This window comes from Burkholderia sp. AW49-1 (assembly GCF_053427845.1).
Genome location: NZ_JBSAXF010000024.1, coordinates 1 through 57,228, shown reverse-complemented (window position 1 = coordinate 57,228; position 57,228 = coordinate 1). Strand labels below are relative to the sequence as shown.

At 65.6% G+C, this 57,228-nt stretch carries 51 protein-coding genes (1 of these 51 only partly in view); 23 read left to right on the top strand and 28 right to left on the bottom strand.

The genetic code is table 11. From position 1 onward, the window contains the following. Positions 1-151: the 5' portion of an MFS transporter gene (locus ACV22W_RS26745; RefSeq protein ID WP_448022534.1), read on the bottom strand. It extends 1,112 nt beyond the left edge of the window; only the first 151 of its 1,263 coding nucleotides appear in the window; it begins with the start codon at positions 149-151; its stop codon lies off the left edge, out of view. Between the two features lie 193 nt (positions 152-344). Between ACV22W_RS26745 and gcvA the strand changes: the two genes are divergently transcribed. From gcvA to ettA, 3 genes are all read left to right on the top strand, one after another. Continuing rightward, entirely contained in the window at positions 345-1,262 is a 918-nt protein-coding gene (gene gcvA, locus ACV22W_RS26740; RefSeq protein WP_448022533.1) for a transcriptional regulator GcvA, read from the top strand. An 89-nt stretch (positions 1,263-1,351) separates the two neighbouring features. Further along, a complete protein-coding gene (locus ACV22W_RS26735; RefSeq protein ID WP_448022552.1) occupies positions 1,352-1,660 on the top strand; it encodes a DUF3761 domain-containing protein in 309 nt (102 codons plus the stop codon). A gap of 185 nt (positions 1,661-1,845) precedes the next feature. Then, positions 1,846-3,513, top strand: a complete 1,668-nt coding sequence (ettA, locus tag ACV22W_RS26730) for an energy-dependent translational throttle protein EttA (protein ID WP_059532730.1) — start codon at positions 1,846-1,848, stop codon at positions 3,511-3,513. Positions 3,514-3,687: 174 nt separating this feature from the next. Here ettA and ACV22W_RS26725 read toward each other — a convergent pair whose 3' ends face one another. The 4 genes from ACV22W_RS26725 to ACV22W_RS26710 all read right to left on the bottom strand — a co-directional run bounded on the left by ACV22W_RS26725 (position 3,688) and on the right by ACV22W_RS26710 (position 7,009). Then, entirely contained in the window at positions 3,688-4,311 is a 624-nt protein-coding gene (locus ACV22W_RS26725; protein WP_059532732.1) for an HAD family hydrolase, read from the bottom strand. Then, complete coding sequence (locus ACV22W_RS26720) at positions 4,308-4,859, bottom strand: cysteine hydrolase family protein (protein WP_175916826.1); 552 nt, start codon at positions 4,857-4,859, stop codon at positions 4,308-4,310. The genes ACV22W_RS26725 and ACV22W_RS26720 overlap by 4 nt, the downstream gene beginning before the upstream one ends. A 62-nt stretch (positions 4,860-4,921) precedes the next feature. Beyond that, complete coding sequence (locus ACV22W_RS26715; RefSeq protein ID WP_448022532.1) at positions 4,922-6,736, bottom strand: aminopeptidase P family protein; 1,815 nt, start codon at positions 6,734-6,736, stop codon at positions 4,922-4,924. 18 nt (positions 6,737-6,754) lie between these two features. Beyond that, positions 6,755-7,009, bottom strand: a complete 255-nt coding sequence (locus ACV22W_RS26710; RefSeq protein ID WP_448022531.1) for a hypothetical protein — start codon at positions 7,007-7,009, stop codon at positions 6,755-6,757. 171 nt (positions 7,010-7,180) lie between these two features. Here ACV22W_RS26710 and ACV22W_RS26705 point away from each other — a divergent pair, with 171 nt between their 5' ends. The 7 genes from ACV22W_RS26705 (at position 7,181) to ACV22W_RS26675 (ending at position 13,281) form a co-directional block, all read left to right on the top strand. Then, the gene (locus ACV22W_RS26705; protein ID WP_448022530.1) at positions 7,181-7,942 is read left to right on the top strand and encodes a response regulator transcription factor; all 762 of its coding nucleotides are present in this window, start codon (positions 7,181-7,183) and stop codon (positions 7,940-7,942) included. 26 nt (positions 7,943-7,968) lie between these two features. Further along, positions 7,969-9,267 carry a glutamyl-tRNA reductase gene (gene hemA / locus ACV22W_RS26700; protein WP_448022529.1) on the top strand — a complete coding sequence of 433 codons (1,299 nt, stop codon included), beginning with the start codon at positions 7,969-7,971 and terminating at the stop codon, positions 9,265-9,267. An 81-nt stretch (positions 9,268-9,348) separates the two neighbouring features. Continuing rightward, positions 9,349-10,431, top strand: a complete 1,083-nt coding sequence (gene prfA, locus ACV22W_RS26695) for a peptide chain release factor 1 (protein ID WP_059532743.1) — start codon at positions 9,349-9,351, stop codon at positions 10,429-10,431. 7 nt (positions 10,432-10,438) lie between these two features. After that, positions 10,439-11,281 (top strand): peptide chain release factor N(5)-glutamine methyltransferase, encoded by an 843-nt coding sequence (prmC, locus tag ACV22W_RS26690; protein ID WP_448022528.1) that lies wholly within the window; start codon positions 10,439-10,441, stop codon positions 11,279-11,281. A gap of 67 nt (positions 11,282-11,348) precedes the next feature. After that, entirely contained in the window at positions 11,349-11,660 is a 312-nt protein-coding gene (grxD, locus tag ACV22W_RS26685; RefSeq protein ID WP_448022527.1) for a Grx4 family monothiol glutaredoxin, read from the top strand. A 12-nt stretch (positions 11,661-11,672) separates the two neighbouring features. Continuing rightward, entirely contained in the window at positions 11,673-12,269 is a 597-nt protein-coding gene (locus ACV22W_RS26680) for a UbiX family flavin prenyltransferase (protein ID WP_448022526.1), read from the top strand. A 220-nt stretch (positions 12,270-12,489) separates the two neighbouring features. Beyond that, the gene (locus ACV22W_RS26675) at positions 12,490-13,281 is read left to right on the top strand and encodes a DODA-type extradiol aromatic ring-opening family dioxygenase (protein ID WP_448022525.1); all 792 of its coding nucleotides are present in this window, start codon (positions 12,490-12,492) and stop codon (positions 13,279-13,281) included. Positions 13,282-13,389: 108 nt separating this feature from the next. On the opposite strand, the gene ACV22W_RS26670 is transcribed toward ACV22W_RS26675, so the two are convergent. Further along, positions 13,390-14,988 (bottom strand): APC family permease, encoded by a 1,599-nt coding sequence (locus ACV22W_RS26670; RefSeq protein WP_448022524.1) that lies wholly within the window; start codon positions 14,986-14,988, stop codon positions 13,390-13,392. Between the two features lie 419 nt (positions 14,989-15,407). On the opposite strand from ACV22W_RS26670, the gene ACV22W_RS26665 reads away from it, so the two are divergent. Beyond that, positions 15,408-15,611 carry a cold-shock protein gene (locus ACV22W_RS26665; protein WP_006477070.1) on the top strand — a complete coding sequence of 68 codons (204 nt, stop codon included), beginning with the start codon at positions 15,408-15,410 and terminating at the stop codon, positions 15,609-15,611. A 102-nt stretch (positions 15,612-15,713) separates the two neighbouring features. Here the strand turns inward: ACV22W_RS26665 and ACV22W_RS26660 are convergent, their stop codons facing one another. From ACV22W_RS26660 to ACV22W_RS26650, 3 genes are all read right to left on the bottom strand, one after another. Beyond that, entirely contained in the window at positions 15,714-16,964 is a 1,251-nt protein-coding gene (locus ACV22W_RS26660) for an Hsp70 family protein (RefSeq protein WP_448022523.1), read from the bottom strand. Between the two features lie 246 nt (positions 16,965-17,210). Further along, on the bottom strand, positions 17,211-17,816 hold the full coding sequence (locus ACV22W_RS26655; RefSeq protein ID WP_059692334.1) for a nitroreductase family protein: 606 nt from the start codon (positions 17,814-17,816) through the stop codon (positions 17,211-17,213). A 158-nt stretch (positions 17,817-17,974) separates the two neighbouring features. Beyond that, positions 17,975-19,258, bottom strand: coding sequence for an MFS transporter (locus ACV22W_RS26650; RefSeq protein ID WP_448022522.1), 1,284 nt, complete (start codon positions 19,256-19,258; stop codon positions 17,975-17,977). A gap of 217 nt (positions 19,259-19,475) precedes the next feature. Here ACV22W_RS26650 and ACV22W_RS26645 point away from each other — a divergent pair, with 217 nt between their 5' ends. Together ACV22W_RS26645 and ACV22W_RS26640 are read left to right on the top strand one after the other, a co-directional pair. Then, positions 19,476-20,099, top strand: coding sequence for a TetR/AcrR family transcriptional regulator (locus tag ACV22W_RS26645; RefSeq protein ID WP_448022521.1), 624 nt, complete (start codon positions 19,476-19,478; stop codon positions 20,097-20,099). 82 nt (positions 20,100-20,181) lie between these two features. Beyond that, entirely contained in the window at positions 20,182-20,754 is a 573-nt protein-coding gene (locus tag ACV22W_RS26640; protein ID WP_448022520.1) for a DUF1415 domain-containing protein, read from the top strand. Positions 20,755-20,809: 55 nt separating this feature from the next. On the opposite strand, the gene ACV22W_RS26635 is transcribed toward ACV22W_RS26640, so the two are convergent. From ACV22W_RS26635 to ACV22W_RS26625, 3 genes are all read right to left on the bottom strand, one after another. Next, a complete protein-coding gene (locus tag ACV22W_RS26635; RefSeq protein ID WP_448022519.1) occupies positions 20,810-21,706 on the bottom strand; it encodes a class I SAM-dependent methyltransferase in 897 nt (298 codons plus the stop codon). A gap of 89 nt (positions 21,707-21,795) precedes the next feature. Continuing rightward, positions 21,796-22,929: a methyltransferase gene (locus ACV22W_RS26630; protein WP_448022518.1), complete on the bottom strand. Its 1,134-nt coding sequence runs from the start codon at positions 22,927-22,929 to the stop codon at positions 21,796-21,798. A 124-nt stretch (positions 22,930-23,053) separates the two neighbouring features. Beyond that, positions 23,054-23,548, bottom strand: a complete 495-nt coding sequence (locus ACV22W_RS26625) for an LEA type 2 family protein (protein WP_448022517.1) — start codon at positions 23,546-23,548, stop codon at positions 23,054-23,056. Positions 23,549-23,722: 174 nt separating this feature from the next. Here ACV22W_RS26625 and ACV22W_RS26620 point away from each other — a divergent pair, with 174 nt between their 5' ends. Both ACV22W_RS26620 and ACV22W_RS26615 read left to right on the top strand, forming a co-directional pair. Then, entirely contained in the window at positions 23,723-24,013 is a 291-nt protein-coding gene (locus ACV22W_RS26620; protein ID WP_448022516.1) for a hypothetical protein, read from the top strand. Positions 24,014-24,193: 180 nt separating this feature from the next. Then, a complete protein-coding gene (locus tag ACV22W_RS26615; protein WP_448022515.1) occupies positions 24,194-26,362 on the top strand; it encodes a M1 family metallopeptidase in 2,169 nt (722 codons plus the stop codon). 109 nt (positions 26,363-26,471) lie between these two features. Here the strand turns inward: ACV22W_RS26615 and ACV22W_RS26610 are convergent, their stop codons facing one another. Then, positions 26,472-27,500, bottom strand: coding sequence for a transporter (locus tag ACV22W_RS26610; protein ID WP_059692393.1), 1,029 nt, complete (start codon positions 27,498-27,500; stop codon positions 26,472-26,474). A gap of 212 nt (positions 27,501-27,712) precedes the next feature. Next, the gene (locus ACV22W_RS26605) at positions 27,713-28,678 is read right to left on the bottom strand and encodes a phage tail protein (protein ID WP_448022514.1); all 966 of its coding nucleotides are present in this window, start codon (positions 28,676-28,678) and stop codon (positions 27,713-27,715) included. 121 nt (positions 28,679-28,799) lie between these two features. Here ACV22W_RS26605 and ACV22W_RS26600 point away from each other — a divergent pair, with 121 nt between their 5' ends. The 5 genes from ACV22W_RS26600 (at position 28,800) to ACV22W_RS26580 (ending at position 36,453) form a co-directional block, all read left to right on the top strand. After that, positions 28,800-29,645, top strand: a complete 846-nt coding sequence (locus ACV22W_RS26600; protein ID WP_448022513.1) for a M15 family metallopeptidase — start codon at positions 28,800-28,802, stop codon at positions 29,643-29,645. A gap of 301 nt (positions 29,646-29,946) precedes the next feature. Next, complete coding sequence (tssM, locus tag ACV22W_RS26595) at positions 29,947-33,900, top strand: type VI secretion system membrane subunit TssM (RefSeq protein ID WP_448022512.1); 3,954 nt, start codon at positions 29,947-29,949, stop codon at positions 33,898-33,900. After that, a complete protein-coding gene (gene tagF, locus ACV22W_RS26590) occupies positions 33,897-34,886 on the top strand; it encodes a type VI secretion system-associated protein TagF (protein ID WP_059607872.1) in 990 nt (329 codons plus the stop codon). Before tssM ends, tagF begins: the two co-directional genes overlap by 4 nt. Positions 34,887-34,890: 4 nt before the next feature. Beyond that, a complete protein-coding gene (locus tag ACV22W_RS26585) occupies positions 34,891-35,841 on the top strand; it encodes an OmpA family protein (protein ID WP_223964473.1) in 951 nt (316 codons plus the stop codon). 36 nt (positions 35,842-35,877) lie between these two features. After that, on the top strand, positions 35,878-36,453 hold the full coding sequence (locus ACV22W_RS26580) for a DUF3592 domain-containing protein (protein ID WP_448022511.1): 576 nt from the start codon (positions 35,878-35,880) through the stop codon (positions 36,451-36,453). Positions 36,454-36,736: 283 nt separating this feature from the next. Here the strand turns inward: ACV22W_RS26580 and ACV22W_RS26575 are convergent, their stop codons facing one another. From ACV22W_RS26575 to ACV22W_RS26515, 13 genes are all read right to left on the bottom strand, one after another. Further along, positions 36,737-37,495, bottom strand: a complete 759-nt coding sequence (locus ACV22W_RS26575) for a hypothetical protein (RefSeq protein ID WP_448022510.1) — start codon at positions 37,493-37,495, stop codon at positions 36,737-36,739. 168 nt (positions 37,496-37,663) lie between these two features. After that, the gene (locus ACV22W_RS26570) at positions 37,664-38,431 is read right to left on the bottom strand and encodes a hypothetical protein (RefSeq protein ID WP_448022509.1); all 768 of its coding nucleotides are present in this window, start codon (positions 38,429-38,431) and stop codon (positions 37,664-37,666) included. Between the two features lie 30 nt (positions 38,432-38,461). Then, positions 38,462-39,868, bottom strand: coding sequence for a hypothetical protein (locus ACV22W_RS26565; RefSeq protein WP_448022508.1), 1,407 nt, complete (start codon positions 39,866-39,868; stop codon positions 38,462-38,464). 2 nt (positions 39,869-39,870) lie between these two features. After that, the gene (locus tag ACV22W_RS26560; protein WP_448022507.1) at positions 39,871-42,552 is read right to left on the bottom strand and encodes a type VI secretion system Vgr family protein; all 2,682 of its coding nucleotides are present in this window, start codon (positions 42,550-42,552) and stop codon (positions 39,871-39,873) included. Between the two features lie 65 nt (positions 42,553-42,617). Beyond that, on the bottom strand, positions 42,618-43,739 hold the full coding sequence (gene tssA / locus ACV22W_RS26555; RefSeq protein WP_448022506.1) for a type VI secretion system protein TssA: 1,122 nt from the start codon (positions 43,737-43,739) through the stop codon (positions 42,618-42,620). 43 nt (positions 43,740-43,782) lie between these two features. After that, entirely contained in the window at positions 43,783-46,452 is a 2,670-nt protein-coding gene (gene tssH, locus ACV22W_RS26550; protein WP_448022505.1) for a type VI secretion system ATPase TssH, read from the bottom strand. A gap of 44 nt (positions 46,453-46,496) precedes the next feature. Next, positions 46,497-47,597 (bottom strand): type VI secretion system baseplate subunit TssG, encoded by a 1,101-nt coding sequence (gene tssG / locus ACV22W_RS26545; RefSeq protein WP_448022504.1) that lies wholly within the window; start codon positions 47,595-47,597, stop codon positions 46,497-46,499. Beyond that, positions 47,561-49,396 carry a type VI secretion system baseplate subunit TssF gene (gene tssF / locus ACV22W_RS26540; protein WP_059532816.1) on the bottom strand — a complete coding sequence of 612 codons (1,836 nt, stop codon included), beginning with the start codon at positions 49,394-49,396 and terminating at the stop codon, positions 47,561-47,563. The genes tssG and tssF overlap by 37 nt, the downstream gene beginning before the upstream one ends. A 79-nt stretch (positions 49,397-49,475) precedes the next feature. Next, positions 49,476-49,961 (bottom strand): type VI secretion system baseplate subunit TssE, encoded by a 486-nt coding sequence (gene tssE / locus ACV22W_RS26535; RefSeq protein WP_059465243.1) that lies wholly within the window; start codon positions 49,959-49,961, stop codon positions 49,476-49,478. 166 nt (positions 49,962-50,127) lie between these two features. After that, the gene (locus tag ACV22W_RS26530) at positions 50,128-50,631 is read right to left on the bottom strand and encodes an Hcp family type VI secretion system effector (protein WP_006477093.1); all 504 of its coding nucleotides are present in this window, start codon (positions 50,629-50,631) and stop codon (positions 50,128-50,130) included. A gap of 70 nt (positions 50,632-50,701) precedes the next feature. Continuing rightward, positions 50,702-52,192 carry a type VI secretion system contractile sheath large subunit gene (gene tssC / locus ACV22W_RS26525; protein WP_448022503.1) on the bottom strand — a complete coding sequence of 497 codons (1,491 nt, stop codon included), beginning with the start codon at positions 52,190-52,192 and terminating at the stop codon, positions 50,702-50,704. A gap of 15 nt (positions 52,193-52,207) precedes the next feature. Next, the gene (tssB, locus tag ACV22W_RS26520) at positions 52,208-52,723 is read right to left on the bottom strand and encodes a type VI secretion system contractile sheath small subunit (protein WP_044845930.1); all 516 of its coding nucleotides are present in this window, start codon (positions 52,721-52,723) and stop codon (positions 52,208-52,210) included. A gap of 44 nt (positions 52,724-52,767) precedes the next feature. Then, the gene (locus tag ACV22W_RS26515; RefSeq protein ID WP_448022502.1) at positions 52,768-53,403 is read right to left on the bottom strand and encodes a tetratricopeptide repeat protein; all 636 of its coding nucleotides are present in this window, start codon (positions 53,401-53,403) and stop codon (positions 52,768-52,770) included. Between the two features lie 377 nt (positions 53,404-53,780). Between ACV22W_RS26515 and tssJ the strand changes: the two genes are divergently transcribed. From tssJ to icmH, 3 genes are all read left to right on the top strand, one after another. After that, entirely contained in the window at positions 53,781-54,392 is a 612-nt protein-coding gene (gene tssJ, locus ACV22W_RS26510; RefSeq protein ID WP_448022501.1) for a type VI secretion system lipoprotein TssJ, read from the top strand. 102 nt (positions 54,393-54,494) lie between these two features. Then, complete coding sequence (gene tssK / locus ACV22W_RS26505) at positions 54,495-55,841, top strand: type VI secretion system baseplate subunit TssK (protein WP_448022500.1); 1,347 nt, start codon at positions 54,495-54,497, stop codon at positions 55,839-55,841. Continuing rightward, a complete protein-coding gene (gene icmH, locus ACV22W_RS26500) occupies positions 55,838-56,620 on the top strand; it encodes a type IVB secretion system protein IcmH/DotU (protein WP_059532829.1) in 783 nt (260 codons plus the stop codon). The genes tssK and icmH overlap by 4 nt, the downstream gene beginning before the upstream one ends. Before the next feature lie 92 nt (positions 56,621-56,712). Here the strand turns inward: icmH and ACV22W_RS26495 are convergent, their stop codons facing one another. After that, positions 56,713-57,030 (bottom strand): DUF7716 domain-containing protein, encoded by a 318-nt coding sequence (locus ACV22W_RS26495; RefSeq protein ID WP_448022499.1) that lies wholly within the window; start codon positions 57,028-57,030, stop codon positions 56,713-56,715. Positions 57,031-57,228 lie beyond the last annotated feature (198 nt).

The following is a 57,228-nucleotide window of genomic DNA, read 5'->3' as shown; positions in this document are numbered from 1 at the left end:
TCTGACCGCGCGATGCCGCGAAATCCCGCTGCAGCGATTCGACGAACGCGCTGAACGTGTATGCACTGCCGAAGCCGACGAACGTGACGGCGAACGCCGCCGCCACCACATACCAGCCGTAGAAGACGCGCGATGCGCGCAGGCCGCTCATGACGATCCTCCTCTCGGGTTCCGCCGGACGCCGCACGGCGCCCGGATTGCCTCATGGATATAGTTGAACTATGTTGATCGCATCGACAGCGCAAAACCCGGCCACGACGATACGATCAAATGCAACAACGGTACTCGTGCATGCTCGTCGCCTCAAACGATATTTCGTCGGTCCTTCGATTTAGAAAAACTCAATGATTCGTTCCCGCCTGCCACCGCTCAACGCGTTGCGTGCGTTCGAGGCGGCCGCCCGCCACCTGTCGGTGAAATCGGCGGCCGAGGAGTTGTCGGTCACGCCGGGGGCGGTGAGCCAGATGATCCGCACGCTCGAGACGCACCTCGGCGTACAGCTGTTCGAACGCGTGAATCGCGGCATCCTGCTGACCGCCGCGGGCCGCGATTACCTGCCGCCCGTGCGCAACGCGTTCCGGCAGATCGCCGACGCGTCGCAGCGCGTGTCGGGTGCCGCCGACAGCGGCGTGCTGACGGTGAGCGTCACACCCTTTTTTGCGTCCGCGTGGCTCGTGCCGCGCCTCGCGCAGTTTCGCGACGCGTGTCCGGACGTCGACCTGCAGATCGTCACGAGCCACGCGCTCGCCGATTTCTCGCGCGACGGCGTCGACGTCGCGATCCGTCACGGTCTCGGCCGCTACATCGGCCTCTGCAGCGAACGGCTGCTGACCGTGGAGATCGTCGCGCTCGCGGCGCCGGCACTCGTCGCGCGGCTGGGCGTGCCGGCCACACCCGCCGACCTGGCCGGATGGCCGCATCTGCACGACGCCGAGCGCAAGGGCTGGCACATCTGGTTCGACGCGCAGCGAATCGCCGATTTCGGCCCGCCGCGCGGCCCCGCGTTCGACGATTCCGGCCTGTTGCTGCAGGCGATCCTCGCCGGCCAGGGCGCAGGCCTGCTTCCGGCGGCGATGGTGCGCAACGAGCTCGCGAGCGGCCGGCTCGTGCAGCTTGCCGACGTCGCGTGGCTCGACGATTTCGCGTACTACCTCGTCTATCCGCCGCACCATGCGGAACGCGCGAAAGTCGCCGCGTTCCGCCGATGGATTCTCGAGGCCGCACAGGCCGATGGAGCGGCGTCGATGACCGGCGCGGCGTAGCGTCGCTGCCCCGCAGGGCGGCGACGACGATCTTCGGCCGATCGGCTAACATGCGGCCCGCAACCGACAACGATATCCGGAGAGCGACCATACCTGCCCTGCTCCGCCGCATGACGCGCATCGCGACCCTGTCGGCCGCGCTGTTCGTCGCGTGCGCCGCGCTGCCGCCCGCGGCGCACGCGTATCGCGCGTCGCCCGGCTACGCCAACGAAGCCGACCTCGACCGGCACGACACGTACCGCAATCGCGACGGCGACACCGTCCATTCGCCGGCCCACTCGAAATCGGGCCGCGTGCCCGAGGGCGCGAGCGCGCGCTGTCGCGACGGCACGTACAGTTTCAGCCGCCATCGGCGCGGCACCTGCTCGGGGCACGGCGGCGTCGCCGCGTGGCTGTGAACGCGCGTCGGCCGGATGGCCTGCGCGGTGCCAGCGGCAACCGGCGGCGAAGTACAATACGCGCTCGCGCCGCCAATCCGCGGCGACACCGCCTCGCCCCGCGCGGCACGCTCCGTACCGAATCACCCGACGCCACGCACGCGCGCTGCGCGGCAGTCTCAACCTTTTCTGACTTTCACACCCAAATGGCCCAATACGTTTTCACGATGAACCGGGTCGGCAAGATCGTGCCGCCCAAGCGCCAGATCCTGAAGGACATCTCGCTGTCGTTCTTTCCCGGCGCGAAGATCGGCGTGCTCGGCCTGAACGGCTCGGGCAAGTCGACGCTGATCCGCATCATGGCGGGCGTCGACAATGAAATCGAAGGCGAAGCGACGCCGATGCCGAACCTGAACATCGGCTACCTGCCGCAGGAACCGCAGCTCGACCCGACGAAAACCGTACGCGAAGCCGTCGAGGAAGGCCTCGGCGATCTGTTCCAGGCGAACAAGAAGCTCGAGGAAATCTACGCCGCGTATGCGGAACCGGACGCCGACTTCGACGCACTCGCGGCCGAGCAGGCGAAGTACGAAGCGATCCTCGCGTCGAGCGACGGCGGCAGCCCCGAGCAGCAACTCGAAGTGGCCGCCGACGCGCTGCGCCTGCCGGCGTGGGACGCGAAGATCGAGCACCTGTCGGGCGGCGAAAAGCGCCGCGTCGCGCTGTGCAAGCTGCTGCTCGAGAAGCCGGACATGTTGCTGCTCGACGAACCGACCAACCACCTCGACGCCGAATCGGTCGACTGGCTCGAGCAGTTCCTGGTGCGTTTCCCGGGCACGGTCGTCGCCGTCACCCACGATCGCTACTTCCTCGACAACGCGGCCGAGTGGATTCTCGAACTCGATCGCGGCCACGGCATTCCGTGGAAGGGCAACTACAGCAGCTGGCTCGACCAGAAGGAAGAGCGCCTGAAGCAGGAAGAAGCGTCCGAATCGGCGCGCCAGAAGGCGATCAAGAAGGAGCTGGAGTGGGTGCGCCAGAACCCGAAGGGCCGCCAGGCGAAGTCGAAGGCGCGTATCGCGCGCTTCGAGGAGCTGAACAGCCAGGAATACCAGAAGCGCAACGAAACGCAGGAAATCTTCATTCCGGTCGGCGACCGCCTCGGCAATGAAGTGATCGAGTTCAAGAACGTCAGCAAGTCGTTCGGCGACCGCCTGCTGATCGACAACCTGAACTTCAAGATTCCGGCCGGCGCGATCGTCGGCATCATCGGCCCGAACGGCGCCGGCAAGTCGACGCTGTTCAAGATGCTGACCGGCAAGGAACAACCGGATTCGGGCGAAGTCGTGATGGGCCCGACCGTGAAGCTAGCGTACGTCGACCAGAGCCGCGACGCGCTCGACGGCTCGAAGACGGTGTTCGAGGAAATCTCGGGCGGCGCCGACGTGCTGACGGTCGGCAAGTACGAAACGCCGTCGCGGGCATACATCGGCCGCTTCAACTTCAAGGGCGGCGACCAGCAGAAGATCGTCGGCAACCTGTCCGGCGGCGAACGCGGCCGCCTGCACCTCGCGAAGACGCTGATCTCCGGCGGCAACGTGCTGCTGCTCGACGAACCGTCGAACGACCTCGACGTCGAAACGCTGCGCGCGCTGGAAGACGCGCTGCTCGAATTCGCGGGCTCGGTGATGGTGATTTCGCACGATCGCTGGTTCCTCGACCGGATCGCGACGCACATCCTCGCGTTCGAAGGCGATTCGCAGGTCACGTTCTTCGACGGCAACTACCAGGAATACGAAGCCGACAAGCGTGCGCGCCTCGGCGAGGAAGCCGCGAAGCCGAAGCGTCTGCGCTACAAGCCGATCAGCCGCTGAACGGCGCGGCCCTTGCACCCGGCAGCGCGGCAACGCGGAGCCGGATGCAGAAAGCGGCCGCTGCCGGCTCGGCAAAGCAAGAAAGCGGGCTCATTGAACTGAACCGTCCAACTTCCGGGGTTCAGTTCACATGGCCCGCTTTTTTGCATCCGTCTGACGTAGGCTGCCGGGAGACTACGCGAGCGCGCCCAGCTCGCGCAAACGCGCCTCGGTCGCGGCCGCGCTCGTGTGATGAATGCCGTGCCAGCCGAGCGCCGTCGCGGCCGCCGCGTTCTTCGCGTTGTCGTCGATGAACACGAGTTCGTGTGGCGCGATGCCCGGCAGGAACGGATCGATCCGCGCATGCATTTCGCGGTAGATCGCCGGATCGGGTTTCACGAGCTTCACGCGGCCGGACACGACGATGTCCTTGAAGCGCCGCAGCACCGGGAAGTTGTCCCACGCATACGGAAACGTCTGCGCGGACCAGTTGGTCAGCCCGAAGAGCGGCATTCCCTGCGCATCGAGCCGGTCGACCAGCGCGGCGCCTTCGTCGAGCACACCGCCGATCATCTCGTGCCAGCGCGCGTAGAACGCGCGGATCAGCGCCTCGTGCGCCGGAAACTTCGCGACGAGCTCGCTCGTTCCTTCGTCGATCGTCTGCCCGCCGTCCTGGCGGATCACCCAGTCCATCGCGCACACGTGCGTGAGGAACCAGCGGCGCTCGGCTTCGTCCGGAATCAGTTGCCGGTACAGATACTCGGGGCTCCAGTCGATCAGCACGCCGCCGAAATCGAACACCACCGCCTTGATCGTCATGCGAACTCCGTGGCGAGCACGTCGGCAAGCGGACGCGGCGTCACCGAATTGCCCGACAGCGTATTGTTTTCCCACACGAAGTGGTGATGCGCGACGATCTGCGCGGCCGACAGGTGCGTGCGCTCGTTCGTCGTGTGCAGGTCGGACACGACGGTCGTCCGGTAGCCGAGCAGTGCTGCGCGGCGCGCGGCCGAATCGACGCAGAACTCGGTCGCATAACCGCAGATCAGCACCGAACGGATGCCGTGGCCGTCGAGCTGCGCGGCGAGCGGCGTGTCGTGGAACGAATCGCTCATCTGCTTGCGGATGTGCCAGTCGGCACGCCCGACGATCAGTTCCTCATGCAGCGCCCAGCCTGGCGTGCCGGGCACGATATCGTCGTCCGCGTCGCCGTCGTGCTGCACGAAGCACACGGGCGCGTTCGCCGCGCGCGCCGCCGCCGTCAGCCGGTTAATGCCCGACACGACGTCGTCGAGCCGGTACGCGGGCCGCGCCCGCTGCACCAGTCCGCGCTGCATGTCGATCACGATCACTGCGGTGTCTGCCATCGGTTGCCCTCTCGGTCATGGTCCGGCCGTCGCGCGGCCGTTGTCGCTCGTTGCGCGTCGCGTCAGATCGGCTGCGTGCGCGCGTCGAGCCACGCCTTCGCGTCGCCGCTCACGTGCCGGCCGACGCGCTCGCGCACGGTCGCGTGATACGTGTTCAGCCACGCGCGCTCTTCTTCATGCAGCATCTCGACCAGCACGCAGCGCGTGTCGATCGGACACAGCGTCAGCGTCTCGAACGCGAGGAAGTCGCCGAACTCGGTCTGCCCGCCCGCGCGGTTCACGACCAGGTTCTCGATCCGGATGCCCCATTTGCCGGGCCGGTATACGCCCGGCTCGATCGACGTGATCATCCCCTCTTCCATCGCGGTGTACGGCTCGGCCGGCGCGTAGTGCGAGATGACCTGCGGGCCCTCGTGCACGTTCAGGAAGTAGCCGACGCCGTGGCCGGTGCCGTGGCCGTAGTCGAGCCCGGCCGCCCACATCGGCGCGCGCGCGATCGCGTCGAGCATCGGCGAGCGGATGCCGCGCGGGAAACGTGCACGCGACAGCGCCATCATCGACTTCAGCACGATCGTGAAATCGCGGCGCTGCAGGTCGCTGACCGTGCCGACCGGCACGACGCGCGTGATGTCGGTCGTGCCGGTCGTGTACTGGCCGCCCGAATCGACGAGCAGCAGGCCGTCGCCGGCGATCGTCGCGTGCGACTCGGGCGTCGCGCGATAGTGCGGCATCGCGCCGTTCGCGTTGAAGCCGGCGATCGTCGCGAAGCTCGGCGACACGTAGCCGGGGCGCCGTGCCCGCGCGGCCGTGAGCTGCTCGTCGATCGTCAGCTCGGTGATCTTCTCGCGGTTCACCGCCTGCTCGAACCACGCGAAGAATTCGGCGAGCGCGGCGCCGTCGTGCTCCATCGTCACGCGCACGTGCTCGATCTCGGCGGACGTCTTGCGCGACTTCGCGAACGTCGACGGGTTCACGGCCTCGACCAGCTTCACGCCGGCCGGCACGGCCTCGAGCGTGCCGAACGTCACGCGGCGCGGGTCGATCAGCAGCGTCGCGCCGTCGGGCAGCGCCGCGAGCGCCGCGCGCGCGGCGTCATACGCGCGGACCTCGACGCCATCCCGCGCGAGCGACGCAGCAAGCGCCGGCGACACCTTGCCATCGGCGACGAACAGCGTCGCGCGGTCGGCGCCGATCATCGCGTGCGCGACGAACACGGGGTTGAAGTTGACGTCGGCGCCGCGCAGGTTGAACAGCCACGCGAGATCGTCGAGCGTCGACACGAAATGCCATTGCGCGCCCTGCGCGTGCATCGCGCGGCGCACTTCGGCGAGCTTGCTTGCGCGCGTCGTGTCGGCCTGCGGCGCCACGTGCTCGAACACCGCGTCGCCCGGCAGCCCCGGGCGCTCCGGCCAGATCGCGTCGAGCAGGTCGAGATCGGTGCGCAGCGCGATGCCGCGCGCGTTCAGCGCGGCCGTCAGCGCGCGTGCCGCCGCGACGCCGAGCACGGCGCCGTCGACGCCGACCGTCGCACCGGCCGGCACGTTCTGAGCGAGCCAGTCGACATGCGGCGCGCTTTGCTGCCCGCCCGTCATCTTCATCAGCTGGACGCCCGTGCCGGCGAGTTCCGCCTCGGCCTGCACCCAGTAACGGCTGTCGACCCACAAGCCCGCGAAATCCGCGGTCACGACCAGCGTGCCGACGGAGCCGGTGAAACCGGACAGCCAGCGGCGCGCCTGCCAGCGTTCGGGCAGGTACTCGGACAGGTGAGGATCGGCGGACGGCACGAGATAGGCGGCCAGGTCCTCGCGGACCATCGCGCCGCGCAGCAGCGCGAGGCGGGCCGGCACCGACGAGACTTCGGGGAGACGGGCATTCATGATTTCACCTGAGGGCTTTCAGCGACGGGCAGACACCGCGACCGTCGCGGCTACGGCGAGGAACGCGACACCGGTGCAGACCGGCCATTCGAGCGTTTCGCCATCGTAAAACAGTCCGGAGAGATTGCCGGCCATGCGCGCGGCGGCGGCGCCTGCGATGCCGACCAGCACCGCGATCCACCATGCCGGCCGGCTCGTGCGCCGCATCGGATGCAGCCACCGGCCGAACAGCCCGACGGCCGCTCCCAGGACAAGGATTCCAAACCAGTTCATTCGACGCCTTCTACAAATTCAGATTCGTCCCATAGGCGTGAACGTTGCCAGCGACTAGCATCGATTCATCCATCGACCCCGAGACCAGCCGGGCGCCGCGAACATTCGAGTGTAGGGGCCGACCCGACGTTATGGCAAGCGCGCACCGGCAGCCGTATTGAAGAAATCCTCATGCGAATCGCCCTGATCGATCCGGAGGCACGTCATGCTGCGCTCCTGAACCGCCTGCTCTTCGCCGGCGGTCACGTGTGCCACGCGTTTCCGTCCAGCGCCGCGTTCTTCGAGTGGCTCGCCACTGACACCTGCGACATGCTGATTACCGGCAACTGGGCCGGCGATCAGCCGGCCGAGGAAGTCATTCCGCGTGCGCAGGCGATCCTGCCCGGCCTGCCGGCCATCGCCGTGATGCAACTGCCGCGCGAAAGCGAAGTCGTGTCGTGCCTGCACGCGGGCGCCGACGACTGCCTCGTGCGCCCGGTGAGCGGGCCCGAGCTGCTCGCCCGGGTGAACGCGCTGAGCCGGCGCGCCGGCGTCCGGCGGCCGCCGAATCGCTCCCGCGAAATGTATGGAGAATACGCATTCGATGCGACCCACGGCATCGTGCGCTTCGGCGACGTGGTCGTGGCGCTCACGCCGAAGGAGTTCCGCTTCGCGCAACTGCTGTTCGCGAACCTGTCCCGGCCCGTGTCGCGCGCCCATATCCTCGAAACCGTGTGGGCCCGCCGCCGCGACATGAAGTCGCGCACGCTCGACACGCACGCGTCGCGGCTGCGCAGCAAGCTGCAGTTGCTTCCGGAGCATGGCTACCGGCTTCTGCCGCTCTACGGCTACGGGTATCAACTCGACCGCGTGCCGATCGAGCCCCCAAATTCGAGGCCACGCCACGCTGATGCCCGGTATGCCGCGAGTGAGGAAATCACCGAAACGCTATAATATGAGGCTAAACGATAGCCCTCGATATGCAACTCCTCACGATCGGAATCAATCACCACACTGCGCCTGTCGCCCTGCGCGAACGCGTGGCGTTTCCGCTCGAGCAAATCAAGCCGGCTCTCGTCACGTTCAAGAACGTGTTCCTCGGGCCTCAGGCGCCCAATGCGCCTGAAGCGGCGATCCTCTCCACCTGCAACCGCACCGAACTCTACTGCGCGACCGATGATCGGGCCGCACGCGACGGGGCGATTCGCTGGCTGTCGGAGTACCACCGGATTCCGGTCGACGAGCTCGCGCCGCACGTCTACGCGCTGCCGCAATCGGAAGCGGTCCGGCACGCATTCCGCGTCGCGTCGGGCCTCGATTCGATGGTGCTCGGCGAAACGCAGATTCTCGGCCAGATGAAGGACGCGGTGCGCACCGCGACCGAAGCCGGCGCGCTCGGCACCTACCTGAACCAGCTGTTCCAGCGCACGTTCGCCGTCGCGAAGGAAGTACGCGGCACGACCGAGATCGGCGCGCAGTCGGTGTCGATGGCCGCCGCAGCCGTCCGCCTCGCGCAGCGCATCTTCGAAAAGGTATCGGATCAGCGCGTGCTGTTCATCGGCGCCGGCGAGATGATCGAGCTGTGCGCGACGCACTTCGCCGCGCAGAGCCCGCGCGAGCTCGTCGTCGCGAACCGCACGGCCGAACGCGGCCAGCGGCTCGCCGAACGCTTCAACGGCCGCGCGATGCCGCTGTCGGATCTGCCCGCCCGCATGCACGAATTCGACATCATCGTCTCGTGCACCGCGTCGACGCTGCCGATCATCGGCCTCGGCGCGGTCGAACGCGCGGTGAAGGCACGCCGCCATCGGCCGATCTTCATGGTCGACCTCGCGGTACCGCGCGACATCGAGCCGGAAGTCGGCAAGCTGAAGGACGTGTTCCTCTACACCGTCGACGATCTCGGCGCGATCGTGCGCGAAGGCAACGCATCGCGCCAGGCCGCGGTTGCGCAAGCCGAGACGATCATCGAGACGCGTGTGCAGAATTTCATGCAGTGGCTCGACACGCGTAGCGTCGTGCCGGTGATTCGTCACATGCATACGCAGGCCGACGCGCTGCGCCGCGCGGAAGTCGAGAAGGCGCAAAAGCTGCTCGCGCGCGGCGACGATCCGGCGGCAGTCCTCGAAGCGCTGTCGCAGGCGCTCACCAACAAGCTGATCCACGGCCCGACGAGCGCGCTCAACCGCGTGAACGGCGCCGACCGCGATTCGCTGATCGACCTGATGCGCGGCTTTTACCAGCACGCGCCGCGCTCGAACGACCAGTCCGGCCACTAGCGCCGGCCGGTTGCCCTGCCGCCGGCCGCGAGCCGGCCTATCCTTTCCGAATACCCTTGCCCGGGAGCGCCGCTCCACACCATGAAGACGAGCATGCAACGCAAGCTCGACCAGCTGTCTATCCGGCTGGCCGAACTGAACGACCTGCTGAGCCGCGAAAACGTCACGGCCGACCTCGACCAGTACCGCAAGCTGACGCGTGAACACGCGGAACTCGGCCCGGTCGTCGAGCAGTACGCGCTTTGGCGCCAGTCGCGCAGCGACGAGACGGCCGCGCAGGAACTGCTCGCCGATGCGTCGATGCGCGATTTCGCCGAAGAGGAAATTCGCAGCGCGCGCGAACGCATGGTTCGCCTCGAAGGCGAATTGCAGAAGATGCTGCTGCCCAAGGACCCGAACGACGACCGCAACATCTTCCTCGAAATCCGCGCCGGCACCGGCGGCGACGAATCGGCGCTGTTCGCGGGCGACCTGCTGCGCATGTACCTGCGCTTCGCGGAACGCCAGCGCTGGCAGGTCGAGATGATGTCGGAGAGCCCGTCGGACCTCGGCGGCTACAAGGAAGTGATCGTGCGAATCGCGGGCCAGGGCGCGTACTCGCGCCTGAAGTTCGAATCGGGCGGCCATCGTGTGCAACGCGTGCCGGCCACCGAGACGCAGGGGCGCATCCACACGTCCGCCTGCACGGTCGCGGTGATGCCGGAAGCCGACGAGATCGGCGAGGTCGAGATCAATCCGGCCGACCTGCGGATCGACACGTTCCGCGCGTCGGGCGCGGGCGGCCAGCACATCAACAAGACCGATTCGGCCGTGCGCGTCACGCACATCCCGACCGGGATCGTCGTCGAGTGCCAAGACGACCGTTCGCAGCACAAGAACAAGGATCGTGCGCTGAAAGTGCTCGCCGCGCGCATCAAGGACAAGCAGTATCACGAGCAGCACGCGAAGGAAGCGGCGACGCGCAAGAGCCTGATCGGCTCCGGCGACCGCTCGGAACGGATCCGCACGTACAACTTCCCGCAGGGCCGGATGACCGACCACCGGATCAACCTGACGCTGTACCGGCTCGAGGCGCTGATGGACGGCGATCTCGACGAACTGATCGGCGCGCTCGTCACCGAACACCAGGCCGAACTGCTCGCGTCGCTCGGCGACACCGACTGAGGTCGCGATGCCCGACACCACCGCCGACGAACTGCTGCGCGCGTCGCCGCTCGACCCGGTCGATGCGCGCGTGCTGCTCGCATACGCGCTCGGCTGGACCCGCACGCAGTTGATCACGCGCGGCGATGCCCCGCTCGAGGCGGCCGCGATCGCGCGCTACCGCGCGCTCGAAGCGCGCCGTGCGGCCGGCGAGCCGGTCGCGCAGCTCGTCGGGATGCGCGAATTCTTCGGCCGCCCGTTCGACGTGACGCCCGACGTGCTGATCCCGCGCCCGGAAACCGAACTGCTCGTCGAAGCCGCGCTCGACGCGATCGACGGACGGCCCCATCCGGCGGTGCTCGATCTGGGCACCGGCAGCGGCGCGATCGCCGTGTCGATCGCCGCCGAGCGGCCCGATGCGCGCGTGTGGGCGCTCGACCGTTCGCCGGCCGCGCTCGAAGTCGCACAACGCAACGCAAACAAGCTGCTCGACCGGCGCCGCCCCGGCGGCCCGCTGCACTGGCTGCAGAGCGACTGGTACGCCGCACTCGATCCGGTGCTCGCGTTCGACACGATCGTCAGCAACCCGCCGTACATCGCGCAGCACGATCCGCACCTCGCGCAGGGCGACCTGCGGTTCGAGCCGCGCGGCGCGCTCACCGACGATGCCGACGGTCTCAGCGCGATCCGCATGATCGTCGCAGGCGCCGGCGCCTATCTGAAACCCGGCGGCACGCTATGGATCGAGCACGGCTACGACCAGGCCGAAGCCGTGCGCGCATTGCTCCTGTCACGCGGCTTCATCGCGGTCGAATCGCTCGCCGATCTGGCCGCGATCGAACGCACGACGGGCGGACGCCTGCCAGGCTGATGGTCGGCCCGCCCGGTTGAAATCCGCTATCATTTCGTTCTAACGCCCCGCAAACGCAAGGTCAGTCATGGACACCCAACAACGTATCAAGCAAATCGTCGACGAAAACCAGGTCGTGCTCTTCATGAAGGGCAACGCGCAATTCCCGATGTGCGGCTTCTCGGGCCGCGCCGTGCAGGTGCTGAAGGCCTGCGGCGTCGTCCAGTTCAAGACGGTCAACGTGCTGGAAGACGACGAAATCCGTCAGGGCATCAAGGAATTCTCGAACTGGCCGACCATTCCCCAGCTGTACGTGAAGGGCGAATTCATCGGCGGCTCGGACATCATGATGGAGATGTACCAGTCGGGCGAACTGCAGCAACTGTTCGCCGCCGCGTAACCCCCCTTCCCGATGGCATCTCCCAGCGCGCCGCCACGCCGGCTGATCGTCGCGATCACCGGCGCCACCGGCGCGGTCTACGGCGTGCGGCTGCTCGACTTGCTGCGCGCCGCCGGCGGCGTCGAAACGCATCTGCTGGTTTCGAACGCCGGCTGGCTCAATATCCAGCATGAACTGAAGCTGTCGAAGGCCGAGGTCGAAAGCCGGGCGGATGTCGTGCATTCGGTGCGCGATGTCGGCGCGACGATCGCATCCGGTTCGTTCGCGACCGACGGGATGGTGATCGCGCCCTGCTCGATGAAGACGCTCGCGAGCGTCGCGCACGGCCTGTCGGACAACCTGATCACGCGCGCGGCCGACGTCACGCTGAAGGAACGCCGCCGCCTCGTGCTGATGGTGCGCGAAACGCCGTTCAACCTCGCGCATTTGCGCAACATGACCGCCGTGACCGAAATGGGCGGCATCGTGTTTCCGCCGCTGCCCGCGTTCTACGCGATGCCGAAGACGATCGAGGAACTCGTCGACCAGACCGTCACCCGCGTCCTGGATCTGTTCGCGCTCAGCGTACCGATGACGACGCCGTGGGCTGGCATCCGGCCGGCGGAGTAAGCCGCTCGACACGGCGCTCCGGCGCCGTTCTTCATGCATCTTCGCCGATTCAGCCGCCTTCCTGCTCGATCCGGCAATCTCCAGCCTCGACCTGCCATCAAAGGCCCGAAGCCGCCCAATTATCAACAATAAAGATTCAATCAAATTCCATTTAGCCGGTTTATCAATGGTTGGTGTACGCCTATAGTCACAGGCAAATCCCTTTTGCAGGCTCCCCACCATGAACCGCTTGCCCTCGCTTTACCTGTCCCACGGCGCCCCGACGCTGCCGATCGACCCGACACTGCCCTCCGGCGCGTTCACGCACCTCGGTGCCGAATTGCCGCGCCCGCGCGCGGTGCTGATGCTGTCCGCGCACTGGGGCACGCAACAGCCGGTCGCGAGTGTGGCCGCGCATCCTGAAACGATCCACGACTTCTACGGCTTCCCGCGCGCGCTATACGAAATCCAGTACCCGGCGCCAGGCGCGCCCGAGGTCGCCGAACGGGCGGCCGCGCTGCTGAATGCAGCCGGCATCGCGACCGCGACGACCGAGCACGGCCTCGATCACGGCGCGTGGGTGCCGATGCTGCTGATGTTCCCGGAGGCCGACGTGCCCGTCGCGCAGTTGTCGATCCAGCCGCGTGCGGACGCCGCCCATCACTTCGCGCTCGGCCGCGCGCTGCGGCCGCTGCGCGACGAAGGCGTGATGGTGATCGGGTCGGGCCAGATCACCCACAACCTGCGCGCGGCCGACTTCGGCGCGGCGCCCGAGGATGCGGACCCGCGCGTCGCGGAATTCACCGACTGGTTCGAGGCGAAGCTCGCCGCGCGCGATGTCGACGCGCTGCTCGACTATCGCCGGCAGGCGCCGCATGCGGCGCTGATGCATCCAACCGACGAGCACCTGCTGCCGGTGTTCACCGCGCTCGGCGCGGCCGACGACGACTTCCAGCTCGGCATCCAGTCGCTGGGCACGTATCAACGCGTGCTCGCGATGACGAACTACGTGTTCGGGAGCGCAGCCGCCTGAATCCGGCGACACAGCCGGCGCCCGCAAACAAAAAGCCCGCCCGAGCAGCGCTCGGGCGGGCTTTTTTAACGCTTTCCGCCACCGCCGATTCCGGTGGCAGCTCAGGCGTCAGGCACCGACCCCTTCGAGGATCTCGTCGTGCGACTCACGCTCGTCGAGATACTGGGTCCGGTAGCCCGTGTTCACGCCCCAGAAGTAGAACACCAGCGAGATTGCCGCGACGATCAGCATGTCCCAGCCGTACGGCAGCACGCCGTAACCGCCGAACTCCTTGCTGCCGATCAGCGACAGCACGGCCATCGTCGGCAGGTACGCGACCAGCCACCAGGCGGCCTTCAGGTCCGCGCCCCAGCCGGTCCAGCCCGACTTCGCCTGGAAGTAGAAATACACCGGCAGCGCGACGATCATCAGCAGGATGATTTCGCCCGTCAGCGGCCACTTCGCCCAGTACAGGATCAGCGACGCGCAGACGAACGCGAACGGTGCGATCAGCTTCATCAGCGGGATCGACAGCGGACGCTCGATGTCGGTCGCCGCCCGGCGCAGCGACATCAGGCTGATCGGGCCGGTCAGGTACGAGATCACCGTCGCGACCGAGATCACCGCCGCGAGCGAGCTCCAGCCGCGGAAGAAGAACAGGAAGATGAACGACACGAGCAGGTTGAACCACATCGCCTGGCGCGGCACGCCGTAGATCGGGTGCACGTTGCCGAACATCTTCGGCATCGTGTTGTTGCGCTCCATCGCGTAGATCATGCGGGTGGTCGTCGCCATGTAGGTCGTGCCGGTGCCGCTCGGGCTGATGAACGCATCGACATACAGGAGGATCGCGAGCCAGTTCAGGTTCAGCGCGATCGCGAGTTCCGCGAACGGCGACGAGAAGTTGAAGTGCGACCAGCCCTTCGCGACGTCGGCCGGATTCACCGAGCCGATGTACGCCATCTGCAGCAGCACGTAGATCACGAGCGCGATCAGGATCGACGTGATCACCGCGAACGGCACGCTGCGCGACGGATTGCGCGCTTCACCGGCCAGGTTCACCGGGCTCTGGAAGCCGTTGAAGGCGAACACGATGCCGCTCGTCGCGACCGCGGTCAGCACGGCCGACCAGCCGTACGGCGCGAAGCTTGCATTCGACGCGGTGCCGAGGTTTTCCGAATGGAAGCTCGACATCATCAGGCCGAGGATCGTGAGGCCGGGGATCAGGAACTTGAAGATCGTGATCGCGGTGTTCGCACGCGCGAAGGCCTTGACGCCCCAGTAGTTCAGCATGAAGTAGATGACGACCAGCACGGCCGACAGCAGCAGGCCCGGTGTCGTCAGCTCGCCGTTCACGAACAACGCGTGCGCCCACGGATACTGCCACGTGCTCATGTACTGGATCGATGCTTCCGCCTCGATCGGAATCACCGATACGATCGCGATCCAGTTCGCCCACGCGCTGATGAAGCCCACCAGCGAACCATGCGAGTAGCGCGCGTAGCGCACCATGCCGCCCGACTCGGGGAACATCGCGCCCAGTTCTGCATACGTCAGTGCAATCGCGAGAATCACGACCGCGCCGATGATCCATGCGCAAATCGCAGCCGGACCGGCAATCTTCGCAGCCTTCCAGGCGCCGAACAGCCAGCCCGAGCCGATAATCGAACCCAGCCCCGTCAGCATTAGTGCAAACGGGCCGATGTTCCGTTGAATAGAACTCTTCACATCCTCTCCTATGTCTCAAAAAGCATGGTCGGCACGCTGTCCGGGATCGGCTCGGATAGCACCGCGCATGCAATTTTGGGGGGAAGGATCACCCGATCGGGGCAACCCTTCGCGCGGCGCGTAGTTTAACGGTTGCACCTGCAAGTTGGCGCCAAAATCGTTCGGCCCCTACAAAAAATTCGCGTCGTTTGCAAGGTTTGTAAACCTTAACTCCGCAATAACCCTGAGTGCATGGAAATACGGTTGACCGCGCGGCCGAATAGCCGTATAAACGACGTTGCAGGATTTCAAGCGGCGAGTGAATTGGTTCTTTCGTAGTTCGCCCATCAACGGTACTCCGGTTGGTCCCATTACCCCCTTCCTTGATTTTCCGCACCCATGGGCCTCGGCCCCGTTTTATCTTTTTAGGAACAAGTAACATGGCAACCGGTACCGTCAAGTGGTTCAATGACGCAAAGGGCTTCGGCTTCATCACCCCGGAAGGCGGCGGCGACGATCTGTTCGCGCACTTCTCGGAAATCCGCGTCGAAGGCTTCAAGACGCTGCAAGAAAACCAGAAGGTTGAATTCGAAGTGAAGACGGGCCCGAAGGGTCTGCAAGCTGCGAACATCCGTCCGGTCTAAGTTCGGCGCGATATTTCGTGTAAAAAAGCCCCGCTTCGGCGGGGCTTTTTGTTTTCCGGCGCGGGCAGCCTTTCGGCCACCGCCGATCCGAATGGCCTTTGCTTAGCCGAACAGCCGCTGCGCGTGAATGCCGAGCCCGGTCGCGACGCTCGCGAGGCGATCGCCGAACACCGGCTGCGCGTCCGGGAACGCGCCGGCGAGTGCACCCGACAGGAACGCGAGCCCGGTCGAGCCGCCGGTGAAATACAGCGCGCCGACGTCGCGCGGCGCGACGCCCGCAAGCCGCACCGTTTCGCGCGCGGCATCGACGATCCGCGCGGTGTCGTCGACGCTCGCATCGATGAGGCGTTCCGCATCGAACGCGATCTGCAGATCCTCTTCCACGTCGTTCAGGTCGATCATCGTCTCCCCGCCCGCCGCCACCCCGATCTTCGCTTCTTCCGCGCGCGCCATCAGCGCATGCCCGAGCCGTTGCTCGACTACGCGCGTGAGCCGATCGTACTGTCGTACGTCCTGGTACAGATGCTTCATCAGCTTCAGCTCGCCCAGCCGCTTCGGCGTGTAGACCGTGTTGATCAGGTGCCATGTCGCGAGGTCGAAATAGATCCTGTTCGGCAGCTCGCGTCCCTCGGGATCGAGCGAGCGGTAGCCGAACGCCGGCAGGATCGCCGCCAGCTCGACGCGGCGGTCGTAATCGGTACCCGCGACGTGCACGCCGTGGTGCGCGAGCACGTCGTCCTTGCGCTCGAGGCGCGCCATGCGCTCCGGCCCGACGCGCACCAGCGAGAAGTCGGACGTGCCGCCGCCGATGTCGGCGACCAGCACGAGCCGCTCGGCCTGCTGGCGCGACTCGTAGTCGAACGCGGCCGCGATCGGCTCGTACTGGAAATGCACGTCCGTGAAACCGACCGACTGCGCAGCCGCTTCGAGCTGGTCCTGCGCGAGGCGGTCGGCGCGCGGATCGTCGTCGACGAAGAACACCGGCCGGCCGAGCACCGCGCGCCCGATCGGCGCGCCGGCGCGCGCTTCGGCCTTGCGCTTCAGGTGCGTCAGGAAGCGCGCAATGATCTCCGTGTACGCCATTGCGCTGCCGTCGCCGAGATCGGTCGTGGTTTCCGCGAGCGGCGAGCCGAGGATGCTCTTCATCGAGCGCATCAGGCGGCCGTCGAAACCGTCGATATAGGATGCGAGCGCCGCACGGCCGTACTCGACCGTCTGCTCGTCGTTGTTGAAGAAGATCGCGGTGGGCAGCGTCAGGTGGTCGCCCTCGACGGGCGCGAGGCGCATGCCGTCGCCGTCGGGCAGCGCCACGGCGGAATTGGACGTGCCGAAATCGATCGCGCAGTAAGTCATGGGAAGGTGCCGCAGCATGGCCGGCGCGAAAACGGAAAGGACGGGCTTTTTAACATGAAGCCCGCCGGATCACAACCGGGTCGGCCACCCGTGCCGCACACTCGGCCCGGGGCCGCGATCCAGTGCACCCGCCGCGCGCCGGCGACGGGTCCGGACGGGGCGCCCGGCGCCCTGTGCCGCCCGATTGCGACACGCCGGCAACGGGCGCGGACAGCACGCTCGACGGCCGCCCGCCCACTTGCGGAATCAGGCTGCGGCGTCGAAACCCTTCTTCCATGCGCCCGCATACACGACCTCACCGATCGCGTGACGGGTGCGCGGCGCCTTTTCGCGATCGCGCAGCACCGGATCGAGCTTGTCGACGTTGCCATAGTGGCCGAGCGAGATGATCGCCGGAATCGCGACGTCGGCCGGAATCTCGAACGCATCGCGGAACGCCTTCGCGTCGAAGCCGCTCATCTGGTGTGCTGCAAGACCCAGCGCGTGCGCCTGCAGCACCAGCGACATCGCGGCCGCGCCCGCGTCGTACAGCGCGGTCGGCGCCGGCTCGCCCTTCGGCGTCAACGTGTGCGCGGTCACGGCGATCAGCACCGGCGCCGGCGCGTTCCAGCCCTGATTGAACGGCACCAGGGTCGCGAATGCGCGCTTGAACGCCGCTTCGTCCTGCGTGCGATCGAACACGATGAAGCGCCACGGTTGCGCGTTATACGCGGACGGCGCCCAGCGCGCGGCTTCGAGCACCGCGTGCAGATCGGCGCCGCTGATCGGCTCGTCCGAATACGCGCGCGGGCTCCAGCGGCCCGCGATCAGATCGTGAATCGAAACAGTGGTGGGAGCAGGTTTGACGGACATGCGGTTCCTCGCTGACATCGATGAAGGGGCGCGAACGCCTGGCGAACCGCAAGCATAACCGCTTGAGGCGTCGCGCGCCCGGTCATCCCGCGCAATGCAAATCACCGATCCCGCATTGACGGGCCGCGCCCGCGCAGGGGGCAGCCGGAGCACCGCGCTCAGGCGGCCTGCGCGGCCGCGCGGGACGGGCCGCGGTTGATCCGCAGCACGATCAGCGCGCCGATGATGCAGAGCCCGCCCGAGATCATCGACGCGATCGTATAGGTGCCGAGGCTCGCACGCAGCAGCCCCGCGCCGAGCGCTGCGAACGCCGCACCGAGCTGGTGGCCCGCGACGATCCAGCCGAACACGACCGGCGCCGCGGCCTTGCCGAACACGTCGGTGGCGAGCCGTACCGTCGGCGGCACGGTCGCGATCCAGTCGAGCCCGTAGAACATCGCGAACAGCGGCAGCCCGAAGAAATCGATGCCGAACGCATGCGGCAGGTAGATCAGCGACAACCCGCGCAGCCCGTAGTACCAGAACAGCAGCACGCGGTTGTCGTAGCGGTCGGACAGCCAGCCCGACAGCGTCGTGCCGAACAGGTCGAACACGCCCATCGCGGCGAGCAGCGATGCCCCCTGCACTTCGGTCATCCCGTAGTCGCTGCACATCGCGATCAGGTGCGTGCCGACGTAGCCATTGGTGCTCGCACCGCAGATGAAGAAGCTGAAGAACAGGAGCCAGAAGTCGCGCGAGCGGCTCGCCGTCAGCAGCGTGCGGAACGCGACCGCGAGCGGGTTCTCCTTCGTCGCGTCGGGCGCGGCCGGCGCATCGGCCGGCTCGCCGTACGGGCGCAGCTTCACGTCGGCCGGCCGCTCCGGCAGCAGGAACGCGACCAGCGGAATCACGATCGCGGCCGCCACCGCGACGACCAGCACGACCGGCCGCCAGCCGTGTCGCTGCGCGATCGACGCGAGCATCGGCAGGAACACGAGCTGGCCGGTGGCCGTGCTCGCCGTCAGGATGCCCATCACCAGGCCGCGCCGCGCATGGAACCAGCGCGTGACGAAAGTCGCCGACAACGTCAGCGCGACGACGCCCGTCGAGCAGCCGACCATCAGCCCCCAGATCACGACCATCTGCCAGCTCTGCGTCATCATCGACGACAGTGCGACCCCCGCGCTCATGGTCACCAGCGCGGTCAGGATCGTCGGCCGCAGCCCGAAGCGCTGCATCGCCGCGGCCGCGAAGGGGCCCGTCAGGCCGTACAGCGCGATGTTCACCGAAATCGCCAGCGAAATCGCCGCGCGGCTCCAGCCGAGTTCGCGCTCGAGCGGCACCATCAGCACGCTCGGTGTCGCGCGCGTGCCGGCCGCGGCCAGCAGGATCAGGAAAACCACCGCCGCCGCGAGCCATCCGTAGTGGAAACGCCCGCCGATTCGTGTCACTGCCCAGTTCATGTCGTCGCTCTCCAGTTGGCGGCCCGGCGCCCGCGCGCCTGCCCCGCCTCACCACCAGGCCACCTCCGCCGCACGCTGCATCGGCTGACCCGGGCCGATACCTGGCATTCGTCTGTCGATCCGGTCGGCATTGTTACCGCTCGGTCACAAGTGTGTTGCGATCGTAGTTACCAGTCGGTAACATGTCAAGCAATTCACCACGCAGTCGAGGGTCATCATGTCGGGCATCGAGGCCGCCAACAAGCCGCCGGCACGCCGCACGCGCCAGCCGATCGCCGCGGCCGCCGCGCAGGAACACCTGCTGCGCGCCGCCGAGGAGCTGTTTTACAAGGAAGGGGTGCGCGCGGTCGGCGTCGAGGCGGTCGTGGAACGCGCGGGCGTCAACAAGATGAGCCTGTACCGCCAGTTCTCGTCGAAGGACGAGCTGATCCTCGCGTATCTCGAACGGATGGATGCGTGCTTCTTCGAGCGCTTCGATTCGAGCGTCGCGAAGCATCCGGGCCAGCCGAAGGCGCAGTTGATCCAGTATTTCGTCGATCTCGCGGAGCGCGCGACGCAGAAGGACTATCGCGGCTGCCCGTTCGTCAACGTCGCGGCCGAATTTCCCGATGCGTCGCATCCGGCGCGCGAGCGCGTTGCGCAGAACAAGGAGCAGTTGATGAAGCGGCTCGTCGAGCTATGCGAAGGCGCAGGCGCCCGGCAGCCGCAAGCGCTCGCCGACGCGCTCGCGCTCGTGGTCGAGGGCATCTACGCGGCCAGCCAGACCTACCGGCACGGCGAAACGCCGATCGGCACCGCGCCCGCGCTGGTCACGCAACTGATCGAAGCCGCCTGCGCGTGACGGGCGGCACACGCCCGAACCCGGCGTGCCCGCTCCCGCTACAATGCGGCCCTCGCTGCCGCTTTACCCGACTGCCCTCGCCATGACCGATACCCACCCCGACTCGCACGACGACATCCTCGCCACCACGCGGCACTGGCTCGCGCGCGCGGTGATCGGACTCAATCTGTGTCCGTTCGCGAAGAGCGTCTACGTAAAGGAGCAGGTGCGCTATGCGATCAGCGAAGCGACGACGCTCGAGGACGCGCTCGCCGACCTCGAAACCGAGTTGCGCGCGCTCGAAGCGGCGGATCCGCAGCAGGTCGACACGACGCTCGTGATCTATCCCCGCGCGTTCGCGGATTTCGTCGACTACAACGATGCGCTGTTCTTCGCCGACCGGCTCGTGCGGCAACTGCGCCTCGACGGCGTGCTGCAGATCGCGAGCTTCCATCCCGAGTACCGGTTCGAAGGCAGCGAAGCCGACGACATCGAGAACTACACGAACCGCGCGCCGTACCCGATCCTGCACCTGCTGCGCGAGGACAGCATCGCGCGCGCGGTCGACGCGTTCCCGGACGCGTCCGCGATCTACGAGAAAAATCAGGAAACGCTGCGCCGCCTCGGCCACGACGGCTGGCGCGAATGGATGCGCCGGCCGGGCGACGACGTCTGACGCGTCGCGCGACGGCCGGCTGCCGCGCGGCAAACGGGCCGCGCGTCCGCATGCGTCAGTCCGAGGCGCGCTCGACGGCCTCGCCCGGCGCCGCCGCGGGCGCAGGCGCCGGCGCGAAGAAACGCTCGTTCAGTTCGGCGAGCCCGAACATGCCGAGGATCTCGTTCAGCCGCTCGCCGGCCTTGCGGCGCGGCAGGTTCTTGTATTGCGCGATGATCAGCTCGTTCTTCATCGAATGCTCCCAGCCGACCAGCTCGGTCACGCTGACCTGGTAGCCGTGCGCCTCGAGCTGCAGGCAGCGCAGCACGTTGGTGATCTGACTGCCGAATTCGCGCGTATGCAGCGGATGCCGCCACACTTCCGTCAGCGCGTTCGCGAGCGACTTGCCCTTGTTCCTGCGCAGCACGCCCGCGACTTCCGCCTGGCAGCACGGCACCAGCACGATGTGCTGCGCGCGTTTCGCGAGCGCGAAACGGATCGCGTCGTCGGTCGCCGTGTCGCATGCATGCAGCGCGGTGACGACATCGACCGTTTCGGGCAGCTTCGGCGACGTGATCGAATCGGCGACCGACAGGTTCAGGAACGACATGCCGTCGAACCCGAGCCGCGCGGCGAGTTCGGTGGAACGCGAGACGAGCTCCTCGCGCGTCTCGATCCCGTACACGTGCGACGCGAACGCCGGCGTGCCGTGCCCCGGCTGCTGCTTGAAGAACAGGTCGTACAGGATGAAGCCGAGATACGACTTGCCGGCGCCGTGATCGACGAGCGTCACGCCGCCCTTTTCGGCCTGCACGCTCGTGAGCAGCGGCTCGATGAACTGGAACAGGTGATAGACCTGCTTCAGCTTGCGACGGCTGTCCTGGTTCAGCTTGCCGTCGCGGGTGAGGATGTGCAGTTCCTTCAGCAGCTCGACGGACTGCTCCGGACGGATTTCGTAGGTCTTGTTCGACATCGTGAAGCGGCGCCGGGCCACGGTCGGTCGACCACGGCCCGGCGGCGGGAATTCGTGAGGAATGGCGACAGTTTACCGAAAATACGCGATCAGGCCCGTGCGCCGAGCCGCCAGAGCGATGTGACCTCGGCGCGGCGTGCCGCGTGCAACGGGTCGTCCGCGTCGGCTGACTTGGGGTGCGCGGGGCGAGTGTCTTCGCGGCCGAGCACGACGAGACCTGCTTCGTCGATCCATTGCAGCAGCGTGTCGCGCGGCCGCAGGCCGAGATGCTCGGCAAAATCGGACAGGATCAGCCAGCCTTCGCCGCCGGGTTCGAGATGGTCGGCGAGCCCCGCGAGGAAACCGCGCAGCATGCGGCTATCGGGATCGTAGACCGCGTATTCGATCGGCGCACTCGGGCGGGCCGGCACCCACGGCGGGTTGCAGACGATGAGCGGCGCGCGACCGGCCGGAAACAGGTCGGCTTCGACGACTTCGACGCGCTCGGCATGACCGAGCCGCGCGACGTTCTCGCGGGCGCACGCGAGCGCGCGCGGATCCTGATCGGTCGCGACGATGCGCTCGACGCCGCGCGACGCGAGCACGGCCGCGAGCACGCCGGTGCCCGTGCCGATGTCGAACGCGAGCGACGTCGCAGGCAGCGGCGTGCGCGCGACGAGTTCGACGTATTCGCCGCGCACCGGCGAGAACACACCGTAATGCGGATGGATCGGCGCGCCACCGAGCGCCGGAATCGGCACGCCCTTCTTGCGCCATTCGTGCGCGCCGACGAGGCCGAGCAGCTCGCGCAGCGACACGACCGACGGTGCGCCGCCCGGGCCGTACGCTTCCTCGCACGCGGCACGCACGTCGGGCGCGCGGCGCAGCGGGATCGTGTAGTCGGCGTCGAGCGGGATAAGCAGCATCCCGAGCGTGCGGGCACGCTGCGATTGCGCGAGGCGGTGCAGGTTGAACGCGTCGACGCCCACCGCGGCCTTCGCCTTCTTCGGCTTGCGTTCGACGCGGCGCGCCATCGCCTGCACGAGCTGGCGCGCGTTCTGGAAGTCGCCCTGCCAGACGAGCGCCGTGCCCTCGCACGCGAGGCGGTACGCGGCGTCGGCGGTGAGGCGGTCGTCGGCGGGCACGGCGCGCTTGGGCGGCTGCACGCCGGCTTCGGAGCGCCAGCGCACGGCATGTTCGGCGCCGTCGGCGTCGGTCCAGTGGAAAACGGGGAAATCAGTCACGCGAGCTCGGCTACGGTTGGCTTCAGACAGGCGGCGCTACGGGAGCGCGCCGCGCGGACCACACCATACCGCGCTTTGCCCGCGCGGCAAAGCGCGGGCGACCGCCGTGCATCGCGCAAGCAGCCTACCCGCCCCACCCCGGCATCGCCGGCATGCGCAACGTGCCCGCATCGCTGAAGCGCACGATGCCGAGCACGCCACCCGCGAGCCGGCCGCGCAGCGCGTACGGCAACTCGCCGTTGGCCGCCGCGCCGGGCAGGTTCCACGCCTGCCGCGCGGCGGCGAACGCCGACACCGAAACGGGCACGTCGATCACGGCCTCGCCGAAGCGCGGCACGACGCCCGAGCGATCGCTGACACCGCTCGCGAACGGCGCGCCGTTCAGTTCGAGCGCGACCGAAATGCCGTCGTATTCGATCGGCGTGTCATTCGGGTTCTGCACGCGCAGTTTCAGGCTGAAGCGCATCTCGAGGCCCTGTCCGACCAGCGGATCGAGCCCGGCGACGGTCACGCTCACCGGCTCGCGCGTCAGACCCGCGCAACCGCCGAGCACGAAGACGGCGGCGAACAGCAGCAGCATGGCGCGCAGCGGCGCGATACGGAACAGGGCTCGTGGCATGGGCTGGCCTCCTTGCGGCAATCGATCGACGGATCGTCGCTGCATTGTACCGAGCGCGCCACGCTCCACCCTGGTTCGTAGTTTTTGCGCACCACCAAGATCGTTAATAGATTAAAACTACGAAAACAAGCAGTCGAATGGATAGCGAATTAATGCCTTCCAGCATTCAATGGTGTGCAAAAAATTCAATCGAAGCACTTTCTAATTTTTTCGTTTCCTTTACCCAAAACCATCAAGTATATTTACGCATCCTTCGAGCAGGCCGACAAACCTTCAAGCCGCATGACGGCGATTTTACGGAACGGCGACACGCCGTCCTTCCGCCCTGCGGCCTGGTACGGCCAGCCCCGTGGGCTGTCGGTTCAAGGGGAATGCACGCCCGCGCAAGGGCGGGCGGCCCCGTGTCGCGCGCGCGAAATCAATTCAGTACAACACGCGCCCGGCCATTTTGAACCGGCAAGTTAACCGACATCCGGAAACACAGAGGGGGCAGTAAACCATGATTACCTTCACGTAGTCGGCCGACCGTCTTTTCGAATAATCCGTCATTGGCATTTCTCGTCGCCGTTGATTAACGGCGAGGGATTTCTTTTGCCGGCGTTTTCGCAGCACTGAACGATTCTTTCAACAATCGAGGTTTCAGTCATGTCGATCAACATTCACAAGATGCGTTACCTGCCGCTGGTCGCCGCGCTCGCGCTCGCCGGGTGCGGCGGCGACGACAGCGGCGTCGGCTCGGCTTCCGCGCTCAGCTCCGCCGGCGCACCGCACTCGAGCTCGTCGCCCGCGGCCAACACGCCGCCGAGCGCGTCCAACGTCGACAAGAGCGTGTCGCCTGTCGAGCTGCCGGACACCGTGGTACCCGTCAACTACCGGCTGTGGTTCCGCCCGAACGATGCGCTGAACGCGTTCGACGGGCGCGCCGATGTCGAGATCAAGGTGCTGAAGCCGGTCAACAACATCGTGATCGCCGGTCACCGCATCAAGTTCACGAACGGCCGCATCACGCTGCAGCCGGGCAACATCCAGCTGATCGCGACGCCGCAGGACAAGGGCGACTTCTACCAGCTGCGCCCCGTCGCCGGCACCATCGCGCCGGGCAACTATTCGCTGCACATGGAGTGGTCGGGCATCATCAACTTCAAGTCTTACGACGATCCGGCCACACAGACGGGCGGCAGCTGCGGCGACGATCCGTATCCGGGCTGTTCGGCCGCGGAAGGCGTGTTCCGTGTCGACTTGAAGAGCACCGACGGCACGACGAGCGGCGCGATCCTCACGCAGGGCGAAACCAACCTGTCGCGCCAATGGTTCCCGGGCTGGGACGAGCCGGCATTCCGGCCGACGTATGAAGTGACGGCCGAAGTGCCGCAGAACTGGCGCGTCGTGTCGAACGCGGCCGAAAAGCCGTCGACCAACGTCGGCGGCGGCTACAAGCTCGTGCAGTTCGAGAAGACGCCGCCGATGCCGTCGTACCTGCTGTTCTTCGGCGGCGGCATGTTCGACACCTACGAGGACGATTTCTCAAGCCCGCTGCCGGGCGGCAAGGGCGGTCTGCACCTGCGCGTGTTCACGCCGCCGGGCATGAGCGACTGGGCGAAGCCGGCGATGGACCGCACCAAGCAGGCGCTCGACTTCTACTACCGCTACACGGGCATCCCGCTGCCGCTGACGAAGTTCGACACGGTCGCCGCGAACGACGCGTTCAAGGAGCAGAAGGATCTGAACTTCGGCGGGATGGAGAACTGGGGCTCGATCCTGGAGTTCGCCGACGACATCCTGCCGCAACCGGGCCAGCCGATGTCGCACTACGGTAACGAGGTGCTGACGCACGAAGTCGCGCACCAGTGGTTCGGCGACCTCGTCACGACCGACTGGTGGGACAACGTCTGGCTCAATGAATCGTTCGCGACGTTCTTCGAGACGAAGACGACGATCCAGTTCTTCCCCGACGAGTTCAGCTGGCTCGATCAGGTGAAGAACAAGTATCGCGTGATCAATCGCGACATCGGCCCGAACGCGTTCCCGGTCGCGCCGAACTTCAACGACTGGGCGTCGAACGACTTCGTGCTGAGCGCGAGCGCGTTCACGTACGACAAGGGCGGCCACGTGCTGAAGACGCTCGAGAACTATCTCGGCGAGCAAACCTTGCGCCAGGGCCTGCAGCAGTACCTCGTCGATTACTCGTTCGGCAACGGCACACCGAAGCGCCTGTGGGATGCGCTGTCGAAGGCGAGCGGTCAGCCGGTCGGCCCGATCGGCGACAGCTACGTGCGCCAGACGGGCGTGCCGCTGATCTCGCTCGACACGCAGTGCGACATGACGAAGAACCAGACGATCGTCACGCTGAAACAGCAGCCGTTCCCGAACAAGAACGCGTATCCGGGCCTGCAATGGACGGTACCGATCACGCTCGCGTACGGCCAGGGTCTCGCGAAACACACGACGCTCGCGCTGAAGGATACGCAGACGCAAACGCGGATCGACGGTTGCACGGGCGTGGTCGCGGATCCGAGCGGTCTCGACTACTACGTCGTGAACTACAGCGACGCCGCGTGGAGCGGCCTGCTCACGCAGGTCAACGGCTCGACCGATCCGGTGCTGCTCGCGAACCTGAAGAGCGAGGCCGCGCTGCTCGTCGCGAACAACCTCGCGCCGGCTTCGCGCTCGACGTCGATCGGCTCGGTCGCCTCGCCGGCCGCGATGAAGCTGCGCCAGACGCCGAGCTTCGGCGGCATCGCGCCGACGGTGAAGGAACGTCCGTCGCTGCGCTACCAGGGCATGTTCAAGCCGCGCAAGACGCTGGTTCAGTAACGTTGTCCGGCCGACCGGTGCCGCGCAGTTCGCGGCGCCGGCCGGCGTTCGATCTTTCACGTCCTTCGGCAGGCCCCGGATGCGGGGCCTGTTTTTTTCGTGACCGCCGCTAGCGATCGTCGCGCCGGCGAAACGCCCACCACGCGGCGAGCGCGGTAAAGCCCGCGACCAGCAGCACCATCAGCCAGAACCCGTGCTTGTTCTCCGAGAACGGCACGCCGCCGACGTTCATCCCGAAGAAGCCCGCGACGATGTTGATCGGCAGCGCGATCACGGTCACCAGCGTCAGCGTGAACAGCGTCCGGTTGTTCTGCTCGTCGAGCCGCGAACCGATCTCTTCCTGCAACAGCTTGATCCGCTCGTTGAGCCCCGACAGGTCGGCGAGCACCAGCGAGAACTCCTCGGTCGACTCGCGCAGCTCCTGCACGTCTTCGGCATGCAGCCACGCGGGCGGCTTCGCGAGCAGCCGGAAGATCGACCCGGGCTCGGGCGCGAGCATGCGCTGCAGCCGCGTGAGCGTCCGGCGCATCGCGCCGAGTTCGACGCGATTCGACGTGAGCCGTTGCGACAGGAAGCGATCCTCGATGCGGTCGACGTCGATGCTCGTGCGCCGCATGATCTGGATCAGCAGGTCGGCCTGGTCGCGCAGCAGGTGCACGAGCAGCTCGGCCGGCGAGCGGAACCGCTCGCCGTCGCGCACGCAGGCGCGCAGCGTGTCGACCGAGCGCAGCGGCTTGAGCCGCGCGGTGACCATGATGCGCCGCTCGACGTGGACGAACAGCGTCGCGATTTCCGACGGCGTCAGCTCGAGGTTGAACATCACGTCGTTGACGATCGCGCGCAGCGCGCCGTCCTCCTGCTCGATGCGCGTCGAGCGCGATCCTTCGTGAAGGAATTCGAAGAAGCTGTCGGGCAATCCGAGGTGCGTGCGCATCCAGCGCTCGCTCGCGCCGTGCGCGAGATTGAAGTGCAGCCAGACGAAATCGTCCGAGGCGGCCGCATCGCGCTCGCGGCACGTGCGCAGCCATCCAGCGGCGGCGTCGGCGTCGAGCATCGCACCTGACCCGCCCGGGACGAAGCGGAATCCGCACACCATGCCGGACGTATCGGCGCCGTAAGTCTGTACGATCAGGTCCATCGTGTCGAAGGTGGTGCGGCGCGCACCGCGCCGCGCATCGCGCATTGCGGCGCCACGCCGGGAAATGAAAGGAAACGTATGCCCGACGCATGCGACATTTTCGTGACGGTGTCACATACGGACGTCCGGTGTCAGGTGTCCGGCGGCCCCAAAAACAAAGCGCCGCCCATTGGGCGGCGCATGTGCGACGAGCAGGCCGGCGTGATGCGTGGTTACTGCCGCGTCTCCGACTGCGCGGCGGTCGGGCAGGCCGGATCCTTGCCCCAGTGGCCGTCGCAGACGCGCCAGCGGCACAACTGATCCTCGAAGAAGCCGCGCTCCGAGCACTCCTTCACGCGCGCCGCGAGCGAACCGCCCGTCGTGGCGGCCGTCCTGGTCGGCACGACCTGCCCTTTCTGCGCGGCGACCTTCTTGTCGGCCGGCTTCGTGCGTGCGACGAGCGCGGCGAGCAGGTCCGCATCCGGGTCGTCCTTCCCGGCTGCCTTCGCGCTCGCGGTACGGGTCGTCGCGTCGTGGCGCTTCTTCGCCTGCGCGAGCTCCGCCTGCTGTTCCTTGTGGTGCTTGCGGGCCTCCGCCTTCGCGTCGGCTTTCGCATCGGCCTTGCCGCGTGCGGCGACCTTGCCGCTCTGCGCGGCGTCGGCCTTCGCCGATTTCGTCGTCGCAGCCGCGGCGGCGGCCGTCGCGGCGACGGCGCCTGCCGTGGCCGCGCCCGAGGCGTCGTCGGCACCGTTCGCGAGCGCGCGCGACAAGCGGCTGTTGTCCGCGCCCGACGCGCCCGATGCGGACGCAACGGTCTGCGTCGCCGCGTCGTCATTGACGATCGTGGCCGGTTGCGCGGCAGGAGCGGCCGACGCGGCGTTCTGCGCGACCTGCACGGCGGCGCCGCTGGCTGCCTCGGCCTTCGCCGCTGCCGGTGCGGGCGCGGCAGCCACGACGGCCTGCTCGCCGGCTTGCTGCTGCCAGCGCCACGCCCCCCAGCCGCCGACGGCGACCACGAGCGCGACGACGGCCGCGAGCGGCCCCTTCAGCGAGCGGCGCGGCGCTTCGGCCTGCGGCGTGACACGTCCTTCCAGATTCGCGAGAATGCGCGACTGCTGCGGTCCGCCCTCGCCTGCCGGTTTGGTATCGGACAGCAGGCTCGGCGGGGTTTTCGAATTTGAATTTTCCGGCGCACTCATTCAGCGTCTCATTGAATCCTGGTTTAATTCACCGCGATAATATAGCCCGGCCTCTCAAAGCAGCCTGATTCTAAGAGCAAGCATTGCAAAACACAATCAATTCCAATTTCCGGGGATTTCGTTGATTGCCGTCGCACTCGTCGCCTATTTCGCCCTTGCCGTCGCGGTCGCGGCACTGTTGCTTTTACCGGGTATCCGCACGGCGGTTTTCGAATCCGTCGCCCAGTTTCACGGCCGCCTGACACGCCGTGCGAACGCTCGCGCCGCACGCACGCGAAGTCAAATTGTTAAATCGGCAACCGTTACGCGCGGCGCATTAAGCGATGCGCAAAATTTACTGATTCGGCGGCGCTTGATGATTATGGTGTCGGCAGGTATTCTTGCGACGCCGCCATTGGTGGCCATTGCGTTACGCGGTCGGCAATTGTTTCAGTACGACGACACGGCGCGCGTGCCCGACGAAAAGATCGCCGCGCTGCTGCAAGGCGAACAACTCGTGCCGCCCCCGCCGTTGCCGCCGGAAGTCTTTGCCACGAAGGAAGTCGAACAGGTGCGGCCGGCACTGAAGGACGCGAGCCGCGACTGGAACCTGCTGGATCCCGATTTCCGTACGCGTTTGTTGCTGGTCTACAAGATCATGCACGAACAATATGGTTACGAGATGGCGCTGCTGGAAGGTTATCGGAGCCCGGAACGACAGAACCGGCTCGCGCAGATGGGCACCAACGTGACCAATGCGGCGGCCTTCCAGAGTTATCACCAATTCGGGCTCGCGGCCGACAACGCGTTTCTGCGCGACGGCAAGCTGGTCATTTCCGAGAAAGATCCCTGGGCCATGCGCGGCTACCAGTTGTACGGACAGGTTGCCGAGCAGGTCGGCCTGACCTGGGGGGGCCGATGGAAAATGATGGATCTCGGGCACGTGGAATACCATAAACCCGGTTTTAAACTGGGACGCGGCAGCTAGTCAGGGCTGCCGGACAAGAAATAATGAGGGCGGCATGGGGCTTTTTAATCATCCGGCAGGAAACGATTTGAGCGGCGCAATCGATCGGGCATTCCGTTGCACGATTTTTTCCGATCGTCGCTTCCGTTTTAATTCTCACAGCGTCCTTTCATTATTGCGCGCGCCTTCTCCGATGCAGCGGGCGCATTGATGCCAGCCCCCTTCATCCCGTTTGACAGCATGGCGACACATCGCGGCGCCACGCTTGCCGCTCGGCGCGCCTGCGTCGCCTCACCGAATCGCACCGGAACCTGAACGTCCTATGCAACGCATCCTCAACGTGCTGACTCATCCGCGTACGCTCTCGATTGTCGGGATCGTCGCGCTAGCGGCGATTCTCTTCATCGTCGCCGACATGCTACAGCTGCCGCTCCTGTGGGCAGCGATCGCCTTCGCGGCGATCCTCGTGCTGTGGCTCGGCGTCGCGTTGGTGCGCCGCTGGCGCGTGAAGCGCGCGAACCAGCAGCTCGGCCAGGTGCTGGAAGAGCAGGCGGAAACGGGCAAGATCGCCGCGCCGGCCGCGGCCGCGCTCGCGCCCGACACCAAGACCGCCGACCTCGACGTGCTGCGCACGCGCCTCTCCGACGCGGTCAAGACGATCAAGACGTCGAAGATCGGCCAGGTGTCGGGCGGCTCCGCGCTGTACGAGCTGCCGTGGTACATCGTCATCGGCAACCCGGCCGCCGGCAAGAGCAGCGCTGTGCTGAACTCCGGCCTGCAGTTTCCGTTCGCGGACAAGAACAGCGCCGTGATCCACGGCATCGGCGGCACGCGTAACTGCGACTGGTTCTTCACGACCGAAGGGATCCTGCTCGACACGGCCGGCCGCTACTCGGTGCACGAGGAAGACCGCAGCGAATGGCTCGGCTTCCTTGGCCTGCTGAAGCGCTATCGCCCGAAGGCGCCGATCAACGGCATCATCGTTACCGCAAGCATCGCCGAACTGACCGGCAACCGCCCCGAATTCGCGATCAACCTCGCGAAAAACCTCCGCCAGCGCGTTCAGGAGCTGACGGAAAAGCTCGAGGTGTTCGCGCCGGTCTACGTGATGTTCACGAAGGCCGACCTGATCACCGGCTTCACCGAATTCTTCAGCAGCAGCGACAAGCACGAATACGACCGCGTGTGGGGCGCCACCCTGCCCTACGAGCCCGACGACAAGCGCGACGTCGTCGCGCAGTTCGATACGCACTTCGAGGAACTCTACGAAGGGCTGAAGGAAATCAGCGTCGCGCAGCTTTCGCTGTCGCGCGGCAACCAGCTGTCGCCGGGCCAGTTGAGCTTCCCGCTCGAATTCTCGACGATCAAGCCGGCGCTGCGCGCGTTCCTCGCGACGCTGTTCGAGAACAACCCGTTCCAGTACAAGCCGATCTTCCGCGGCTTCTACTTCACCAGCGCGCTGCAGGAAGGCGAAACCAACAGCGCCGCCGCGCAGCGCATCGCGCACCGCTTCGGCCTCGACGCCAGCGCGCTGCCGAAGCCGCACAGCGCGTTTTCGAAGAACGGCTTCTTCCTGCGCGACCTGTTCTCGAAGGTGATCTTCGCGGACCGCCAGACCGTGCGCCAGTTCGCGAGCCCGACCAAGACCCGGCTGCGCTACGCGACCTTCTTCGGCTTCGTCGCGGCGCTCGCGCTCGCGCTCGGCGGCTGGACCTGGTCGACGATCGGCAACCAGCAGCTCGTCGCGAACGTGCAGGCCGACCTCGACAACGTCACGCGTCTGCAGCAGGGCCGCAACGATCTGCAGTCGCGTCTGCAGGCGATGGACATCCTGGAAGACCGGATCGAGCAGCTCGAACAGTTCCGCCGCGACAAGCCGATGTCGGTGTCGCTCGGCCTGTACCAGGGCGACCGTCTCGAACAGCACCTGCTGACCGAGTACTACAACGGCGTGCGCCAGATCCTGCTGGCGCCGGTCTCGCAGAATCTCGCGTCGTTCATGAAGGACGTGAACGCACACCCCGAACAGCTCGTGCCGATGACCCGCCCGCCCGAATCGGGCGCCGTGCAGGGCGGCGCGATTCCCGTGTCGACGAACCCGCCGGGCGCCACGCCGCTCGCCGGCGCCGCGCAGGGCGCATCCGCCGCGACGGCCGCTGCGCCGCAACAGGCGGCGGCACCGCAGGGCGGGCTGTACAGCGACGCGTCGCCGACCAACGTGCAGGACGCGTACAACGCGCTGAAGACCTACCTGATGCTGTCCGACAAGCGCCACGTCGAACAGGCGCACCTGACCGACCAGCTCGCCCGCTTCTGGCGCGGCTGGCTCGAGACGAATCGCGGCAACATGCCGCGCGACGAGATGATCAAGAGCGCCGAGCGCATGATCTCGTTCTACCTCGCGCGCGTGAACGACGACGACTGGCCGATGATCGACGCGAACCTCGCGCTCGTCGACCAGACCCGCGAGAACCTGCGCCGCGTCGTGCGCGGCATGCCGGCCCGCCAGCGCGTCTATGAGGAAATCAAGGCGCGCGCGTCGACCCGCTTCGCGCCGATGACCATCGCGCGCATCGTCGGCGACGGCAATCAGGGGCTGGTCGCCGGCAGCTACGCGATTCCGGGCACGTTCACGCGCGAGGCGTGGTTCGACTACGTGCAGCCGGCGATCCGCGACGCGGCGACCAAGGAACTGCAGGCGAAGGACTGGGTGCTGAACACGTCGACGCAGGACGACCTGACGCTGGAAGGCAGCCCCGAGCAGATCCAGAAGACGCTCGTCGGGATGTACAAGACCGAATACGCGCAGCACTGGCAGAAGTTCATGCAGGGCATCGCGGTGCAGGGCTTCAGCAGCTTCGGCCAGGCCGTCGACGGGATGAACCGCCTCGGCGACCCGCAGGACTCGCCGATCCGCAAGATCCTCGAGACCGCGTACGACCAGACGTCGTGGGACAACCCGTCGCTGGCGAACGTCGCGATCAAGAAGGCGCAGACCGGCGTCGTGAACTGGGTCAAGCAACTGTTCACGCGCTCGCAGGCCGGCCAGATGGCGGCCGCGAACATCGACATCAACGGCAACCCGGCCGAGGTGCCGATGGGTCCGATCGGCCAGGAGTTCATCGGGCTCGCGCGGATCGTCGCGACGCACGACGGCACGTCGATGCTCAAGGGCTACATGGACTCGCTGTCGAAGGTCCGTACGCGCTTCAACGTGATCAAGAACCAGGGCGATCCCGGCCCCGGCGCGCGCCAGCTGATGCAGCAGACGCTCGACGGCAACGGTTCGGAGCTGGCCGATTCGCTGAAGTTCGTCGACGAGCAGATGCTGACCGGCCTGACCGACTCGCAACGCAAGTCGCTGCGTCCGCTGCTGGTGCGCCCGCTGATGCAGGCGTTCTCGGTGGTGATCCAGCCGGCGAGCGCCGAAGTCAACAAGGTGTGGAACGCGCAGGTCTACCAGCCGTTCCAGAGTTCGCTCGCGACGAAGTACCCGTTCGCGGCGAACGCGAAGGTCGAGGCCGGCGCTGGTGAAATCGCGCAGGTGTTCGGTCCGGACGGTGCGATCGCGAAGTTCGTCGGCACGACGCTGGGCCCGCTCGCGGTGCGCCGCGGCGACACGCTCGCGGCCCGCACGTGGGGCGACATGGGCATCGGCCTCACGCCCGACTTCACGAACGGCTTCGCGCGCTGGGTCGCCCCGCTCGCCGGCGGCGCCGCAGGCGGCACGGCCGCGGCGGCCGAACCGCAGACCGTGTTCCAGATCCTGCCGCAGCCTAGCACGGGCACGACGGAATACACGATCGCGATCGACGGCCAGCAACTGCGCTATCGCAACACGCCGCCGCAGTGGACCAACTTCGTGTGGCCGAACCCGCAGGGCTCGCCGGGCGCGACGCTGTCCGCGACGACCTTCGACGGCCGCACCGTGCAGCTCGTCAACGAACCGGGCCGCTACGGTCTCGAGAAGCTGATCAACTCGGCGCAGCGCAAGCGTCGTCCGGACGGCACCTTCGACCTCACTTGGGTCCAGGGCAGCGTGAACGTGTCGGTGACGATGCGCATCATCAGCACGTCGCAGCCGACGAGCGGCGGCGGCGACCAGCCGCAGCAGCAGAGCCTGCGCGGCCTGCAGCTGCCGTCGTCGGTCGCCGACGCGAGCGCGGGCGCCGCGCAGAACGCGACGCAGGCGGGCACGGGCGCGCCGGCAGCGACGCCGGCACCGGCGCCGGCCGTCGCGGCCGCCGCCGCAACGAATGCACAGGGGGCGCAATGACGCAAACCGTTCAGGCGCAGATCGCCTACTTCGGCAAGATTCCGTCGCGCGGCGACTTCGTGAAGAGCCCGCACAATCCGCAGCTGCTGCAGACGCTCGATCGCTGGATCGCGCAGGCGCTCGAACTGCTCGCGGAAGATCCGCGCTGGAAGATCGTCTACGAGGATGCGAAGCCGATGCATTTCGCGTTCCTCGGCTCGCGCAGCAAGCTCGCGATCGCGGGGCACATGGTCGCGAGCCACGACGTGTCGATGCGCCGCTTCCCGTTTCTCGGCGCGACCGCGCTCGAGGTCGACCGGCCGCTCGCGTTCCTCGCGCGCAGCCCGCTCGCATTCGCCCGGCTGTGGTCGCGCGTCGCCGCGCAGATGCCGCCGCTGCTCGCGAAGGAGGAGCCGCCCGGCGCGCTGCAGGCGCTCGGCGACACGCAGGTGCCGATCGACGTCGGCGGCCCCGGCACGTCGCATGACGGCACCTTCAACGACTTCATCGAACACCAGTCGCTGTACGGCCTGCAGCAGATGCTGCTCGAAAGCGGCCATCCGGTACGGCTGCGCGGCGCCATGCTCGCGCTCGGCTCGCTGCTGCGGCCCGTGATGCAGAGCGGCTCGTCGCACATCGAGCGCGGCCTGACGCTGCCGCTGCCGGTCGACCCGTTCTATCGCAGCCTCGTCGCCGCGTTCTGGCTCGAACTGATCGCACCGTTCGTCGCGCAGGCCGACTTCGAGCTCGCGATCTTCATCGGCACGATCGCCGAGCGCGAACGGCTGATCATCGGCTTCAACGGCGCGTCGTCGAAGACGCTGCTGAGCGTCGTCGACCCGCAGACCTACGCCGCCCACAACATCGACATCGACGATCCCGAATGGATCGACGCCCATGCGCAAAACGATCAGCAGATCAGCAAGCTCGTCAGCTACCTCGACCAACCGCAACTCTCGCTGCGCGTCGCCATCGACGCGTTCCGCGAAGCGTTCATCGGAGGCTGACGGGATGCAACGCACGATTCACGTCCGCCGCACGCGCTGCTCGGCATTCGTTGCCGCCCTCGCCGCCGCCGGCCTCGTCGCCAGCGGCGCGGCCCACGCGCAGAACACCGGCGGCGCGACCGTCACGCCGGTCGGCAACGGCACCGTCGCGACCGCGGCCCTGCCCGCGAACGCCAACCCCGGCGCCGCGCCGGCCACGGCGTCCGGCACGGTGGTGCACGGCACGGCCGGCACGATCTCGCCGCCGCCCGCGAATGCGACGCCCGGACAGGTGGTGGTCGGCGGCAAGGTGCCCGACGAGGCGACCAAGGCCGCCGTGCTGCAGAAACTGCGCGACACCTACGGCGCGACGAACGTGGTCGACCAGATCGAGGTCGGCGACGTCGCGACGCCGCCGAACTGGAGCGCGAACGTGCAGAAGCTGCTCGGCGCGCAGTTGAAGCAGATCAGCAAGGGCCAGCTGAAGATCAACGGCACGCAGATCGAGATGAAGGGCGAGGTGCACAACGAGGCGCAGCGCCAGCAGCTCGCGAGCGACATGGCGAACACGCTGAATCCGACGTACACGATCAAGAACGGGCTGCGCGTGTCGGCGTCCGAGCAGGGGCTGCTCGACCAGACGCTCGCGAACCGCACGATCGAGTTCGAGACGGGCAGCGCGACGCTGACGCCGCAAGGCAGGCAGATTCTCGACCAGATGGCGGCCGCGCTGTCGAAGCTGCAGAACCGCACGGTCGACATCATCGGCCACACCGACAACTCGGGGAACCGAACGTCGAACATCGCGCTGAGCCAGGCGCGCGCGGATGCGGTGAAGGGTTATCTGATCACGAAGAGCATCCCGCCGCAGCAGATGACGACGACGGGCGTCGGGCCGGATCAGCCGATTGCGCCGAACGATACGGCGGAGGGGCGGGCGAGGAATCGGCGGATCGAGTTTAGGGTGGGGCAGTAGGCGAAGCATTCAGAGGCAGAGAATCCAGCAAATCCGATGAAATTCGCTTTGCGCTGCTTGCGATCCGCCATTCTCCTGGTCTTTGGTGCGGCCTTCGTGCTGATGGGTGTGGCTGGCGCGATCAATTCGGCCATCCTCGTTCGCGCCGGTGCGTGGCCCCACGTCCCCGCCTTCGTCGAGCAATGCGAGTTGTCTCTGCGATATGGCAAGTCCGACGCGACATGGGAGGCGCGCGCCGTCTTCCGCTATGGTGCAGGGCAGACGCAGCACTACGAGACAACGTGGCAGCCTGCCGGGTCGCCCGTTTATTCGCGATCGGCCGCTTCGAACATCAGTCGCGAACAGTTCGCCGCGTTCACGAAGACGTATTGCAGCGACGCCGCGAACGATGGCCTGCGCGTTTCGCCGATGTTTCCAGGTATTGCCCGGCGCAACGAAGCGGTTGTAGGCAGGGAATGGGTACGTGAAATCGGATTCGGTCTGTTTGCGCTGGTCGGCGGGCTGATGCTGTGTGCGATGAGCATTTCGATGCTGCCGTGGATCGAGGATCGCAACAAGTACGCGGTGAGGCGCAAGATGCGGCGGGCGCGGAATCGGGTCAGCGGTAAGTGATTCGGACGTACAGGCTGATTTCGGATCGCGCTTGACCGCCTCCACCTATGTAAGGGCGACTGATCGCCGTAGTCCGTGGCCCGAGGATCGGGTGTTCATTGATCATGCGGCTACTTCTTGCCTTCCCGTAGAGTCATCGTTCGTTGCTCCGTTGGCTCGTGCAAGCACTGCACCTGCCCCGGGACATCCTCATGGCGAAACGTCTTCCGGAAGCGGCGCCGTAGTCGGCGAATCGAACTTACGGCACCAACAGTCTTTGCCGACTCGCAGGGAGCGCCTCATTTCACTGCGCAAGAATGACCCTCTTGCCAGTCTGACGCTCAAGCTTCAATGTCAAATACACTCGAAAAAATATGGTCTTCACATATGTATTTCCGATGATCGAGATGGACATCGGAAATCCGAGGAGCGACATGACTATGCATAGTACGTTCGATCCAACACTCTCGCCCAGAACATGGTTTGCATTCGATCCGATCGCCGCAGCAAAAGGCATCAAGTATGCGATTACCGACATCAATGCTGCTTTCAACGGGGTTCTCGACGTCAAGTGATCGATGTACCCGCAGCATGAATGGCGCAGAATCAGATTCTTGCCATCATCATGGTAAATGGTATTCACGACTGCTTTTTTATTCACGGCGCGTCGAAAATCTGAAAGAACCATGGTAGCGTGCCACACGATAATGGCAAAACACACCAGCACCACCGAAGCTTTCAGGAAAGCTTGCATCGGGATATACAACACATAGAACAACCAGACGAATGCAATCATCAACCACGGAACTAGCGCCAGCATCAAGACAATGCCTTCGACCCAGAGTCTCCGTGACCGCCGATTCATCGAATAGTGAACATACAACACGATCGACACAAAGCATTGTACCGCCAGCGTCAACTTCCACACCCAGTGCGCCACCACACCTAGTTGCGAGAAAACGTAATAGATGCCGGCCACGAGCATACCGAGCGCCAGCTCGATCACGGCCAACCTTCCGTGCTGATCTATCGGCGAACCATCGTCAAGGTTGGATTTCATCATCAACATAACCAACAACCAATCATGGATCGAGGATGGTGTTGTTGCCGGATTCCCGCTCTAACTCGATCAGCAGGCAGATATGAAGTATGCCAACCGCACTATGAAACCCGTGGCCATCAGAGATGAAAAACGGAAAACCAACCATCAACAAAATTAACGGATTAATCTCTATCCAGCCACCAACACACGCTTACCACGCTCTTTTTCGATCTGCCTCGGCAAGGACATCATCAAAATATAGTTACGCACAAGCAAATTAACAAACAGCAGCGCAAGCGGCATACCGAATACCGCCAGAAACAACAGCACACCATTAGTTCCGAAATTAGATGAAAGCAGGCGATTAATTACCAAATAGAACGGCGCAATCGCGAAGACGACATATTTAAAGAACTTCGGCATGATATTCGGCTCGCGATGATATCGGTCGAACTCCATTGCCCCACGTTGAACATCGTAGACGAGTGCCCCGCCATGCTCCTTGATCACCCTGTCGAGGAAGGGAGTAGCGTTGACTGTGTGGCGCACGTTGCGCTGTACCACCAGAGCCCAAACGATGTTAAGCGCAATTCCACCAATCAATCCCGGCCATCGCACTCCGCCAGGCATCGGTGCAAACGCGAAATAGCAGAAATAGCAAAATACTCCAAAAAAATAGTAAGTCGAGAGAGTACCAATCGACATAACCATTCCATATGCATACAGATCGTTCGTGCCACGATATCGGACGTAGACGAAAAGCAGCGCGGCGCAGCTCAGTACCGCGACCAAAACGCCAATCCTCCATGGCCATGCCGATACCGACAACTCGTCAGAATAGGCTGCATACGATAGCGCTGCTCCCAGCAACGACATCACCAAAACCAGCGGAACCGCTTTCTTCAGCACTGCCAGAACGTGGTCCGACTCAGGTTGCGAAATATTCTTTATGATCATCGTTTCTGTTCTCTAGAGCATTATGCACTATCAAGGCGTAAACATCATCGGATAGCCCTCGTAGTCCTTCGGCATGACCTTCTCCAGATAGGTTGCCGCGCTTTTAAGCGACTCGCCTAGCCATTTGAAACCGGCGGTAACAATCTCAGTCGCATGGACCTTCTTGTCCAGATAATCCAGACCGTACCCCACCGCACACGCAACGACGATGGTACCAACCACGATCCCCCATACGGGCAAGCCAGCTGTGCCGAAGAATCCAACAATCAAACCAATGACAAGCGACGTGACGGCCGCATTCAATCCGGCCTTAGTGACATCAATAAGAATCTTCCCGAGCAAATCGGAGACATGCTTGCGGCGCTTGCCTTCATGATCGATCTGCTCGTAGTCACGCAGCCACTCGGCCGTATCCAATGCAATCGTAAAGACGAACGCGATTCTCCCGGCATTTTTGAACGCCCCCTTGACGGCCTCCTTCGCCGCGGCCGCGCGGGACGCAGCGTTGCCGGCGCCGCCTGCGATCGTCAACACCTTTTCGTGCTGCACACCATATCGCGCCGCAGACATTAGCTGACGCAATTTCTGGTTGCCCGAAAACACGACGTACCACTTCTCCCCAGCATTCTTATGAACGACCTTTACTAATCGAAATTTTTGCGACCAAAGCTCGCTTGCCCATTTCTTGTTGTCGTTAAGGAACGCAGCGACTCCGGCAAGTTGGGCCGTCAGCCAGTTGCGTGTCGCAATCTTGTTTGGATCAATCGCGGTTTCCTCCGCGCCTCCTGACGACAGCGCATCTAGGATTTCGTGGGGCACCGCGGCAAGATTGACTTCGGTTACGTGTGCATACTGCGTCGACTTAACGTCGGCATCGGGACTCAGATTGATAGGTAGGGGAAATGCTCCTGCCTGTCCGATAGACAATGGGTCTGGTTCAAACGTCTGTAGCGGCCGAAGCACGGCCGCTGCCGGACTTGAACCGATCGGCATGCCAAGCCGGCCCACCTGCGTTGCTGCAAACGGGGGCTGACTAGTCGACGTGTTGAGATTCATTGCGATGATGATCGGTTCCGGTTTGGCCTTCGGATCGGAGCTACCGTCAACCAGGCCAAACTGAAGCATTGAATACCGCTGAAACACCTTCCCGTCGCGCTTCAACACCAATTCACCCTTGAAATCGCGTCCGATCCAGATGTGGTAGCGCTGGCCGTCCGCGAAACGCCCCTGCTTCACACGCTTCTTTTGCGCGACGTCATACATCCAGTCTTCCGGCGCCTCGACGGTGTAAGTCGCGCCTTTGCTTATATGAAAATCAAAAATGACATCCCGATGCTTGCGCAGCAGCACCGTGATATCCGACTCGGCCCAGCAACTCACCGGTTCCCCCGGCAGATCAATACAAACGTTATGTTGAACAAGCGCCTTGCCGCCCATTTTCACTCTCCCGTCCGCTTGACCTGACTGGCCACGAACTCGTCAAAATCGATGTTCTTCAATTCCGCCTTGCCTTCCGCGTCGAGCGCGACGCTATGCTCGGTCCCGTCTTCCGTCGTGAACTTGATCGGCTCCCCGTGCGGCACGTTGCCGTCGGCATCCACATAGCGAATCCGCATGTCAGCCTTCTTGCCTTCCGCCTTGAACGTCTTGTGCATGCTCGTCGGTCCGCTGAACGCATGCTGTCCGCCCTTCACGTCGATCTTGCCCGGCGCATGAATCTCGATGTTGCCGCCCTTGATCCGGACATACGCGCCACCGGAAGTCAGCAGAATCTCCTCCTTCGCGACGCCTTCGATCGTTGAGGTCGCCGACAGCACCTTGATCGTCTTCTGCGCGACCATCTCGACGTTGTCGTTCTGCGCCTGTATCTCGACGGCGCCTTTCCCGGCAAAGAGCTTCATCCCCGCGTTCTGCGCGAACAGGCTGATGCGATCGCGGATGCCTGCGATCAGCGATTTCCCGCTGGTGATGAACGTACTTTGACCACTGACGATATTGGTCTGCCGATCACTTGCCAGATGCACCGACTGCTGCGACGCCACCCCGATCCCCGCCGGGCTCGCGAACAGCATCACCGGCTCCTTGAACGCATTCGCATTCCCCGTCCCGCCGCCGCCGGTCCTGCCGCCGCCCGCCGTCGCTCCCGCCACGCTGTTCTGCGTTGCATCGGCGAACTGCTTCAACGCATCGTGACCGGCGCCGAGACTCTCCGCCTGATGCATCTCGCTGACCTGCGACATCGACTCGACCAGCCCCTGCGCATTGGCCAGCTGCTGCTTCGCCTCGCTCACGTCGAGCGGCTGGCTGTTCGCCTGCTTCGGATGCGTCGTCACGTACAAACCCTGCCCGGCGCGCATCGCACCGTACGCATCCGTGCGCAGGTCGAAGCCGGAACCGAGATACGCACCGCGCGTATTGCCGTTCTGCTCGATCAGGTAGCCGAGGTGAAGCAGCGAATTCGCGCTGCTGCTGAACAGGCGCGCGCGGTTCTGCCCGGTCGCGTCGTCGAGCACCATCTCGTTGTGGCCCGACCCCGCATACTCCTTCGACCGGAAGCCCGACAGGATCCCGTCGCTATGCCACTGCGGCTTGACGGCGCCGTTGTACACGCGATGCATGACGATCGGCCGGTCGCAGTCGCCGCCGATGTAGCCGATCAGCACTTCCTCGCCGACCCGCGGAATATGCACGCCGCCGTAGCCGCCGCCGGTATCCGACTGCACGACGCGCATCCAGCACGATGCCGTCTCGCGGCCTTCGCTTTGCCGGTCCCAGACGAACATGACCTTGATCCGGTTCAGCTCGTCGGTGTACACCTCTTCGCCCTTCGGCCCGACGACGACGGCCGTCTCGAGCTGCATCGCGGGCTTGCGGTGCTCGAACGGGCTGCGATACGGCACGCTCGCGCGCTGCGCCTCGGCCTCGACGAGATAGAACCCGGCGGAACCGTCGTCATGGCCGACCTGAAACGCAGCCGCCTCACCGTGACCGGCCTTCGCCTGCGCCAACTGATCCTGCAGACTATGCGGGAAGTTCGCTTCGTGGTCCGAGATCGGCAGATTGTTCTCGATGTAACGCGTGACGCCGATGGCCGCGAACTCGCGATCGCTCGCCGAATCGCGATCGTGCTCGGGATGACCGGTCAGCGTGAAGCGCCGGCCGGCATCGATCGCGCGCACGCCGCCGACGCCGAAGAAGCGCTTCGCGCGCGACTCCCACTCCTCGAGGCGAATCTTCGACAGATGTTCGCCGCGGTCCTGGCCCGGATACGTGTACGCGCCGGTGTATTCGTAGATTTCCGCCTGGCCCGGCAGGTCGCCCTGGCCGGCCTTCGTCGGCAGCGACGTGCCGTTCGGATTGCCCGCCGACGACGGCGATTTGTAGTCGAACGTGCGCGTCGTGTGCAGCGTGCTTTGCAATGTCCGCGACGCGGCCCATTGCGTGAAACCGGCGGTTTCGGTGCCCGTGCCCGAGCGGTCGAACGTGACGGCATTCGGCGACAGTGCATCGACTGCATGCACGTCGTCGGTGATGACGAGCGTGTGCGACTTCCCGTCTTCGCCGTGCCGCCAGAAACCGAACAGCCCTTCGTCCTCCATCAGCCGATGCACGAAGTTCCAGTCCGTTTCGCTCTGCCGGCAGTACGACCGCGACGGAAACGGTTTCGACAACGCGAACTGGTATCGGCCCCTGGCCTGCGGATGCATGTCGAACACGTCGGCGAGAATCGCGTCGACGGGCTTGTCCTGCCAGTACCGCATGTCGCTGCGGAACTTGAGGAAATGCATCCATGACGCGAAGCGCAGCTGGTAGCTCGACAGGCTGCCGTCGGCGCCGAGCCGCCGCGCCGTGTGCACATAGCCGTTGATCGGCAGATACGACTTGTCCGCCTGCTGGATCCACAGCGTGATCGGTTGCGCGATCAGCGTCTTGAGCTCGACGTCGCTCGCCGTGGACACCAGATCGAGCGTCACGCTGAAATCGCGACCCAGCTCGGAACGGGTCACGGCGCGGCGCGGCACGAGCGCATTGTTCGGCAGCGACGGGATGTCCGTCTTCAGCAAGCGGTCCTGCTGAATCAGGCCGCCGCGGATCGCCTGTGCCAGTTCGGTCACGTTCATGCGTCTTCCTGTTCTTGTTGCCGCGAGCCAGCCGGGCCCGCGCTCTCAGGTCAAGGTTCCGTCGTTCAGGACTGCTCGTCGGGCCTTACCCCGAGCAGTTCGCGGATGTGCGACAGCGACCCGTCGTCCTTCACGACACTCTCGAGCCACTTGTGCAGCGGCATGTCGGCCCATTCGGCGGCCTTGTCCGCGAGATACGCGACCGGGCTGTGCGGCTCGGTCTGGCGGAAGTAACGCGCGACGGCACGCAGCTGGTCGACGGCCTGCGCACGGTTCTGGATGCCGGCGATCATCTGCGTCACCGGCGGACGCGGAGCGGTCTGCGACTGCACGTGGGTCTCCTCGCTGTGGAACGTGTCGCCGAAGCTCGGCTCGATACGCTCGGGCTGCGCCTGCGGCGCCGACGGCGCATGCGGCGCGCTCCCCGTATATCCCTGCTCGCGCGCGAAGCGCTCGACGAGCCGATACACGGTCTCGAACGCGTCGCGCGCCTGCCGGAAGCTCGGCGCCGAATCGCCCGCGCGTTCGACGAGCCGCTCCTCGAACGCATCGAGCGCGAACTCGAACGCCTTCAGGTTCGCGAGCAGCGTCGTGTAGAACGCGATCGACGTCACGCGCCGCGACGCATCGACCTGCTCGACCGACGGTTTGCCGCGCGCGATGTCGTCGGCGTGTTCGGGGTCGCGCTTCACGGCCTGCGCCACGTGCAGCGCGACTTCCCAGTCGAGCGTGGTGAACGCGTTCGACGCGCCGTCCGTCACCGGAATGCCGCGCAGCAGCTCGGCCGTGCGGCCGGACAGCCACGCGACGTTGCCGAGCCGGTATTCGACGTCGTCGCCTTCGGGTAGCGGATGCACGGTGTCCCAGTAGTCTCGGCACAGGCCTTCCAGCAGCGCATAACCTTCGGTGAGGCCGGTGATGCCGTCCTCCAGCGCGAGCGCCTCGGTCAGCCACACGGCGAGCCGCAGATCCTTGGTGCGCGTGCGCAGCAGCCCGCCCGCGTGATCGACGACGAAGCCCCAGTCGGCCTCCTTGATCTCGGTCACCCACTCGCCCTGGTCGAGCGTCGGATCGTCATAGCGCCGCGCGTCCTGAATCGCGTCGAATTCGTTCGAGAACAGCAGGTCGTCGCCGCTGGGCGACGTGTCGCTGATCGGCGTCAGCAGCTCGGGGAGATTGATCGGCATGGTTCAGTGAATCCGTTGATGCATGAGATGTCGCGCGCGGGGCTCATTCGACCGTGTACGCGAATTCGCCGGCCTCGTCCGCGCGCACCGCGATGCGCGCGATGGCCGCGCCGTCGGCGATCCGGCCGAGCACGTGGCCCGCGATCTCCGGCAGCAGCGTGCCGTTCAGGATGTGGTCGACGTTGCGGGCGCCCGAATCGACCTCGGTGCAGCGCGCGAGCACCGCGTCGACGAGCGATTCGTCCCACTCGAACGCGGCCTTGTGGTTCGCTTCGATGCGGCGGCGGATCCGTTCGAGCTTCAGCTCGATGATCTCGGCCAGGACGTCGTCGGAAATCGGGTAGTACGGCACGACCTTCATCCGGCCGAGGAACGCCGGCTTGAACGTCTTGTACAGTTGCGGGCGCAGCGCCTCGGCGAGCGCGTCCGGATCGGGCAGCTCCTCGGCCGGCTTGTTCAGGCATGCCTGCATCACCGCCGCCGACCCGACGTTCGACGTCAGGATGATCAGCGTATTGCGGAAATCGATCTCGCGCCCTTCGGCGTCGTCCATCGTGCCCTTGTCGAATACCTGGAAGAACATCTCGAGCACGTCCGGGTGCGCCTTCTCGACCTCGTCGAGCAGCACGACGGAATACGGATTGCGGCGCACGGCCTCGGTCAGCACGCCGCCCTCGCCGTAGCCGACGTAGCCCGGCGGCGAACCCTTCAGGCCCGACACGCTGTGCGCTTCCTGATACTCGCTCATGTTGATCGTGACCATCTTGCGCTCGCCGCCGTACAGGATGTCGGCCAGCGCGAGCGCGGTCTCGGTCTTGCCGACGCCCGACGGCCCGACGAACATGAACACGCCGCGCGGCTTGTTCGGATCCTCGAGGTTCGCGGTCGCCGTGCGCACGCGCTGCGCGATCGCGTCGAGCGCATGGTCCTGGCCGATCACGCGCGCGGTCAGCAGCGGCTGCAGGTTCAGCACGGTGTCGATCTCGTCCTTCACCATCCGGCCGAGCGGAATGCCGGTCCAAGCAGCGACGATCTCGGCGACGACGTGGCCGTCGACCTGCAGCGGCACCATCGGCTCGCCGCCCTGCAGCGCATGCAGCGCCGCGACGCGTTCGGCCAGCTTCTCGCGCGTGGCCGGCACGTCGACCGGCTCGCCGTCTTCGGACGGGCCGCGCGCCTTGTCGAGCGTCTCGCGCAGCACGGTGATCTCGGCGACGATCGCACGCTCGGCTTCATAGCGCGCCTCGTCCTCGGTCAATTGCGCGAGCGCCGTGTCGCGTGCGCCGCGCAGCTCGCCGAGCCGCTCGTCGTGCGCCGCGCCGCCCGCCGCCTCGCGCTCCAGCGATGCGATTTCCGCGTCGATGCGCTCGATGCGCTTCTTCGTGTCGTCGATCGCCGCCGGCGTCGCGCTGTGTGCGAGCGCGACCTTCGCGCACGCGGTGTCGAGCACGCTGATCGCCTTGTCCGGCAGCTGGCGCCCGCTGATGTAGCGATGCGACAGGCGCACGGCCTCGGTGATCGCGTCGTCGAGAATCCGCACGTTGAAGTGCTTCTCCATCAGCCCCGACATCCCGCGCAGCATCGCGGCCGCGAGCGGCTCGCTCGGCTCCTCGACCTTCACGACCTGGAAGCGCCGCGCGAGCGCCGCATCCTTCTCGAAGTACTTCTTGTATTCGCTCCACGTCGTCGCGGCGATCGTGCGCAGTTCGCCGCGCGCGAGCGCCGGCTTCAGCAGGTTCGCCGCGTCGTTCTGACCGGCCTGGCCGCCCGCGCCGATGATCGTGTGCGCCTCGTCGATGAACAGGATGATCGGGTGCGCGCTCTTCTTCACCTCGTCGATCACGCTCTTCAGGCGGTTCTCGAACTCGCCCTTCACGCTCGCGCCGGCCTGCAGCAGGCCCATGTCGAGCACGTGCAGCGCGACGCCGGAAAGCGGCGGCGGCACGTCGTCGGCCGCGATCCGCAGCGCGAGGCCCTCGACGACCGCCGTTTTGCCGACACCGGCCTCGCCGGTCATGATCGGGTTGTTCTGGCGGCGGCGCATCAGGATGTCGATCGCCTGGCGGATCTCGGCTTCGCGGCCGATCACCGGATCGATCTTGCCGTCGCGCGCGCGCTGCGTGAGGTTGGTCGTGTACGTGTCGAGCGCGGGCGTCTTCGACGGGCCGGCTGCGGGCGCGGCGCCGTCGGCGGCGGATGCGACGTCGCTGTCTTCCGCATCCGCCTGGCGCGGCTCGGCCTCGCTCGACCCGGCCATGATCTCCTCGAACTTGTGCTTCAGGTCCGTCACGTTCATTTCCGCGAACTGCGACGACATGCGCTGCGCGAACTGCGCGAGATCGGGCGCGGTCAGCAGCGCGAGCAGCAGGTGCCCCGAGCGGATGCGGCCGAGCTGCGAATCGAGCGACGCGATCAGCCAGGCCTGCTCGAACAGCGCGATCAGGTGCACGGAGAACACCGGCGTGCGCGTGTTGCCCGTCTTCAGGCGCGTGAGTTCACGCTCGAGATCGGCGCGCAGCGCATGCGGATCGACGCGGCTCGCGCGCAGCGCGAGCGGCAGGTCGCCCGTCGCCTCGTCGAGCAGCGCGAGGAACAGATGCTCCAGATCGACTTCGTAATGGCCGCGCGCCAGGCACGCGCTCGCCGCGCGCTCGGTCGCGTGCCGGCACAGCGGATTCAGTTTCGTGATCAGGGTCTTCAGAGGCGTGCTCATGGCGTGGATCTCAGGTTCGATTGCGTGTTTGTTGTCGTTCGGAATCAGTGAATCACGTGCAGTTCGTAGCGGGCATCCGAGCGGTCGTCGACCGCGTCGCGCGTGCAGAGGAACGCGTCCCAGCCCAGCCGCGAACCCGCGCCGAGCACGCTCGCGCCGACCTCGGTGCGCTTCAGCACGAGCTTCACCTCGTATTCGAGCGTGACGCCGGCGAGCAGCGTCAGCATCCGCTCGAGCGCGACGGCCTGCGCGCCGCCCGGCAGGAATGCCTCGTAGTCGCGCTTGGACAGCGGGCCGACGACGATCCGCGCGCGCATGTCGCGCTGCCACACGCGTTCGCCGACGAGCGCCGTCGCGCCGAGCACCGCGTTGACTTCGCCGAGCACGCTCAGCTGGTCGGGCGGCACGTCGTACCACTTGCCGACGAACTGGTCGATCTTCACGGGCACGCGGAAATAATCGGACAGCGTGCGCTGCAGGTAGGCGGCGGACATCGGCCGGTGCCGCGCGGCGAGCGCGTAGCCGGCGACGGCCTCGTCGAGCACGCCTCCCGCGCCGGCCGCGAGGCTGTCGCGCACCTCGTCGCTCGGCACGCCGGCGATCGCGAGCAGGAGCGGCAGGTAGCGCTCGTCGCGGTCGAGCTCGTAATGGAACGGCAGCCGGTATTTCTTCCACGCCGCGTAGAACAGCGCGGTCGCGCGGTTCGAGAACACGTCGAAGAAGGCGCGCGCCGCGTGGTCGCGCTTCAGGTGCTCTCGCGCGACGATCTGCTCGGTGTAGTGCAGCGGCAGCGCGCCCTGCCCGCCCAGCAGCCCGAAGAATGCGGGCGTCAGCTCGACGTGACCGAGCTCGCCGGCCGCGAGCGCAGCGCCGCGGTCCTCGCACGAGTCGAGCAGCGTGCCGCCGTCGTCGAACGAACGGGCGCCTTCGATCTCGCTCGGCGGGAAGCCGAGCGACAGCGTGTTGCGGAATTCGATGCGCTGTGCGACGACGTCGCCCTGCCGCCATGCGCCGGGGGCATCGGACGCCTGCCGCGCGAACAGCCCCTCGAGCACGCGCACCGCCTGGAAGAACTCGAAGCGGTGCGGCTCGTCGAGCAGCGCGTCGACTACGCCAGGATCGATTCGCCGGTCCGGGGCTTGCATCGGATGATCTCCTCGCCGGTGCGCTTCGACACCACGACTAGTTGAACGAAACTGTTGAGGTGGACGTACAGCCCGAAGAAGCTGTCGAGCACGCGCACGAACGACGCGAGGCTCGCGCCGACGAAGTGCTCCTCGTCGATCGTCAGGCGGATCTCGATGCCGCGCACGAAAGTCGCGAACGGCTTGCCGGGCAGCCACTGCACGGCGCCGCGCTGCTCGACGCCGGCGAGGCCGTCGATCTGGCGCATCGACACGGCGGTGCGCCGCAGGTCGTACAACGTCAGCATTTCCTTGAGCGGCGCGAGCCCGTGCGCAACCAGCGACACGTGGTTCAGCGCGAGATGCGACACGAGCCGCCAGTGCGCGGCGCGACCGCGCTCGAAGCGCACGCTTTGCGTCGGGCGCCGCAGCAGCGAGATGCCGCTCGTCTGCGCGCCGCCTTCCTGGAACAGGTCGCCGCCTTCGAGACCGAACGCGAGCATCGACGGCAGGTCGCGGTTCGTGCAGGTGAGGTCGAGGCTCAGCGTGTCGGTTTGCGGCGAGGTCGGCTCGAAGTCGATGTCGACGATCGAGATCTCGGTTTCGTAGCCGGGGCTTTTCTGCGCGACCCAGTCGTTGCGGCGCGCGAACCAGTAATGACCGATCCGCGCCGACTCGCCGTGATGCAGCGAATAGAACGGCCGGAACTCGATCACCGATTCTTCATGCGCCTGCTGCCGGACGAGCTTCACCGAATCGATCGAATACACCTCGTATGCGAACGCACGGCGCGCTTCGGCGATCACCGGGTACGACACCGCGCGGTGCGTGATGCGGATCGGCTCGCCGTGCTGGCGGAACAGGTTGACGATCGGCGTGCAGAACAGCCGGAAATGGCTGGCCGTGAGCAGCTCGAGCAGCCGCGCGACGTGCGAATCGCTGCGCACGTCCTGCAGCACCAGATGCAGCGTCGCGCGCTGGCAGCGGCCCGACGCGCGCGCGATCGCCGCAAGGTCGAAATCGACGAAATCGAACTTGTCGGGGAACGCGAAGTATTCGGTGAGCAGGCGATACGCGGGGTGCGACTTCGCCGGGTAGTCGATCAGCGCGTCGTCCTCGTCGAAGCCGGCGTGCGCGATCGGCAGCTTGCGCAGCGCGGTCCAGCGGCCGTTGCGCTCGGGCTCGACATACGCGCCGAGCACGTTCACGAACAGGCAGTCGGTCAGCGCGGCGACGAACGACTGCTCGCCGTGCAGGTGCGCGCGCAGCGTCGGCAGCTTCAGCGCGCCGAGATCGAGTTGCGCGGCGAGCGATTCGAACGTGATCGAGATCACGCCCGTCGCGTTGGACGGCAGCACCGTCGCGCTCGGCGCGAGCGCGACCGGCGTGAAGCGCGCCTCCGAGATGCGGATCGGCGCGAGCGTCACGTCGTATGCGGTGCGGAACCGGCACTGCACGCCGCGGATCGGACGGCTCTTCAGCTCGGTGCCGCGGTCGATCACGACCGGTTCGGTCTGCTGGCCCGGCGAGGCCGGCGTGAACTGCGCGATCGAGCACGACGGGAACGGCCGCAGGTAGTGCGGATACAGCACTTCCAGCAGCGCTTCGGTGAATTCCGGGTAGTCGTCGTCGAGCTTCTTGTTGATGCGCGCGCCCAGCAGCGCGAACGACTCGATCATCCGCTCGACGTGCGGATCCTCGCAGTGCTCGCCGGACAACGCGAGCCGCGCGGCGATCTTCGGATAACGTTCGGCGAAATCTCGCGAATAGCGCCGCAAAAACGATAATTCGCGCTCGTAGTACGGCAGCAATTCTTCCATCGACGACCCCGAGAACCTCAATATTTCCTGCCGGACCCTGAACCATCACCGGGCGGTCCGGCCCGCTCGGCGGCTTGATTTACAGCATTCTGGCCGCGCGCGTGCGCGTGACCGAATACTGCAGCGTCGACGGCTGCAGCATCGCGTCGAAACTCACCGGCTCCTCGGCCGGATGCACGACGAGCAGCGCCTGGATCGCGAAGTACAGCGCGTTGGTCGACTGCTCGTTCAGCTCGAACGTCACCTGCACCTGCTGCAGCCGCGGCTCGTGGCGCGCGATGGCCTGCTGGATCGACTTGCAGATGAACGCGCGGTCGTAGTGACTCGCGAGGCTCAGCCCCGCGAAATCGTTCAGCCCGTAGGTCAGCACCGACTTCTGGCATTCCGGCAGCGCGGCCAGCTCGATTTCGGTGTGCGCGATACGGGTGTTGAGGATCGCCTCGACGTCGCGGGCGACCGTGTTCTTGAGCTCGTCCAGCGACAATTGCCGCATCGCGGCCGAGGCCGGCAGGTGCGGTTCGTCGTCGAACAGCTTGTCGAGAAAACTGGGTTCGAATCGTTTCATAAGGGCCTGTTTCCGCTAATAACGCACGTTCCCCTGTTTTGAAAAAATCCGTTCGTGGGGCTGGCCCCCAAAAGGGCCGATCGCGGCGTCACGCTCCTCGCGAATACGTCGAGTACACAGCGAAAACGGCAACGGGACGCCGAGCGCCCCGTTGCCGCAACCGACCTTAGACCGCGTAGGTCTTGTCGTTCTTCGTCAGGCTCCAGGCGCCTTGCGTGTTGCCGCCCTGGTTGCCGCCGATCTTCTGCTGGGTCTGCTTCCACTGCACGGCCGCGTACTTCAGCGAGAACGTCTCGAGCGGCAGACCTTCTTCGCGAACGCTCGGAGCGATGCTCGAGATGATCACGTACTTGAGCTTCACTTCCAGATACTGCACGCGCTTGCCTTCACCGTCCGCGCGCGAGAAATGGACCGTCACTTCATCGAACGTCGTGCCGCCCGATGCGTGCTGATACAGCAGCGGGCTCGACGAATCGATTTCCTTCGTGAAAATCATGTCGCCGTGCTCGCAGCGCGTCATCGTGTGACCGCCTGCGGTCGATGCCGTTGCCGAACGCGGCTGAACGATCGAGTGATCCCACGATTTCAGTTCGATCCAGCCCTGATGGTCTTTGTCCGCGGATTCGCCCTTCACCGCCGGACTACCAAACTGCAAGTGCATATGTAACATGGCCCTTCGACTCCCCAAAGAGGTGGTTTTAACGTCCTACCCAGGCGGCCCGCCCGGGCGATTTACTCGCTTATGAATTTGCCGGTTTGGGCAGATCAGCGACAAGTCGCAGAGAAATCGAGAGTTCGTCGAGCTGAAAGTGCGGACGCAGGAACGCGACCGAACGATACGAGCCCGGCTTGCCCGGAATCTCCGACACTTGTATGGATGCCTCGCGCAGCGGGAATTGCGCCTTCTGTTCCTGCGACGCGTTGTCGTCGAGCAGGACGTACTGCGAAATCCACCGGTTGAGGAAAGTCTCCACGTTCTGCGCCGATGCGAAGCTGCCGATCTTGTCCCGCATCATCGCCTTCAGGTAATGCGCGACGCGCGATACCGAGAAGATGTACTGAAGCTGGGCGGACAGGACGGCGTTCGCATTCGCGCTGTCGGTGCTGTATTTTTTCGGTTTCTGCACCGATTGCGCGGCGAAGAACGCAGCGTAATCCGAGTTCTTGCAATGCACGAGCGGGATGAAGCCGAGGTCGCTCAGCTCCTTCTCGCGGCGATCGGTGATCGCGATTTCGGTCGGGCACTTCAGCGCGACTTCACCGTCGTCGGTCTTGAACGTGTGGGTCGGCAGGTCCTCGACGAGGCCGCCGCCTTCGACGCCGCGGATCGCCGCGCACCAGCCGAAGTCGTCGAACGCGGCCGTGAGGCGTGCCGCGAAGGCCCATGCCGCGTTGCACCAGAGGTACTTGTCGTGCTCGGTGCCGTCGACGTCCTCGACGAAGTTGAAGTTCTCCGCGGTCTGGCCGTCCTTCGGATTGAACGGCAGGCGGCCGAGGAAGCGCGGCAGCGTCAGGCCGACGTAGCGCGAATCCTCGGCGTCGCGGAACGACTTCCACTTCGCGTATTCAACGGTGTCGAACACCTTGCCGAGGTCGCGCGGCTTGCCGAGGTCGGAGAACGACTCGAGGCCGAGCAGCTCCGGCGACGCCGACGCGATGAACGGCGCGTGCGCGGCCGCCGCGACGTGCGACATCTGCTCGATGAAGTACATGTCTTCCGGCTGGCGCGAGATCTCGTAGTCGCCGATCAGCGCGCCGAACGGCGAGCCGCCGAACGTGCCGAATTCTTCTTCGTAGACCTTCTTGAACAGCGCGCTCTGGTCGAACTCGCTCGCGCCCTTGAAGTCGCGCACGAGGTCGCGCTTCGGTGCGTGCAGCGCCTTGATCTTGATCGTCTGGCCGGTGTTGCTTTCCTTGACCAGGTAGTCCATCCCGCGCCACGTGCTTTCGAGGCGCTGGAATTCCGGCGCGTGCATCACCGCGGACAGCTGCGTGGAGATCAGGCGGTCGAGTTCCGCGACGCGCGCGTCGATCGTCGCCGACAGGTTGTCCGACACGATCACCGTGCCGTCGAGCACCTGGTGCACGAGTTCGCCGATCAGGTCCTTCGCGCGCGCATGCTCGGAATCGGATTTCGCGACCTTGCTCTTCTCGACGATATCGTCGAGCAGCGAAGTCCCGGCGGCGTAGTCCGCGCCGCTCGCTTGGGCCGCAGCCGTTTGCTGGTTCATCTCAACACTCCGTCGTCATTCGCCGTCTTTGTCGCCGCCGGTGCCCTTCGCGAGCTCCTGCAGCTGCTGCGTGTTCTTCAGCACCTCGGACAGCAGATCCTCGAGCTTGTCGTTGCCGGCGAGCTTGTTGCGCAGGTCGGCGAGCTTCGAGCGCGCCTCGAGCAGGCGGCGCAGCGGCTCGACCTGTTCGACGACTTCGTCCGGGCTGAAATCCGACAGCGAACGGAACTTCAGGTCGACTGCGAACTTGCCGCCTTCCGGGCTCAGGCGGTTTTCCACCTGGAACGCGGCGCGCGGCTCGATCGCCTTCATCACGTCGTCGAAGTTGTCACGGTCGATGTTGACGAACTTGCGGTCGCGCAGCTTCGGCTGCTCGACTTCCGACTGGCCCGCCAGATCGCCGACGACCCCGACGACGAACGGCAGTTCCTTCACCTCGATCGCGTCGCCCTTCTCGACCTCGTAGGTCAGCTGGACGCGCGGCGGCCGTATTTTCTGCAAGCTTTTCTGAATGCTTTCTTTCTTGGCCATCTCGACGGCTCCCAGGTTAGTTGTGGTTATCGCGTCAGTTGCGTTCAGTTGCGCAGCGCGCTGAACGGATCGGCGCCGCCCTTTTGCGGCGCGGCGGGCGGCGTCGGCGCGGTGGTTGCTGCTGCGGCTGCCTCGGCTGCCGGCGCCGCGCCGGCCTTCGGACGATGAATCACGCGACGCGCCGTACGCGCCTTCGTGGTCCGCTGCTCCGGCGGGAACAGCGCCGATTCGCCGAGCGTGTCGCGCAGTTGCTTCGCGAGCGCCTGCGCATCCGACTTCGCATCGCCCGCGAGCGATGCATCCTGGCGCAGTTCGCCGAGCGACTGCGTCGCGATCCGCAGCCCCGCGACGGCGAGCACGCTCTTCGCCTGACGATCGGTTGCGTCGCGCTGCAGTGCCTCCTGCGCGGCGACGATCGCCTGGCCATAGTGGTTCTGGGCAAACTGGATCTGCGCGATGCGCGACCACGGTTCCTCGCGCGTCGGATCCGACTTCGCGAGCTGCTGGTACAGGCCGAGCGCCTTGTCCTGGTCACCCGACTTCGCAACGGCGTCCGCATCGGCCAGCGACTTGTTGAACACCTCGGCAGTCGGCGGCGCCGGCGGCTGGCTCGCACAACCGGCGATCACGCCGCAGGCCAGCACTACCCCAGACAATTTTGCGAAGAGACGGTCTTTCATCGTTATATCCACCGGCGCGTGAGTATTAAAATCGTTGAGAATCTGGTTCTTTTGCTTTGCAAGAAGCGCGCGGGTATAGTACCGATCAATTTTTCATAATTCAATCGCTGCGTGCAGAGTAATTCCTTTTAAATCCGTGCGCTACCCCCTCGAAACGTCTCCGGCAACGGCCCGGCGGCGGTTTTTCGAGCGGCCGGAATGCGCAAGTTTTACTTGCTCGACAACGCTTCGCGCGGGTGACGGAAAAAATTTCCGGAAGCGCGATGCGGCGCACGTGTGCTTAATAGTTGAACGGCAGATAAGCCGGCATTCGCGAGGAACGCGGAAATGCCCGGTAGTTTTGACAGGGGAGTTAAAGGCGGCACGCCGGAAACACGATGAGATCGTCCATGATTCGCTATGCGCTGCCGCTGATCGCCTGCGCGCTCCTGGCCGGATGCGCGGCCGCCCCGCTGCTCGGCTCCGCCGCGAGCGCCGTGATGCAGGCCGCCGGCATCGGCAAGCCCGAACTGCCGGATGCCCAGAAGCCGCCGCGCAACATCGGGCTCACGCTCGCCGCCGCGCCGAACCTCAACGCCGCGAACGATCGCAAGCCGCTCGCATTAGTAGTGAGGCTCTACGCGCTGAAGGATCCGACTTCGTTCCAGCAGGCGCCGTTCGACGCATTTACCGATCCGGCCAAGGAAAAAGCCGCGCTGGGCACCGATCTGCTGAACGTGCGTGAAATTACGCTGATTCCGGGCCAGCGCTATACGGCGACGGAAAAAGTGTCGCGCGAAGCGCAGGCATTCGGCATCGTCGCACTGTTCCGCGATCCCGCCATCCAGCGCTGGAAACTGACGTTCGACCCGGCGAAGTCGGAGAAATCCGGCATAATCATCGGCCTGCATAATTGCGCGATGACGGTCACAGATGGCTCCGTCATCGCACCGCAACAAGGTGCGCCTTCGCAACCGCTGAATTTGCTTTCGTCGGTCACCTGCGGTTAAACATGACGCACGAGTGTCAATTAACAAGAGTTAACAAATTGGCGATTAATTCGGGCACGACCAAATCGATTAGATCGCAACGCTACATTAACCGGATTTGACATGAGTTATTCGGCCAAGGTGCTGTGGGGGGAAGGGCTGTTCCTCCGGCCTCAACACTTCCAGCGGCAGGACGCCTACCACGAGGCGCGCCTGTTCGAGTCCATCCAGGCGATCCAGCCGTACAACTGGGGCGTGCGCTCCGTGCGTATCGACCGCGATGCGCTCGGCAGCAACGTGCTGCGCGTGGCCGAGCTCGCGCTCGTGTTTCCGGACGGCGCGCTGTATGCCGCGCCGCAGGCCGACGACCTGCCGCCGCCGATCGCGCTCGACACGCTGCCCGACGGCATCAACGAATTCGTGTTCTATCTCGCGCTGCATCCGCTGCGCGAGAACGGCACCAACTACAGCGACGATCCGGCCGCCGGCTTCATGACGCGTTTCGTCAGCGAGCAGGCGAGCGTCGCCGACAACTTCACCGACGCCGCCGAAGCCGACATCACGTTCCTCAAGACGCAGGTCAAGCTGATCGCGCACAGCGAGCCGCGCGACCAGTTGCTGTCGGTGCCGCTCGTGCGCGTGCGCCGCACCGCGACGTCCGGCTTCGAGATCGACGACAGCTTCGTGCCGCCGTGCCTCGCGATCGAAGCTTCGCCGATCCTGCACCAGCGGCTGCGCCAGCTCGTCGACGCGCTGCAGGCGAAGGTGAACGCGCTGTACGGCTTTCACCGCGAGCCGTCGAAGAACATCATCGAATTCCGCTCGGGCGACATCGCATCGTTCTGGCTGCTGCACACCGCAAACGCCGCGTTCGCGACGCTCGCGCACCTGCACCAGCATGCGGCGCTGCATCCGGAGCGGCTGTTCCAGGAACTGCTGCGCCTCGCGGGCCAGCTGATGACATTCTCGAAGGGCTACACGCTCGCCGACCTGCCCGTGTATCGACATGACGATCCGGGCCCGAGCTTCGCGCGCCTCGACCTGATGCTGCGCGAGTTGCTCGATACCGTGATTTCGACGCGCTACTTCGCGATCACGCTCGACGAAGTGCGTCCGTCGTTCCATCTCGGCCGCCTCGATTCGGGCAAGATCGACGACAAGACCGAGTTCTACCTGGCCGTGTCCGCGGACATGCCGAGCGTCGAGCTCGTCGATGCGGTGCCGGCACGCTTCAAGGTCGGCGCGCCCGACGACGTCGACAAGCTGGTGCTGTCGGCAATGCCCGGCGTGCGGCTGTCGTACATGCCGCAGGTACCGCCCGCGATTCCGGTGCGGCCCGGTGCGTGCTATTTCCAGCTTGATTCGCGCGGTGCGCTTTACGAGCGCATGCTGCAGGCCCAGTCCGCGATGATCTACGCGCCGACTGGCATCAATGACCTGAAATTCGAACTGATCGCGGTCACATCATGAGCTACGCGCCTTCCCTGTTCGGCGACAACGCGCCGGCCCCGCTGCATACCCCGGCGTCGACCGACGCCTCGTTCCAGGCCCGTTCGCTGCTCGACCTGTTGTACGACGGGTTCTTCATGCTGTTCCTGCTCAAGAACGGCCGCGAGCCGGACAGCGCGAGCGAGTTCAGCACGAAGATCCAGGAGTTTCTGTCGGATTTCGAGCGCGGCGCGAAGAAGCTCAACATTCCGGCCGAGGACGTGTATGGCGCGAAGTTCGCGTACTGCGCGGCCGTCGACGAGATGGTGCTGTCGTCGCAGTTCAAGATCCGGACCGACTGGGAACGCCGGCCGCTGCAGCTCGTGCTGTTCGGCGAGCAGCTCGCGGGGGAGAAGTTCTTTCAATATCTCGAGGAATGTCGGGCGCAGGGCGCGGCGCGGTTGCAGTCGCTCGAGGTGTTTCATATGTGCCTGCTGCTCGGGTTTCAGGGCAAGTATCTGCTCGAGGGGCCGGAGAAGCTCGCTTACCTCACCGCGCGGCTGGGGGACGAGATCGCGCATATGAAGGGCAAGCGCGCCGCGTTCGCTCCGCATTGGCCGCTGCCGGACCAGATCGCGCATCGGTTGAAGCGCGAGGTGCCGGTCTGGGCGATCGGCGCCGTGTTTGCGCTGGTGGCCCTGCTCGGGTATCTCGGGCTCAATACTTATCTGAAGGACAAGACGCTGCAGGCGTTGGCGCCTTATTCGCAGGTGATCAAGGTGGGGCCGGAGTCGGCTAATTTGACGATTTCGTTGCCTTGAGGGGCGTTGAGTCGTCGTTTTAACGCGGCTGCTGCTTCCTGGAAAAGGACCGCCCGGCGGTCCTTTTTTGCTGTGGCGTGCGGGACGCGCCGTCAGAGCAGAATGAACTCGTCGTTTTCGACGTAGTACACGAACGCGTCGAACAATTGCGCGATGCTCGGTTCGTCGACCTGGTCGTGCGCGTTGATGACGACCTCTTCGATCGTCGTGCTGTTCAGCGTCACGCGCCAGCCGGGTTGTGGGGCTGTGGTAGGTGGCGTGTCGGCTTCTGGGTCGTGTGGATCTTCGATGAATGCGCCGTCTGTATCGACCGTCCATGGCATCGGTGGCAGGCTCAGCCATCCGGAGAAGTCGCCGGGGTGTTCGAGGATATGTTTCAGCGACGCGGTGGTCGCGGGCGTGCTCAGCATGAGTATTGGGGCTATAACTGGACTGAAGTCAATGCAGGGCGGGTGACGTCGCAGGCACGAGTGTGACTGTGACGCAACGCTCGCGTCAGCAAGCCGAGATTATGCCAACTTCGGCTGCGATAGATTCCAGCGGGCCCAATTTACCGGGTCGCACACAACCTGCTCGCCCGGAAACAGCAAGGGCCACTCGTGAGCGGC

Bases quoted from the DNA above. Each gene is read 5' to 3' on its own strand.
- ACV22W_RS26640 (WP_448022520.1), top strand. From the start codon at position 20,182: ATGACCGATACCCACCCCGACTCGCACGACGACATCCTCGCCACCACG.
- ACV22W_RS26575 (WP_448022510.1), bottom strand. From the start codon at position 37,495: ATGATGAAATCCAACCTTGACGATGGTTCGCCGATAGATCAGCACGGA.
- ACV22W_RS26710 (WP_448022531.1), bottom strand. From the start codon at position 7,009: ATGAACTGGTTTGGAATCCTTGTCCTGGGAGCGGCCGTCGGGCTGTTC.
- gcvA (WP_448022533.1), top strand. From the start codon at position 345: ATGATTCGTTCCCGCCTGCCACCGCTCAACGCGTTGCGTGCGTTCGAG.
- ACV22W_RS26560 (WP_448022507.1), bottom strand. From the start codon at position 42,552: ATGAACGTGACCGAACTGGCACAGGCGATCCGCGGCGGCCTGATTCAG.
- ACV22W_RS26570 (WP_448022509.1), bottom strand. From the start codon at position 38,431: ATGATCATAAAGAATATTTCGCAACCTGAGTCGGACCACGTTCTGGCA.
- icmH (WP_059532829.1), top strand. From the start codon at position 55,838: ATGAGCTACGCGCCTTCCCTGTTCGGCGACAACGCGCCGGCCCCGCTG.
- ettA (WP_059532730.1), top strand. From the start codon at position 1,846: ATGGCCCAATACGTTTTCACGATGAACCGGGTCGGCAAGATCGTGCCG.
- ACV22W_RS26610 (WP_059692393.1), bottom strand. From the start codon at position 27,500: ATGGACCTGATCGTACAGACTTACGGCGCCGATACGTCCGGCATGGTG.
- tssE (WP_059465243.1), bottom strand. From the start codon at position 49,961: ATGAAACGATTCGAACCCAGTTTTCTCGACAAGCTGTTCGACGACGAA.
- ACV22W_RS26675 (WP_448022525.1), top strand. From the start codon at position 12,490: ATGAACCGCTTGCCCTCGCTTTACCTGTCCCACGGCGCCCCGACGCTG.
- ACV22W_RS26515 (WP_448022502.1), bottom strand. From the start codon at position 53,403: ATGAAAGACCGTCTCTTCGCAAAATTGTCTGGGGTAGTGCTGGCCTGC.
- tssB (WP_044845930.1), bottom strand. From the start codon at position 52,723: ATGGCCAAGAAAGAAAGCATTCAGAAAAGCTTGCAGAAAATACGGCCG.
- ACV22W_RS26660 (WP_448022523.1), bottom strand. From the start codon at position 16,964: ATGACTTACTGCGCGATCGATTTCGGCACGTCCAATTCCGCCGTGGCG.
- tssM (WP_448022512.1), top strand. From the start codon at position 29,947: ATGCAACGCATCCTCAACGTGCTGACTCATCCGCGTACGCTCTCGATT.
- tssH (WP_448022505.1), bottom strand. From the start codon at position 46,452: ATGAGCACGCCTCTGAAGACCCTGATCACGAAACTGAATCCGCTGTGC.
- ACV22W_RS26645 (WP_448022521.1), top strand. From the start codon at position 19,476: ATGTCGGGCATCGAGGCCGCCAACAAGCCGCCGGCACGCCGCACGCGC.
- ACV22W_RS26650 (WP_448022522.1), bottom strand. From the start codon at position 19,258: ATGAACTGGGCAGTGACACGAATCGGCGGGCGTTTCCACTACGGATGG.
- ACV22W_RS26705 (WP_448022530.1), top strand. From the start codon at position 7,181: ATGCGAATCGCCCTGATCGATCCGGAGGCACGTCATGCTGCGCTCCTG.
- grxD (WP_448022527.1), top strand. From the start codon at position 11,349: ATGGACACCCAACAACGTATCAAGCAAATCGTCGACGAAAACCAGGTC.
- tssK (WP_448022500.1), top strand. From the start codon at position 54,495: ATGAGTTATTCGGCCAAGGTGCTGTGGGGGGAAGGGCTGTTCCTCCGG.
- tssA (WP_448022506.1), bottom strand. From the start codon at position 43,739: ATGCCGATCAATCTCCCCGAGCTGCTGACGCCGATCAGCGACACGTCG.
- ACV22W_RS26580 (WP_448022511.1), top strand. From the start codon at position 35,878: ATGAAATTCGCTTTGCGCTGCTTGCGATCCGCCATTCTCCTGGTCTTT.
- ACV22W_RS26655 (WP_059692334.1), bottom strand. From the start codon at position 17,816: ATGTCCGTCAAACCTGCTCCCACCACTGTTTCGATTCACGATCTGATC.
- ACV22W_RS26715 (WP_448022532.1), bottom strand. From the start codon at position 6,736: ATGAATGCCCGTCTCCCCGAAGTCTCGTCGGTGCCGGCCCGCCTCGCG.
- ACV22W_RS26725 (WP_059532732.1), bottom strand. From the start codon at position 4,311: ATGACGATCAAGGCGGTGGTGTTCGATTTCGGCGGCGTGCTGATCGAC.
- tssF (WP_059532816.1), bottom strand. From the start codon at position 49,396: ATGGAAGAATTGCTGCCGTACTACGAGCGCGAATTATCGTTTTTGCGG.
- ACV22W_RS26625 (WP_448022517.1), bottom strand. From the start codon at position 23,548: ATGCCACGAGCCCTGTTCCGTATCGCGCCGCTGCGCGCCATGCTGCTG.
- ACV22W_RS26565 (WP_448022508.1), bottom strand. From the start codon at position 39,868: ATGGGCGGCAAGGCGCTTGTTCAACATAACGTTTGTATTGATCTGCCG.
- ACV22W_RS26635 (WP_448022519.1), bottom strand. From the start codon at position 21,706: ATGTCGAACAAGACCTACGAAATCCGTCCGGAGCAGTCCGTCGAGCTG.
- ACV22W_RS26665 (WP_006477070.1), top strand. From the start codon at position 15,408: ATGGCAACCGGTACCGTCAAGTGGTTCAATGACGCAAAGGGCTTCGGC.
- ACV22W_RS26530 (WP_006477093.1), bottom strand. From the start codon at position 50,631: ATGTTACATATGCACTTGCAGTTTGGTAGTCCGGCGGTGAAGGGCGAA.
- tssG (WP_448022504.1), bottom strand. From the start codon at position 47,597: ATGCAAGCCCCGGACCGGCGAATCGATCCTGGCGTAGTCGACGCGCTG.
- ACV22W_RS26585 (WP_223964473.1), top strand. From the start codon at position 34,891: ATGCAACGCACGATTCACGTCCGCCGCACGCGCTGCTCGGCATTCGTT.
- ACV22W_RS26615 (WP_448022515.1), top strand. From the start codon at position 24,194: ATGTCGATCAACATTCACAAGATGCGTTACCTGCCGCTGGTCGCCGCG.
- ACV22W_RS26605 (WP_448022514.1), bottom strand. From the start codon at position 28,678: ATGAGTGCGCCGGAAAATTCAAATTCGAAAACCCCGCCGAGCCTGCTG.
- tssJ (WP_448022501.1), top strand. From the start codon at position 53,781: ATGAGATCGTCCATGATTCGCTATGCGCTGCCGCTGATCGCCTGCGCG.
- prfA (WP_059532743.1), top strand. From the start codon at position 9,349: ATGAAGACGAGCATGCAACGCAAGCTCGACCAGCTGTCTATCCGGCTG.
- ACV22W_RS26495 (WP_448022499.1), bottom strand. From the start codon at position 57,030: ATGCTGAGCACGCCCGCGACCACCGCGTCGCTGAAACATATCCTCGAA.
- hemA (WP_448022529.1), top strand. From the start codon at position 7,969: ATGCAACTCCTCACGATCGGAATCAATCACCACACTGCGCCTGTCGCC.
- tssC (WP_448022503.1), bottom strand. From the start codon at position 52,192: ATGAACCAGCAAACGGCTGCGGCCCAAGCGAGCGGCGCGGACTACGCC.
- ACV22W_RS26720 (WP_175916826.1), bottom strand. From the start codon at position 4,859: ATGGCAGACACCGCAGTGATCGTGATCGACATGCAGCGCGGACTGGTG.
- prmC (WP_448022528.1), top strand. From the start codon at position 10,439: ATGCCCGACACCACCGCCGACGAACTGCTGCGCGCGTCGCCGCTCGAC.
- tagF (WP_059607872.1), top strand. From the start codon at position 33,897: ATGACGCAAACCGTTCAGGCGCAGATCGCCTACTTCGGCAAGATTCCG.
- ACV22W_RS26680 (WP_448022526.1), top strand. From the start codon at position 11,673: ATGGCATCTCCCAGCGCGCCGCCACGCCGGCTGATCGTCGCGATCACC.